General features: G+C 72.2%; 49 protein-coding genes (2 of these 49 cut by a window edge). 20 read left to right on the top strand and 29 right to left on the bottom strand.

Annotated features, from left to right (window positions below; genetic code table 11):
* The 4 genes from ABT170_RS12435 to ABT170_RS12420 all read left to right on the top strand — a co-directional run.
* Positions 1-712 carry the 3' portion of a glucose 1-dehydrogenase gene (locus ABT170_RS12435; RefSeq protein WP_351866407.1) on the top strand. The gene continues 62 nt to the left of window position 1, outside the view, so only the last 712 of its 774 coding nucleotides appear in the window; its start codon lies beyond the left edge, outside the window; it ends in the stop codon at positions 710-712.
* Positions 713-800: 88 nt separating this feature from the next.
* On the top strand, positions 801-1328 hold the full coding sequence (locus ABT170_RS12430) for an NUDIX hydrolase (protein ID WP_502970506.1): 528 nt from the start codon (positions 801-803) through the stop codon (positions 1326-1328).
* 44 nt (positions 1329-1372) lie between these two features.
* Entirely contained in the window at positions 1373-1768 is a 396-nt protein-coding gene (locus tag ABT170_RS12425; protein WP_329945516.1) for a YidH family protein, read from the top strand.
* Positions 1765-2076 (top strand): DUF202 domain-containing protein, encoded by a 312-nt coding sequence (locus ABT170_RS12420; RefSeq protein WP_329945517.1) that lies wholly within the window; start codon positions 1765-1767, stop codon positions 2074-2076. Before ABT170_RS12425 ends, ABT170_RS12420 begins: the two co-directional genes overlap by 4 nt.
* A gap of 77 nt (positions 2077-2153) precedes the next feature.
* On the opposite strand, the gene ABT170_RS12415 is transcribed toward ABT170_RS12420, so the two are convergent.
* Together ABT170_RS12415 and ABT170_RS12410 are read right to left on the bottom strand one after the other, a co-directional pair.
* Positions 2154-3089 carry an NADP-dependent oxidoreductase gene (locus ABT170_RS12415; RefSeq protein WP_329945518.1) on the bottom strand — a complete coding sequence of 312 codons (936 nt, stop codon included), beginning with the start codon at positions 3087-3089 and terminating at the stop codon, positions 2154-2156.
* Positions 3090-3151: 62 nt separating this feature from the next.
* On the bottom strand, positions 3152-4441 hold the full coding sequence (locus ABT170_RS12410; RefSeq protein WP_351866400.1) for an enolase C-terminal domain-like protein: 1290 nt from the start codon (positions 4439-4441) through the stop codon (positions 3152-3154).
* A gap of 142 nt (positions 4442-4583) precedes the next feature.
* Here ABT170_RS12410 and ABT170_RS12405 point away from each other — a divergent pair, with 142 nt between their 5' ends.
* Both ABT170_RS12405 and ABT170_RS12400 read left to right on the top strand, forming a co-directional pair.
* The gene (locus tag ABT170_RS12405) at positions 4584-5606 is read left to right on the top strand and encodes a phosphotransferase family protein (RefSeq protein ID WP_329945520.1); all 1023 of its coding nucleotides are present in this window, start codon (positions 4584-4586) and stop codon (positions 5604-5606) included.
* 8 nt (positions 5607-5614) lie between these two features.
* Positions 5615-6829, top strand: coding sequence for an acyl-CoA dehydrogenase family protein (locus ABT170_RS12400; RefSeq protein ID WP_329945521.1), 1215 nt, complete (start codon positions 5615-5617; stop codon positions 6827-6829).
* A gap of 193 nt (positions 6830-7022) precedes the next feature.
* Here ABT170_RS12400 and ABT170_RS12395 read toward each other — a convergent pair whose 3' ends face one another.
* The 3 genes from ABT170_RS12395 to ABT170_RS12385 all read right to left on the bottom strand — a co-directional run bounded on the left by ABT170_RS12395 (position 7023) and on the right by ABT170_RS12385 (position 10176).
* Positions 7023-8366 (bottom strand): M28 family metallopeptidase, encoded by a 1344-nt coding sequence (locus ABT170_RS12395; RefSeq protein WP_351866396.1) that lies wholly within the window; start codon positions 8364-8366, stop codon positions 7023-7025.
* Positions 8367-8689: 323 nt separating this feature from the next.
* Complete coding sequence (locus tag ABT170_RS12390; protein ID WP_329945523.1) at positions 8690-9283, bottom strand: TetR/AcrR family transcriptional regulator; 594 nt, start codon at positions 9281-9283, stop codon at positions 8690-8692.
* A gap of 128 nt (positions 9284-9411) precedes the next feature.
* On the bottom strand, positions 9412-10176 hold the full coding sequence (locus ABT170_RS12385; RefSeq protein ID WP_329945524.1) for an SDR family oxidoreductase: 765 nt from the start codon (positions 10174-10176) through the stop codon (positions 9412-9414).
* 173 nt (positions 10177-10349) lie between these two features.
* Here ABT170_RS12385 and ABT170_RS12380 point away from each other — a divergent pair, with 173 nt between their 5' ends.
* A complete protein-coding gene (locus tag ABT170_RS12380) occupies positions 10350-11618 on the top strand; it encodes an exo-beta-N-acetylmuramidase NamZ family protein (protein WP_351866391.1) in 1269 nt (422 codons plus the stop codon).
* Positions 11619-11774: 156 nt separating this feature from the next.
* Here the strand turns inward: ABT170_RS12380 and ABT170_RS12375 are convergent, their stop codons facing one another.
* A complete protein-coding gene (locus ABT170_RS12375; protein ID WP_329945526.1) occupies positions 11775-12254 on the bottom strand; it encodes a GNAT family N-acetyltransferase in 480 nt (159 codons plus the stop codon).
* Positions 12255-12791: 537 nt separating this feature from the next.
* On the opposite strand from ABT170_RS12375, the gene ABT170_RS12370 reads away from it, so the two are divergent.
* Entirely contained in the window at positions 12792-13403 is a 612-nt protein-coding gene (locus ABT170_RS12370) for a hypothetical protein (RefSeq protein WP_329945527.1), read from the top strand.
* 83 nt (positions 13404-13486) lie between these two features.
* Here ABT170_RS12370 and soxR read toward each other — a convergent pair whose 3' ends face one another.
* The gene (gene soxR / locus ABT170_RS12365; RefSeq protein ID WP_329945528.1) at positions 13487-13960 is read right to left on the bottom strand and encodes a redox-sensitive transcriptional activator SoxR; all 474 of its coding nucleotides are present in this window, start codon (positions 13958-13960) and stop codon (positions 13487-13489) included.
* 209 nt (positions 13961-14169) lie between these two features.
* Between soxR and ABT170_RS12360 the strand changes: the two genes are divergently transcribed.
* Positions 14170-14631 carry a MaoC family dehydratase gene (locus ABT170_RS12360; RefSeq protein WP_329945529.1) on the top strand — a complete coding sequence of 154 codons (462 nt, stop codon included), beginning with the start codon at positions 14170-14172 and terminating at the stop codon, positions 14629-14631.
* A 30-nt stretch (positions 14632-14661) separates the two neighbouring features.
* Here ABT170_RS12360 and ABT170_RS12355 read toward each other — a convergent pair whose 3' ends face one another.
* The 3 genes from ABT170_RS12355 to ABT170_RS12345 all read right to left on the bottom strand — a co-directional run bounded on the left by ABT170_RS12355 (position 14662) and on the right by ABT170_RS12345 (position 16909).
* Entirely contained in the window at positions 14662-15285 is a 624-nt protein-coding gene (locus tag ABT170_RS12355) for a TetR/AcrR family transcriptional regulator (RefSeq protein WP_329945530.1), read from the bottom strand.
* A gap of 92 nt (positions 15286-15377) precedes the next feature.
* Positions 15378-15668, bottom strand: a complete 291-nt coding sequence (locus ABT170_RS12350; RefSeq protein ID WP_207316538.1) for a YiaA/YiaB family inner membrane protein — start codon at positions 15666-15668, stop codon at positions 15378-15380.
* A gap of 89 nt (positions 15669-15757) precedes the next feature.
* Positions 15758-16909 carry an acyl-CoA dehydrogenase family protein gene (locus tag ABT170_RS12345; RefSeq protein WP_329945531.1) on the bottom strand — a complete coding sequence of 384 codons (1152 nt, stop codon included), beginning with the start codon at positions 16907-16909 and terminating at the stop codon, positions 15758-15760.
* A gap of 65 nt (positions 16910-16974) precedes the next feature.
* On the opposite strand from ABT170_RS12345, the gene ABT170_RS12340 reads away from it, so the two are divergent.
* Together ABT170_RS12340 and ppk2 are read left to right on the top strand one after the other, a co-directional pair.
* Positions 16975-17652, top strand: a complete 678-nt coding sequence (locus ABT170_RS12340) for a TetR/AcrR family transcriptional regulator (RefSeq protein WP_351866384.1) — start codon at positions 16975-16977, stop codon at positions 17650-17652.
* Positions 17653-17800: 148 nt separating this feature from the next.
* Positions 17801-18886: a polyphosphate kinase 2 gene (ppk2, locus tag ABT170_RS12335; RefSeq protein WP_351866381.1), complete on the top strand. Its 1086-nt coding sequence runs from the start codon at positions 17801-17803 to the stop codon at positions 18884-18886.
* A 57-nt stretch (positions 18887-18943) separates the two neighbouring features.
* Here the strand turns inward: ppk2 and ABT170_RS12330 are convergent, their stop codons facing one another.
* From ABT170_RS12330 to ABT170_RS12300, 7 genes are all read right to left on the bottom strand, one after another.
* On the bottom strand, positions 18944-20023 hold the full coding sequence (locus ABT170_RS12330; protein ID WP_329945534.1) for a zinc-binding dehydrogenase: 1080 nt from the start codon (positions 20021-20023) through the stop codon (positions 18944-18946).
* A gap of 115 nt (positions 20024-20138) precedes the next feature.
* Positions 20139-21533 (bottom strand): aldehyde dehydrogenase family protein, encoded by a 1395-nt coding sequence (locus ABT170_RS12325; protein WP_329945535.1) that lies wholly within the window; start codon positions 21531-21533, stop codon positions 20139-20141.
* A gap of 241 nt (positions 21534-21774) precedes the next feature.
* Positions 21775-24000, bottom strand: coding sequence for a molybdopterin-dependent oxidoreductase (locus ABT170_RS12320; protein ID WP_351866378.1), 2226 nt, complete (start codon positions 23998-24000; stop codon positions 21775-21777).
* Positions 24001-24111: 111 nt separating this feature from the next.
* On the bottom strand, positions 24112-24732 hold the full coding sequence (locus ABT170_RS12315) for a TetR/AcrR family transcriptional regulator (RefSeq protein ID WP_329945537.1): 621 nt from the start codon (positions 24730-24732) through the stop codon (positions 24112-24114).
* A 47-nt stretch (positions 24733-24779) separates the two neighbouring features.
* Complete coding sequence (locus ABT170_RS12310) at positions 24780-26063, bottom strand: hypothetical protein (RefSeq protein ID WP_351866640.1); 1284 nt, start codon at positions 26061-26063, stop codon at positions 24780-24782.
* Between the two features lie 26 nt (positions 26064-26089).
* On the bottom strand, positions 26090-26989 hold the full coding sequence (locus ABT170_RS12305) for a cupredoxin domain-containing protein (RefSeq protein ID WP_351866375.1): 900 nt from the start codon (positions 26987-26989) through the stop codon (positions 26090-26092).
* Between the two features lie 29 nt (positions 26990-27018).
* Positions 27019-29109 carry a right-handed parallel beta-helix repeat-containing protein gene (locus ABT170_RS12300; RefSeq protein WP_351866372.1) on the bottom strand — a complete coding sequence of 697 codons (2091 nt, stop codon included), beginning with the start codon at positions 29107-29109 and terminating at the stop codon, positions 27019-27021.
* Between the two features lie 146 nt (positions 29110-29255).
* Here ABT170_RS12300 and hmgA point away from each other — a divergent pair, with 146 nt between their 5' ends.
* From hmgA to ABT170_RS12285, 3 genes are all read left to right on the top strand, one after another.
* Positions 29256-30575 carry a homogentisate 1,2-dioxygenase gene (gene hmgA, locus ABT170_RS12295; protein WP_329945540.1) on the top strand — a complete coding sequence of 440 codons (1320 nt, stop codon included), beginning with the start codon at positions 29256-29258 and terminating at the stop codon, positions 30573-30575.
* Between the two features lie 167 nt (positions 30576-30742).
* Positions 30743-31537, top strand: a complete 795-nt coding sequence (locus tag ABT170_RS12290) for a GntR family transcriptional regulator (protein ID WP_329945605.1) — start codon at positions 30743-30745, stop codon at positions 31535-31537.
* Between the two features lie 76 nt (positions 31538-31613).
* Entirely contained in the window at positions 31614-33005 is a 1392-nt protein-coding gene (locus ABT170_RS12285) for a type ISP restriction/modification enzyme (RefSeq protein ID WP_351866368.1), read from the top strand.
* 199 nt (positions 33006-33204) lie between these two features.
* On the opposite strand, the gene ABT170_RS12280 is transcribed toward ABT170_RS12285, so the two are convergent.
* A complete protein-coding gene (locus ABT170_RS12280) occupies positions 33205-33468 on the bottom strand; it encodes a hypothetical protein (RefSeq protein WP_329945542.1) in 264 nt (87 codons plus the stop codon).
* A 240-nt stretch (positions 33469-33708) separates the two neighbouring features.
* A complete protein-coding gene (locus ABT170_RS12275) occupies positions 33709-34518 on the bottom strand; it encodes an SGNH/GDSL hydrolase family protein (RefSeq protein WP_329945543.1) in 810 nt (269 codons plus the stop codon).
* A gap of 201 nt (positions 34519-34719) precedes the next feature.
* Here ABT170_RS12275 and ABT170_RS12270 point away from each other — a divergent pair, with 201 nt between their 5' ends.
* The gene (locus ABT170_RS12270; protein WP_351866364.1) at positions 34720-35814 is read left to right on the top strand and encodes a DUF5925 domain-containing protein; all 1095 of its coding nucleotides are present in this window, start codon (positions 34720-34722) and stop codon (positions 35812-35814) included.
* Between the two features lie 64 nt (positions 35815-35878).
* Here the strand turns inward: ABT170_RS12270 and ABT170_RS12265 are convergent, their stop codons facing one another.
* Complete coding sequence (locus ABT170_RS12265) at positions 35879-36253, bottom strand: GntR family transcriptional regulator (RefSeq protein WP_351866361.1); 375 nt, start codon at positions 36251-36253, stop codon at positions 35879-35881.
* A gap of 70 nt (positions 36254-36323) precedes the next feature.
* Between ABT170_RS12265 and ABT170_RS12260 the strand changes: the two genes are divergently transcribed.
* Complete coding sequence (locus tag ABT170_RS12260) at positions 36324-37244, top strand: GNAT family N-acetyltransferase (protein WP_329945546.1); 921 nt, start codon at positions 36324-36326, stop codon at positions 37242-37244.
* Entirely contained in the window at positions 37225-37722 is a 498-nt protein-coding gene (locus ABT170_RS12255) for a ribonuclease FAU-1 family protein (protein WP_351866357.1), read from the top strand. The genes ABT170_RS12260 and ABT170_RS12255 overlap by 20 nt, the downstream gene beginning before the upstream one ends.
* Before the next feature lie 50 nt (positions 37723-37772).
* Here the strand turns inward: ABT170_RS12255 and ABT170_RS12250 are convergent, their stop codons facing one another.
* The 4 genes from ABT170_RS12250 to ABT170_RS12235 form a co-directional block, all read right to left on the bottom strand.
* Positions 37773-39257, bottom strand: coding sequence for a trifunctional class I SAM-dependent methyltransferase/NUDIX hydrolase/VOC family protein (locus tag ABT170_RS12250; RefSeq protein ID WP_351866354.1), 1485 nt, complete (start codon positions 39255-39257; stop codon positions 37773-37775).
* 104 nt (positions 39258-39361) lie between these two features.
* A complete protein-coding gene (locus tag ABT170_RS12245) occupies positions 39362-40861 on the bottom strand; it encodes a tripartite tricarboxylate transporter permease (RefSeq protein ID WP_351866351.1) in 1500 nt (499 codons plus the stop codon).
* 3 nt (positions 40862-40864) lie between these two features.
* On the bottom strand, positions 40865-41347 hold the full coding sequence (locus ABT170_RS12240) for a tripartite tricarboxylate transporter TctB family protein (RefSeq protein ID WP_329945606.1): 483 nt from the start codon (positions 41345-41347) through the stop codon (positions 40865-40867).
* Between the two features lie 116 nt (positions 41348-41463).
* The gene (locus tag ABT170_RS12235; RefSeq protein ID WP_351866348.1) at positions 41464-42447 is read right to left on the bottom strand and encodes a Bug family tripartite tricarboxylate transporter substrate binding protein; all 984 of its coding nucleotides are present in this window, start codon (positions 42445-42447) and stop codon (positions 41464-41466) included.
* A gap of 124 nt (positions 42448-42571) precedes the next feature.
* Between ABT170_RS12235 and ABT170_RS12230 the strand changes: the two genes are divergently transcribed.
* Positions 42572-43261, top strand: a complete 690-nt coding sequence (locus ABT170_RS12230; RefSeq protein ID WP_351866636.1) for a response regulator — start codon at positions 42572-42574, stop codon at positions 43259-43261.
* A 72-nt stretch (positions 43262-43333) separates the two neighbouring features.
* Here ABT170_RS12230 and ABT170_RS12225 read toward each other — a convergent pair whose 3' ends face one another.
* The 3 genes from ABT170_RS12225 to ABT170_RS12215 form a co-directional block, all read right to left on the bottom strand.
* Positions 43334-44251, bottom strand: a complete 918-nt coding sequence (locus ABT170_RS12225; protein WP_329945551.1) for an esterase/lipase family protein — start codon at positions 44249-44251, stop codon at positions 43334-43336.
* A gap of 203 nt (positions 44252-44454) precedes the next feature.
* A complete protein-coding gene (locus tag ABT170_RS12220; protein WP_329945608.1) occupies positions 44455-45453 on the bottom strand; it encodes a DNA polymerase Y family protein in 999 nt (332 codons plus the stop codon).
* Complete coding sequence (locus ABT170_RS12215) at positions 45450-48920, bottom strand: DNA polymerase III subunit alpha (protein WP_351866632.1); 3471 nt, start codon at positions 48918-48920, stop codon at positions 45450-45452. Before ABT170_RS12215 ends, ABT170_RS12220 begins: the two co-directional genes overlap by 4 nt.
* A 169-nt stretch (positions 48921-49089) precedes the next feature.
* Between ABT170_RS12215 and ABT170_RS12210 the strand changes: the two genes are divergently transcribed.
* Complete coding sequence (locus tag ABT170_RS12210; protein ID WP_351866345.1) at positions 49090-50145, top strand: DUF3533 domain-containing protein; 1056 nt, start codon at positions 49090-49092, stop codon at positions 50143-50145.
* A gap of 132 nt (positions 50146-50277) precedes the next feature.
* Here the strand turns inward: ABT170_RS12210 and adhE are convergent, their stop codons facing one another.
* Positions 50278-52875, bottom strand: a complete 2598-nt coding sequence (gene adhE, locus ABT170_RS12205; protein WP_351866342.1) for a bifunctional acetaldehyde-CoA/alcohol dehydrogenase — start codon at positions 52873-52875, stop codon at positions 50278-50280.
* 411 nt (positions 52876-53286) lie between these two features.
* On the opposite strand from adhE, the gene ABT170_RS12200 reads away from it, so the two are divergent.
* Positions 53287-54171: an alpha/beta fold hydrolase gene (locus ABT170_RS12200; RefSeq protein ID WP_329945554.1), complete on the top strand. Its 885-nt coding sequence runs from the start codon at positions 53287-53289 to the stop codon at positions 54169-54171.
* Positions 54172-54210: 39 nt separating this feature from the next.
* Here ABT170_RS12200 and fxsT read toward each other — a convergent pair whose 3' ends face one another.
* Positions 54211-56099, bottom strand: the 3' end of a protein-coding gene (fxsT, locus tag ABT170_RS12195; protein ID WP_329945555.1) for an FxSxx-COOH system tetratricopeptide repeat protein. 2050 nt of this gene lie beyond the right edge of the window; the window shows 1889 of its 3939 coding nt (coding positions 2051-3939); its start codon lies beyond the right edge, outside the window; its stop codon occupies positions 54211-54213.

Below are 56099 nucleotides of genomic sequence, written 5' to 3'. Positions count from 1 at the left end.
CGGCGCCGAGGCCGCCCGTCTCGCCGTCGCCGGCGGCGGCAACGTCGTGATCACCGACATCCTCGACGAGGACGGCGTCGCGACCGCCGCCGCGCTCGGGGACCGGGCCCGGTTCCTGCACCACGACGTGACCTCCGAGGAGGACTGGGAGCGCGTCGCGCGGTTCACGCTCGCCGAGTTCGGCCGGATCGACGGTCTGGTGAACAACGCCGGCGTCTCCACCGGTCAGCCGCTGGAGACCGAGTCGGTCGAGCACTTCCGCAAGGTGATCGACATCAATCTGACCGCGGTGTTCATCGGCATGAAGACCGTGATCCCGGTGATGAAGGAGAACGGCGGCGGCTCGATCGTCAACATCTCCTCGGCCGCCGGTCTGATGGGCCTCGCCATGACCTCCAGCTACGGCGCCTCCAAGTGGGGCGTACGCGGCCTGACCAAGATCGGCGCGGTGGAGCTGGGCACGGCGAAGGTCCGGGTCAACTCCGTCCACCCCGGAATGACCTACACCCCGATGACCGCGGCCGTGGGCATCGCGCAGGGCGACGGCAACTACCCGAACACGCCGATGGGCCGGGTCGGCGAGGCTCCCGAGATCGCGGAGGCCGTCGTCTTCCTGCTGTCGGAGGCCGCCTCGTACATCACCGGCGCGGAGCTCGCGGTGGACGGCGGCTGGACGACCGGCCCGACCGTCAAGTACGTCATGGGGCAGTGACGGCGTAGGGGCCGTCCCGTCACCCTTCGCTGATCAGGGGCCCCGCGGGTCATGGGGCCGTGATCCTGACCGGCGGGGATGATGTTGGATGGGGCGTATGGAGCCCTTTGACCCGACTGACGAGATCCTGGACATCGTCGACGAGAACGACGAGGTCGTCGGCCAGGCCCCGCGCGGTGAGGCGACCGCGCGGGGCCTGCGTCATCGCTGCGTGTTCATCGAGGTGCGGGACGCCTCGGGCAGGCTCTTCGTGCATCGCAGAACGCCCGTCAAACCGGTCTTCCCCTCGCACTACGACATGTTCGTCGGCGGCGTCGTGGGCGCGGGCGAGTCCTACGACGAGGCGGCGCTGCGCGAGGCGGAGGAGGAGCTGGGGGTGTCCGGGCTCCCCCGCCCCGAGCCGCTCTTCAAGTTCCTCTACGAGAGCGCCGAGCACACCTGGTGGTCGTACGTGTACCGGGTGCGGTGCGAGGCGCCGGTGGATCCGCAGGCGGAAGAGGTCGCCTGGCACGCCTTCCTCACCGACGAGGAGCTGGCGGCGCGGCTGGACGAGTGGCCCTGGGTGCCCGACGGGCTGGCCGCGTACCACCGGCTTCGGGAGCTCCGTTCCCGGTGAGCACGGCACCCGAACAGCGGCGGAACGACAGACAGGGCTCGGGCGTGAACGATTTTGTGCGGGGCATCCGGTTGTGGTTCGCGCCGCAGCGGATCCGCGAAGAGGGCGAGACCCCGGACTACCGGTTCTCGCTCGCCAACGAGCGTACGTTCCTCGCGTGGATCCGGACGGCGCTGGCCCTGATCGGGGGCGGTTTCGCCGTCGACCAGTTCCTCCCGGAACTCGTCTGGGGCGTCCGGGCGGGCCTGGCACTGGGGCTGCTGGCCGCCGGTGTGCTCTGCGCGCTGCGGGCGGTCAACCACTGGGTGCGGTGCGAGCGGGCGATGCGGCGCGGTGAGGACCTGCCGGTCTCCCGCTTCCCGACGCTGCTGAGCCTCGCGGTCGCCGTGGTCGCCGTCGCGATGGTGGTGGTCGTCCTCTTCGGCTGGGAGGGCCGGTGACCGAGGCCCCCAGGGACCCGGGGCTGCAGCCGGAACGGACCAGGCTGGCCTGGCGGCGCACCACACTGTCCTGCACGGTGGTGGCGCTGCTGGCGGGCCGGCAGGCACTGCACGGCGGCGCGAGCCCCGGTGCGGTGGCCGCGGTGGCGCTGAGCGCGCTGGCCTGGCTGGGTTTCCTCCGGGTGGCGCACCGGCGGGTGCTGGAGATGCAGGTGGCGCGGCCTCAGCCGCTGTCCTCGCGCCACGCCCTGACGGCGGCGGTGTGCACGGTGGCGCTCGCGGTGTTCGCCGCGGCCATGCTGTTCTGAGCCGTCGCGACACGCCGCCTTCCCGGCCGTCGCGGAGCACGCGGCGCTCCCGGCCGTCGCGGTCCGTGCGCGCCCCCTCAGTTGTCCCAGGCCACGGTGACGACGATCTTCCCCCGGGTGCGGCCCCGCTCGTTGAGCCGGTACGCGTCCGCGGCCCGGTCCAGCGGGAAGACCTGGTCCACATGGACCGTGACGATGCCCTGCTCGGCCAGTTCCGCGAGATGGGCCAGATCCGTGGCATCGGGCCGCACGAAGGCGTAGCGCCCGCCGTACGAGAAGACCTCCCCGTCCGCGATGGAGGCGAGCCGGCCGCCCTGGGCGAGGGTGTCCGCCGAGGCACGGAGCGCTTCGCCGCCCACGGTGTCGAAGGCGGCGTCGAAGCCGTCGGGGGCCAGGGCCCGCAGCCGGTCGGCGAGCCCGTCGCCGTACTCCACCGGTTCGGCGCCGAGGCTGCGCACATGGTCGTGGTTGTGGGCGCTCGCCGTGCCGATGACCCGGCAGCCCGCGTGCCGGGCGAGCTGCACCGCGAGCGAGCCGACCCCGCCCGCCGCCGCGTGGACGAGGACCGTCTCGCCGCTGCGGACCTTCAGGGTGCGGTGCAGCACCTGGTAGGCGGTGAGGCCGGCCAGCGGCAGCCCCGCGGCCTCCTCGAAGCTCAGGCCCATCGGCTTGCGGGCGAGCGTGCGCACCGGCGCGGCGACGTATTCGGCGAAGGTGCCCCGGGAGAGGAAGTCCTCCCGCACATAGCCGATGACCTCGTCACCGACGGTGAACTCGTCGACCGCGACGCCGGGTTGCACGACCACTCCCGAGACGTCCCAGCCCGGGATCACCGGGAAGACCGCTTCGAGACCCGACTGGAGGTGGCCCTCCCGGGCCTTCCAGTCGACCGGGTTGACGGCCGCGGCCCGCACCTTCACCAGGACGGTGTCCGGGCCGACCTTCGGGTCGGGCCGCTCCCCGTACTCCATGACGTCGGCCCCGCCGTACCTGCTGTAGCTGATCGCCTTCATCCTCCGACCTTCGGCGCAGCCCACACTCGGCGCAACTCAGGGCCGGGGTACCGGGCGGGCGCTCACCAGCGCGGGATCGCCGGCGTCACCCACTCCGGCTCGGCCTCGCGCATCGCGGCGGCGTCGTCGCGCTCGCGCATCGTGCCGTCGTCGTCCAGCCAGCGCCGGTGCAGCGCCGCCAGCCGCTCGCGGTCGAGTTCGACACCCAGACCCGGGGCGTCGGAGACGGTCAGCCGGCCGTCGGTGAAGACGTGCCGGGTGGTGATGACGTCCTCGGTCTGCCAGGGGTAGTGGCTGTCGCAGGCGTAGTCGAGGTTGGGCACGGTGGCGGCGACCTGCGTCATCGCGGCGAGGCTGATGCCGAGGTGGGTGTTGGAGTGCATGGAGAGTCCGACGCCGAAGGCACGGCAGATCCCGGCCAGTTCGCGGGTGCGGTGCAGCCCGCCCCAGTAGTGGTGGTCGCTCAGGACGACCTGGACCGCGTCCCGGGCGAAGGCCTCGGGCACCTCGGCGAGGGTCGTGACGCACATATTGGTGGCCAGCGGCACCTCGGTGGCCGCGGAGACGGCGGCCATCGCCGCCGTACCGCCGGCCGGGTCCTCCAGGTATTCGAGTACGTCCTTGAGCTGCTCGGCGACGTACAGGGAGGTCTCCACCGACCAGGCGCCGTTGGGGTCCAGGCGCAGCGGCCGGCCCGGGAACTCCTGGGCGAGGGCCCGGACGGCGGCGATCTCCTGGTCCGGCTCGAAGACACCGCCCTTGAGCTTGAAGGAGGTGAAGCCGTGCTCGTCGGCGAAGCGCCTGGCCTGGGCGACGATTCCGGCCGGGTCCAGGGCCGCCCCCCAGTCGTCCCGCTCCCCGGCCCCCGGGTGCGCGGCCCAGCGGTAGAAGAGGTACGCGCTGTACTCGACGGTGTCGCGGACCTTGCCGCCGAGCAGGGCGTGCACGGGCAGGCCGAGGCTCTTGCCGAGCGCGTCCAGGCAGGCGACCTCGAAGCCGGAGACGACGGAGAGCCGGAGCTTGTCTGCGGTCCGCACGCCGCGCAGTCCACCGGCGTCGACGCGGTCGTCGGCGGCGCGTGAGTCGCCGCACACCTGCTCGGCGAGCGTGAACAGGCCGTTCAGATCGCTGACCCGGCGACCGGGCAGGGCCTCGGCCAGCGGACGGGCCAGCTCCAGATACGTGCCGTCGCCGTAGGTCTCCCCGATACCGGTCACTCCACCCCGTGTGACGACCTCGACGATGAGCCGGGGGGTGTACGGCTGATGGACGCCCTGGGTGTTCAGAAGGGGCGGATCCGCTATGAGAATCGGGGTGAGCCGGACTTCGTCGATCAACAAGGCTGTATCCATACGTGAACTCTATTCAGGGATACGACTGAACACCAGAGTCCGAAGGGAGTTGCCACGGCCGATTCCGGGAGTTCACTGGACGACATACCGACTGGTCGGCATCATGGGCTGCGATCGTTCCGACGCCCCGGAGGTGCGCACCATGAGCCAAGTCCACCCGCCAGGTCTCGACCCCGGCCCGCTGCGCCGGCATCTCGACCGCGAGCGGCCGGGGCTGGTGGGCGGACCGCTGGAGGCCCGGCTGATCGAGGGCGGCCGGTCGAACCTCACGTACACGGTCACCGACGGCACCGGCCGGTGGGTCGTCCGCAGGCCTCCGCTCGGCCATGTGCTGGCCACCGCACATGACATGAAGCGCGAGTTCCGGGTCATCAGCGCGCTGTTCCCGACCGCCGTACCGGTACCGGAGCCGGTGCTGCTCTGCGAGGACGAGTCCGTCATCGGCTCGCCCTTCTACGTCATGGAGTACGTCGAGGGCACCCCGTTCCGCACGGCCGAGCAGCTCGCCCCGCTGGGCCCCGAGCGCACCCGGGGCGCGGTCCTCGGGCTGGTCGACACCCTGGTCGATCTGCACGCCGTGGACCCCGGGGCCGTCGGGCTCGGGGACTTCGGGCGCCCCGACGGTTTCCTGGACCGTCAGCTGCGGCGCTGGGGCAAGCAGCTCGACGCCTCCCGCGACCGCGAACTCGCCGGGATCGACGAACTGCACGCCGCGCTCGGCCGTGCGCTGCCGCACTCCCCCGCGCCCACCGTGGTGCACGGGGACTACCGCCTGGACAACGTCCTGATCGGCCCGGACGACCGGATCAGGGCCGTGCTCGACTGGGAGATGTCCACCCTCGGCGACCCGCTGACGGACCTCGGACTGCTGGTGATGTACAGCTCCGACCTCGGCCTGCCGCGGTCCCCGGTCTCCACCACCAGCGGCGCGGCCGGCCACCCCGCGCCCGCCGAGCTGATCGAACGCTACGCGGCGCGCTCCGGCCGGGACACCTCCGCCCTCTCCTGGTACACCGCGTTCGCCTGGTTCAAGCTCGCCGTGATCCTGGAGGGCATCCACTACCGCTACACCCGGGGCCAGACCGTGGGCGCCGGTTTCGACGCGATCGGCGATCTCGTCCCCGTCTTCATCGAGCACGGCCTCACCACCCTCCAGGAAGGCTGATCACCCCCATGGACTTCGCGTTCGACGCCCGTACCGAAGAACTGCGCACCAGGCTGCTCACCTTCATGGACGAGCATGTGTACCCGGCCGAGAGCACCGCGGAGGAACAGCGCGCGCTCCTCGCCTCCCCCTGGGACACCCCGCAGGTCGTCGAGGATCTGAAGGCGGAGGCGCGCAGGCAGGGCCTGTGGAACCTCTTCCTCCCCGACGCCGGGTACGGTGCCGGGCTGACCAATCTCCAGTACGCCCCGCTGGCCGAGATCCTGGGCCGCAGCCCGCAGCTGGCGCCGACCGCGCTGAACTGCGCGGCGCCGGACACCGGAAACATGGAGGTGCTCCACCAGTTCGGCACGGACGAGCAGAGGAAGCGGTGGCTGGAGCCGCTGCTCGCCGGTGAGATCCGGTCCGCGTTCGCCATGACCGAGCCCGAGGTCGCCTCCTCCGACGCCACCAATATCGAGACCCGGATCACACGGGACGGTGACGACTACGTCATCAACGGCCGCAAGTGGTTCATCTCCGGGGCGATGAACCCGGACTGCCGGATCTTCATCGTGATGGGCAAGACCGATCCGGACGGCGAGGACATCCGCCGCCAGCAGTCGCAGATCCTCGTCCCGAGGGACACCCCGGGCCTCGAAGTGCGCCGCGCCATGCGGGTGTACGGCTACGAGGACCACTACCACGGCGGTCACGCGGAAGTCGCCTTCGAGAATGTACGGGTGCCCGTGTCGAACCTGATCGGTGAGGAGGGCGGCGGCTTCGCCATCGCGCAGGCGCGGCTGGGTCCGGGCCGGATCCACCACTGCATGCGGCTCATCGGCATGGCCGAGCGGGCGATCGAGCTGATGTGCCGGCGGGCGGTGTCCCGTACGGCCTTCGGCAAGCCGCTCGCCCAGCAGGGCGTGGTGCAGAACTGGATCGCGGACGCCCGGGTCACGGTGGAGCAGCTGCGGCTGCTGGTGCTGAAGACCGCCTGGCTGATGGACACCGTGGGCAACCGGGGGGCGCACACCGAGATCCAGTCCATCAAGATCGCGACCCCGCGCGCGGTGGTGGACATCCTCGACCGGGCCGTACAGCTGCACGGCGCGGGCGGCGTCAGCCAGGACTTCCCGCTGGCGGAGCTGTGGGCGGCGGCGCGGACGCTGCGGCTGGCGGACGGGCCGGACGAGGTGCACCAGCGCTCGCTGGCCCGGCGGGAGATCAAGAAGTACCGGTGACCGGTCACCGTGACCGGTGATTCCGGCGGTGCGGGACGGACCGGACGGGTCCGCCCCGCACCGGGGACCGGGCGCGGCTCGCGCGGGTACCGGCAGCCGCGGCGGCCAGGGGTGCGGATGCGGCCGGGACTGCCGGTACTGCCGAGATCGCCGAGATCGCTGGGGCTGCCGGGACTGCCGGGGCTGCCGGAACTCAGAAGGTGAGCTTCCAGCTGTCGATGTAGCCGGTGTCCTGCGAGGCCACGTCCTGCACCCGGAGTTTCCAGGTGCCGTTGGCGGTCTCGCTCGACGCGTCGACCGTGTAGGTCGTGATCACGTTGTCGGCCGAGTCGCCGCTGCTGGAGTTCTTCAGCCGGTAGGCGGTGCCGTCGGGGGCGACCAGGTCGACGACCACGTCGCCGCGCCAGGTGTGCTTGATGTCCACGCCGACCTGGAGCGCGGCGGGCGCGTTGCCGGTACGCCCGGTCACCGCGATCGAGGAGGTCACCGCGGCGCCGTTGTCCGGGACGGCGACATCGGCGGCGTTGCTGAAGACGCCCTCGCCCGTGGGCGGTTCGCCCGTGCCGGCGGACAGGGTCCAGATCGCGTGGGCGATGGCGTCGCTGTTGCGGTCGAGGGCCGTGTCGTTGATGTTGCTCGTGTTGTCGCAGGAGGAGTGGTAGCAGCGGTCGAAGGACTGGCCCGCCGTGCCGCCCCACTTCTGGGCCTGGGCGGCGGTCTTGGTGTAGTCCGCTCCCGAGAACAGACCGCCGACCGGGATGCCCACGTTCTTGAACGGGGCGTGGTCGGAGCGGCCGTCGCCCTCCGTCTCTATCTCCGTCGGTATGGACAGACCGGCGTAGTAGTCCTTGAAGGTCTTCTCGATGACCGGGTCGTCGTCGTAGACGAAGTAACCGGCGTTGGGCGACCCGATCATGTCGAAGTTGAGATAGCCGGAGAGCTTGGAACGCTCGGAGGACGGCAGGTTGTTGACGTAGTACCGGGAGCCGACGAGACCCAGCTCCTCGGCGCCCCACCAGGCGAACCGGAGGTGCTTGTCCGGCGCGAGCTGGGCCCGGGAGACGGCCAGGGCCGTCTCCAGCACGGCGGCGGAGCCGGAGCCGTTGTCGTTGATGCCGGCGCCCGAGCTCACCGAGTCCAGATGGGCCCCGGCCATGAGGACCTTGTTCGCGTCCCCGCCGGGCCAGTCGGCGATGAGGTTGTAGCCGGTGGCGCCGCCGGAGGTGAACTGCTGGAGGGACGTGGTGTATCCGGCGGCGTCCAGCTTGGCCTTCACATAGTCGATGGACGCCTTGTAGCCGGGGCGGCCGTGGGCGCGGTTGCCGCCGTTGGCGGTGGCGATCGACTGGAGCTGGGTGAGGTGCGCCTTGACGTTGGCGAGCGGGATGTCGGGGGCGGCGGCCACCACCGCGGCCCCGGTGGCCGTCCCGGTCGCCTGGGCGGCGGGGGCGGCGGTCACCAGGAGTGCGGCGAGGGAGAGGACGGCAGCGGCCGGAAGGGCCGGGGATCTGCGCAGGGCAAAGCGGTTCGGGCTCATCGAGGGGCTCCGGATTCCGTTCGGGGACTGACGGAACGTGCGGGGGGCACCCGGTCGCGCCGACGTCGTCGGGCCCGGCCGGGTCCTGGAGCTGCTGGTGCGGGCTGCCTGGAGCTGATGGTGCGAGGTGCCTGAGCTACTGGTGCGAGATGCGTGACCGATGGTCAGTGACATGACGGCACACCGTCAAGAGTGGAAACCGGACATGTCCGTTCTATAAACGAACAATTCTTCGGAGACGCCTCTGTGTCCCGTTGTGCGCCCGGTACGCACACGGGCACCGGCCCGCAGGCCCCGGGGCCGTGTCCCCCGCGCCGTACCCGCTACGGGCGCAGGGCCCTCAGCAGCAGGTCCGCCAGATGGTCGGCGACCTCCTGGCGGCTGAGCGGGCCGTCCGGCCGGTACCAGGTGGACAGATGGTGGATGGAACCGAAGTGGTAGTCGACCACCAGGTCCGCCGGAGTGGCCGTGGAGAACACCCCGCTCCTCTGCCCCTCCTCGATGAGCGCCCGGAAGCGCTCGTGGTAGCGGCGCCGCTCGCCCCGTACCTGCCTGTTCTTCTCCGGGCTCAGATGGTGCATCGAGCGGAAGAAGATCGCGGCGTCGTCCAGGTTGTCGATGGTCGTGACGACCACGTCGGCGGCAGCGTCCCGCAGCCGCTGCTCGACCGGCGCCTCGGCTTCCGCGAAGGCGTCCAGCCGTTCCTGCTGGAGCCGCAGCATCCGGGAGTACACCTCCTGGAGGAGGTCCTCCTTGGAGCCGAAGTAGTGGTACAGCGCCCCTTTGGTGACGCCCGCCGCCTCGACGATCTCCTGGACCGAGGTGCGGTCGTAGCCCTGCTCGGCGAAGAGCCGGGTGGCGGCGGCCAGCAGCCGTTGGGGAACGGGCGTGCCGTCCCCGTCCGTCGCCTTGGCCATCTGCGGCCACCTGCCTTTCGTACGGTGCGTGAACTGTTTGACGGGGGGAACGCGGTTCCCGCCCGAGGATCTTCCCACTCGCGGCCCCGGCGGGCTCGGTCAGGACCTCCGCCCCCCGCGGGAGGCGGTCACGCGCCGGCCTCCTCCCACTTCCGCTGGAGGTGGTTCATGCTGCCCAGCCAGCGGTCCGGGTCCGTGGCGCGGGCCCGGTGGTACCCGGCCACCTCGGGGTGCGGCAGGACCAGGAAACGGTCCTCGGCCATGGCGTCGAACAGCGCGTCGGCGACCGCCTCCGGCTCGATCGCGCCGGGGGCGAGGACCAGCTCCCCGGCGGAGCCCGCGGCCGTGAGCATGTCCGTGCGTACGCCCTGCGGGCAGATCGCGTGGACCTTGAGGCCGCGGTGGCGGTAGGTCAGGGAGAGCCACTCGGCGAAGGCGACGGCGCCGTGCTTGGTGACGCTGTACGGGGCCGCGCCGATCATCGTGAGAAGTCCGGCGGCGGAGGCGGTGGTGACGAAGCGGCCGTTGCCGCGCTCCAGCCAGTCCGGCAGGAGGGCCCTGGCCGCACGGACGTGGGCCATGACATTGACGTCCCAGGCGGCGGCCCAGACCTCCTCGTCGGCGAAGACATCACCGGGCGAGGCGAGGCCCGCGTTGGCGCAGTAGATGTCCACCGTGCCGCCGAGGGCCTCGCGGGCGGCGTCCACGATCCGTGAGGCGTCACCGGCGACCGCGAACCCACCGATCTCCTCGGCGAGCGGCCCGATCCGGCCGGGATCGAGGTCGTTGACGACGACCCGCGCGCCCTCCGCGGCGAACCTGCGGGCCAGCGCGGCACCGATGCCGCCCCCGGCCCCTGTGACCACTACGCCGGCGCCCTGCACCGTACTCATCGGATCCCGCCTCTCCCAGCCGATCGTCCCGGCAGACTAACCGGTCGGTATGTCACCGGGGAAGGGTCCGGGGCCAGTACGGGGAATCCGCCCGGTCCGGATCGTTCCGTGCGGCCCGGACCCGCGCTAGCGTGCGTGACCATGACAGACGGCGCGATCATGGAGGTAGCGGAATGAGCCTGTCCAGACGTGGTTTGCTGGCCGCCGGGAGCGCTGTGGGAGCCCTCGCGGCCACGGCGGCGGGGACCGGTCCCGCAGCCGCCCGCCCGGGTCACGGCTCCGGACACGGCCGGGTGCGCACCGGGTTCGACCGGCTGGCCGCGGACGGCTACCGGCTGTTGAAGGGGCAGAAGGTCGGGGTGGTCACCAATCCGACCGGGATCACCTCCGACGTGCGCCACATCGTCGATGTGATGCACCCGGACGCGCGGGTGAACCTGACCGCCGTCTTCGGCCCGGAGCACGGCTTCCGGGGCACCGCCCAGGCGGGCGGCTCCGAGGGACGGTACGACGACCCGGCGACCGGTCTGCCGGTCTACGACACCTATCTCAAGAGCGGTCAGCCGCTGGCGGACGTCTTCACCGCTTCCGGGGTGGACACGGTCGTCTTCGACATCCAGGACGCGGGCGCCCGCTTCTACACGTACATCTGGACGCTGTACGACTGCATGGAGGCGGCCGCCCTCGCGGGTAAACGTTTCGTCGTCCTGGACCGGCCGAACCCGGTGACCGGGCGGGCCGCGCTGGGACCGGTCCTGGATCCGGCGTTCGCGACGTTCGTGGGCCGCCGGGAGATCTCCCAGGCGCACGGCATGACCGTGGCGGAGCTGGCGCTGTTCTTCAACGCGGAGTTCCTGGCGGAGCGGCCGGTGCGACTGGACGTCGTCACGATGTCGGGGTGGCGGCGCTCGGACTTCTTCGACACGACGGGGCTGCCGTGGGTGCCGCCCAGCCCGAACATGCCGACACCCGAATCGGCCCTCGTCTACTCCGGCACCTGCCTGTTCGAGGGGACGAACCTCTCCGAGGGCCGGGGCACCACGCGGCCGTTCGAGCTGCTGGGGGCGGAGGGGATCGACTACCGCTGGGCCGCCGCCGCCAACGCGCTGGACCTGCCCGGGGTGGCGTTCCGCGAGGCGTACTTCGCGCCGACCTTCTCCAAGTTCCAGGGCAGGACGATCGGCGGGGTGCAGCTGCACGTCCAGGACCGGGAGGTGTTCGACCCGGTGCGCACCGGCATCGCCCTGCTGGTGACGGCGAAGCGGTCCTGGAGCGGCTTCGCCTGGCGGCCGGACAACTGGATCGACAAGCTCACCGGGAACACCCGGGTCCGCACGATGATCGACGCGGGCGCGGACACCGACGAGGTGGTGGGCGCCTGGCGTGATGACCTGGCGGCGTTCCGGGCGAAGCGGAAGAAGTACCTGCGGTACGGAGGGTAGGACGCGGGGCCGCGCCCGGCCGGAGGCGACGGGCGACGGCGGACGGGGAACGGCGGGGTCGGTGGAGCGGGGCCGGTGGAGCGGGGCCGGTGGACTGTGCCCCGCTGTCCCCCACCGCCCCCACCGTCCTCCGGCTGCCCCCGGCCGCCCCGGCCGTCAGCGGGTCAGGTCCAGCTCGCCGAGGTGGTCGCCGTCGTTCGTCAGCCCTCGCTTGAGATACCCGAGCCGCAGATAGAAGTCCTCCGGGCCGCCCTCGCCGGGGTGCCAGGTCACCGTGGAGAGCGTCCCGCCGCGCCTGCGGATCTCCTCGTTCACCGCCCGTACCGCGAAGCGCCCGTAACCGCGGCCCTGTTCACCGGCGTCTATCGCCAGGCGCCAGAGCCCGGAGCGCGGCGGTGCGCCGGGCACGTCCGCGTCGAAGTCGAAGGGGATGCCGAAGAAGGCCATCACGAAGCCCACGGTCCGGTCACCGTCGCGGATCAGCCGGGGCCAGGCGGTGTCGGGGTGCACATACGCCTCGGCCAGCGATTCGGCGACCGGCGACACGAACGCCCTCTGGTCGGGGCGGACCCGGAGGCGGCAGGCGCTCAGCACGTTCTCGGGGGTGGGTTTCTCCAGGCGTGGGGACGCTGTCATATGCGGCACCCTATGCGCGCCCCGGGGAGCCCTGCCATCGAATAACGCCTGCTCAGGGCGGCGATACCGGATGGCCGGGCGCCGGCGCGAGACCTACGGGCACGGACCGGGACCTCATGCCTCACCGAAGAAGTCGGTCAGCTTCCGGCCAGTGAGGCCGGTGAGGCCGGTGAGGCCGGTGAGGCCGGGGTGCCCGGCCACCAGGCCGTTGCGGCGGTCGATCCGCATGTGCCGGCGCGTGGGGGCGGGCGCGCTCCTCCGGGAGGCCGATACGGAGGCCGATGCGCCGGAGGATGCCGGAGGTCACTGACGGCCTCCCCCGCCGGTACGGTGAACATCGGTCACCTCTTCCGGAGTGCCCCGTACCCGCACGCCCTCTCACCACCGGCCGCACGCCGCCGCACTACCGGTCATCACCCCCGCCTCACGTGGGGTGTCTCGGCCAATGGACGATTCTCATCTTTCGATGGAGCCGAAACGGGCAGTCGTACGTCCATTCCTTGACGCCGAAGTACGAGTGACGGAGGTGGCAGTGTCATGGCCGGTTTCCGGAGTCTTGCGAGACAGGTCCGCGATCCGCTGGGCGACCTGGCATTGCGGCGGTATTCGCTGCGCAAATGCCTGGAGAGGTTCGCCCCGTACGGTCATCGGGCGACCTGGCACCACCTGTGCGCCCGGCACGGGATCGGACCCGAGGACCGGGCCCCCGATCCGGTGCGCCTGATGGGCGCCCTGGAGGAGCTGGAGGAGGCGCGGGCCATCTGGCTCGCGTACGAGACGGGGTTCGCCGAGCGGAGGCGCCGCGAGAAGCACGACGGCCTCCGCCGGCCGCGGGCGTTCGACGACTGGCACCGCCGGACCTGGGGCGGCAACGGTGTCGCCCGCTGCGCCGATCCGGGGGTCCATCCGTCCGCGCCGCTCGCCGAGGTGCTGCGGCGGCTGATCGCGGCACTGGGGTCCGAGCCCGGGTCCGCCTGCCCGGTCTGCGCGGCGACGGGCATCGCCTGGCGGCAGGACCTGGACCGGGACCCGTGGTCGGGGCCGGTCTGCACCGGATGCGGGATCGTGGTGCCGCGCCCCGTGCTGACGGAAGGAGCACTCGCGCGGGCCCGGCGGACGCGGCAGCGGAATCTGGCCTCGGCGGCGTGAGCGGCGCGCCCGGAGGGGCGGTCGGCCCCCGCCGGCTCTCCCCGACCGCCCGGCCGCACTTCCTGCCCGCCCGGCCGTTCCCCCTACTCGCCCCGCTTCGCGACGTGCTCGGGCATCAGACGAGAGCCGGTGATCATGCCGCCGGTGATGTCGTCCGGGTTGGAGAGCACACAGTTCTCCAACGAGAGGCAGCCACAGCCGATGCAGTCGGTCAGATGGTCACGCAGCCTGCCCAACTGGCTGATGCGCTCGTCCAGTTCGCCGCGCCACGCGCGGGAGAGCCTGGCCCAGTCCTCCCGGTTCGGGGTCCGCCCCTCGGGAAGCTCGGCGAGCGCCTCGCGGATGGTGGCCAGCGGGATGCCGACGCGTTGCGCGGCGCGCACGAACGCGACCCGGCGCAGTGCGTCCCTGGTGTACCGGCGCTGATTGCCACTCGTCCGACGACTGTGGATCAGGCCCTTGGACTCGTAGAAGTGGAGGGCCGAGACCGCGGCACCGCTGCGCGCGGCGAGCTGGCCGACCGAGAGTTCATGGAGCGTCTGTGGGATCTGAGGCACCCCTCGAACCCTACTGGCCCCCCTCGAACCCCGCCGCACTCTTCGAAAACCCTGCCGATCACCACGGTGCGCCGGCCGCCGCCCCGCACACCGGCGCGCAGCGTCGTTGACAGGGACGCACCGCTCGAAGGATGCTGAGCAAGCGCTTAGACATCGACGCCGCGAGGCGCAGCACGAGGGCAGCGAGCCGGAAGGCAGGGACCAGAACCATGTCAGAGCCGAGGATCTTCACGTCCGCGCAGGAACTGCGCGACGGAGTGGGCGAGCAACTGGGCCACAGCGACTGGCTGGAGATCGACCAGAAGCGGATCGACCAGTTCGCCGAGGCGACCGGCGACCACCAGTGGATCCATGTGGACCCCGAGCGGGCGGCGGCCGGGCCGTTCGGCGCGACGATCGCCCACGGCTATCTGACGCTCTCCCTGCTGCCCGCGCTCGTACCCCAGGTCATGCGGGTCGAGGGTATGAAGATGGGCATCAACTACGGGACCAACAAGGTCCGCTTCCCCTCGACCGTCCCGGTGGGTTCCCGGCTGCGCGCCACGGTCGTGCTCGGCGGCGTCGAGGAGGCGGGCGGCGGTGTGCAGGTCACCGCCGTCGTCACCGTCGAGCGCGAGGGCGGCGAGAAGCCCGCCTGCGTCGCCGAATCGGTGTCCCGCTACTACTTCTGAGCCGCCCCGGACCGGCCGCCGGTCCAGGGGCTACGTCCGCGCACCCACCATGCGCAGCACGAGGTCGGCGTAGAGCGCGCCGACCTCGTCGGGCGTCCGGCTCCCCCGGGCGTTGAACCAGCGGGCCACATCGATGCAGAGCGACAGCACCGCGAGGGTGGTGCCGGGCACATCGGGGACGTCGAACTCCCCCGCCCGTACGCCCTCGGTGATGATCCGGCGCACCACGGCGTCGTTCCTGCGGCGCAGTTCGACGATCTCGGCGCGGTGTTCGTCGCCGAGGGCGTCCAGTTCGTACTGCACGACGCGTGCGGTGGTGTGCCGTTCCGCGTGCCAGCGGACGAAGGAGCGCACCGCCGCGGCGAGCCGGACGGCAGCCGTGCCGTCCCGGCCGGCCTCCGCCTCCAGGACGGACAGGGCCCGCTCATGGCCGATCTTGCTGATCCGGTGGAGCAGCTCTTCCTTCGTCTTGTAGTGGATGTAGAGCGCGGCCGGGCTCATTCCCGCGCGGCCGGCGATGTCACGGGTGGTGGTCGCGTGGTACCCGCGCTCGGCGAACGCGTCGACGGCGGCGACGAGGAGCCGTCTGGCCGCCTCGGGCGTGACCTCGCCCCACGGCGTGTCGTCACCGTCCATCTCCTGCGCCGTACTCATCGCCACGTGCCCCTCTCCGTCAACAGGACGAACACCATACCCCGAACCTGAGCAAGCGCTTAGGGTCCGGGGCGCCGGGTGCCGTCGCCGGATCAGAGCTTCTGGAAGGGGTCGTGCTCGGCGAGGATCTTCTCCAGCCGCGCCTGATCGACACGGCTGACGAGCTGCCCCGCCTCCTGGCGGTCCCTGATGACCTTGGCCAGGGTGAAGCACGACGTGACGAGGTAGAGCACACCGATGGCGAGGAAGCCGCGCACCCAGGCGTCGGCGTCGAGGAAGTAGATGCCGAGGGCCACCGCGCCCATCGCCACCCCGAAGGATGCGACGGCCTGACCGTAGAAGGCCGCGGTGCCCTGCTGCTTGACCGATGTCGTCTCACTCATGCCGCACAGCATCCGCCGGCGTGGCGTGCGCCACATCCGCTTCCGTACTCAGCCCGGTACTCAGACGCCCGTTCGAGCGTGAGGGCCGGTCAGAAGGCGGAGACCCCGGTCAGCGCGCGGCCGATGATCAGCTTCTGTATCTGGCTGGTGCCCTCGTAGAGGGTCATCACCCGGGCGTCGCGCAGGAGCTTGCCGACGGGGTACTCGTCGATGTAGCCGTATCCGCCGAAGACCTGGAGGGCGTTGCCGGCGGCGCGCACGGCCGCCTCGGAGGCGAACAGCTTCGCCGTGGACGCGGCCGTGGCGAAGTCCTGGCCCCGGTCGATGAGATCGGCGACCCGCCAGGTCAGCAGCCGGGCGGCGTCGACGTCGACGGAGATGTCGCTGATCAGTTCCTGGACCAGTTGGTGGCCCGCGAGGGATCTGCCGAACTGCTCCCGCTCGCCCGCGTACCGTACGGCTGCGTCGAGAGCGGCCTGCGCGATGCCGACGCAGCCCGCCGCGACCGACATCCGCCCCTTGGTCAGGGCCGACATGGCGACGGAGAATCCCTTGCCCGCCGGGCCCAGCAGGGTGTCGGCGGGGACCCGGACGTCCTCCAGCACCAGTTCGGCGGTGGCCTGGCCGCGCAGGCCGAGCTTGCCGTGGATGGCGCGGCGGGTGAGGCCGGGGGTGTCGGCGGGCACCAGGAAGGCGGAGATCCCCCGGTGACCGGGGGTGTCCCCGGTCCGCGCGAAGAGCAGCACCACATCGGCCCAGGTGCCGTTGGTGATGAACATCTTGGTGCCGTTGATGACGTAGTCCCCGCCGTCACGGACGGCCCTCGTCGTGAGGTTCCCCGCGTCGGAGCCGGTCTGGGGCTCGGTGAGGGCGAAGCAGCCGACCGCGTCGCCCGCGGTCAGACGCGGCAGCCACCGGCGCTTGTGCTCCTCGCTCCCCCAGGACGCGACGGTCTTGGCGACGAGGCCGAGCGAGACGGAGACGATGCCGCGGACGGAGGAGTCGCCGCGGCCCAGCTCCTCGGTGACCAGGCAGTAGGCGAGGTGGTCGCCGCCGGAGCCGCCGTACTCCTCGGGGACCGTGAGGCCGAGGAAGCCGAGCGATCCCAGCTTCTTCACGATCGACTTGTCGACACTCTCGGCCCGGTCCCACGCGGCGGCGTTCGGGGTGACCTCACGGGCGACGAAGTCCGCCGCCAGCCGCCGTACGGCTTCCTGCTCCTCGCTGAGTTCCAGGTCCATCGAGCGACACCCCACTTTTAATTAGCACTGCTAGTTTATGGCTCGCAGGCCCTACTATGAGCCGCATGGCCCGACCGCGCAAGCCCCTCCTCAGCAGAGACCGCATCGTCGGGGCGGCGAGCGCGCTCGTGGACTCCGAGGGGCTCGACGCCGTCTCCACCCGGCGGCTGGCGGCCGTGCTGGGGGTCAGCGGGCCCTCGCTCTACAACCACTTCCGCAACAAGGACGAGATCCTCGACGCGGTCGCCGACGCCGTCTCCGCCCAGGTCGATCTGTCGATGTTCGAGGAGTCCGACCCCCGGGACTGGCGGGAGGCCCTGCACGACTGGGCCGTCTCCTACCGCGCGGCGCTCACCGAGCACCCGCACATCGTCCCGGTCCTCGCCCAGGGGCCGGGCCGCCGCCCGGCCGGCCTGCGGGTCGCCGACGCGGTGTTCGGCTCCATGGTCGGGGCCGGCTGGCCGCCCGCCCAGGCGACGTACATCGGGGCCCTGATGCGCTACTTCATCACCGGTTCGGCCCTGGGCTCCTTCGCCCGCGGCTTCGTCGACGACGAGACGGCCTACGACCCCGCCGACTACCCGCACCTCGGCCAGGCGCATCTGCTGGCCGACCGCCGCCAGCAGGTGGACGAGGGCGCGTTCGCGACCGGGCTGCGGGCCCTGCTGGACGGGCTCGCGCTCCAGTACGAGCAGCTGGCCCGCACCGGCACACCCCGGCCGGTGGCGAGCGACCGTCCCTGACACGTCCCGGACCGCACGGAGCGCCGGGCGCCGCACGCTCCGGGCCGCTCCGGGTCGCTCCGGCCGCCAGGGGTGGCGGGCTGCCGGACCCATGAGCAGACTGGCCTGACGGAGAAACGTCCGGCACGGCCGGTGGAGGGATCCCGTCATGACGAGGAGCACCAAGCAGCGGGGCGGCAGCGGGTCCGGGCGCCGGGCGGGCGGGAAGAACGGTTCCGCGCCGAAGGGCGGCGCCGTCACTCAGAAGGCTTCCGAGCCGCCCGAGCCGCCGGAGTCGTCCGAGCCGTCCGATGCGAAGGACGCGGTACGGGCCGCGCGCTACGGGGGCCCGTATCTCGACGGCTTCGGCGTGGCCGACAGCGGCGACGACGACCCGGTACTGGTGACGCCGCGCGGGCACGCCCGGGAGGCCTGGCGCGAGGACTACCCGTACGAGCGCAAGCTCCGCCGGCGGGACTACGAGAAGGCCAAGCGCGCCCTGCAGATCGAGCTGCTGAAGCTCCAGCACTGGGTGAAGGAGCGCGACGAACGGCTGGTCATCCTGTTCGAGGGACGCGACGCGGCGGGCAAGGGCGGCACGATCAAGCGGTTCACCGAACATCTCAATCCGCGTGGTGCGCGGGTGGTGGCGCTGGAGAAGCCGACCGAACGCGAGCGCACCCAGTGGTACTTCCAGCGGTATGTGGCGCATCTGCCGAGCGCCGGGGAGATCGTGCTGTTCGACCGCTCCTGGTACAACCGCGCCGGGGTGGAGCGGGTGATGGGGTTCTGCACGACCCGTGAGTACCTCGAATTCATGCACCAGGCCCCGGACTTCGAGCGGATGCTGGCGCGCGACGGCATCCACCTGGTGAAGTTCTGGTTCTCCGTCTCGCGCAACGAGCAGCGCAACCGGTTCATGATCCGGCAGATCGATCCGGTACGCCGGTGGAAACTGAGCCCGGTCGACCTGGCGTCGCTCGACAAGTGGGACGCGTACACGGAGGCCAAGGAGCTGATGCTGTTCCACACGGACACGGCGGACTCGCCCTGGACCGTGGTGAAGAGCAACGACAAGAAGCGGGCACGGCTGGAGGCGATGCGTCATGTGCTGCACCGCTTCGACTACCCCGGCAAGGACCCGGAGGTGGCCGGAGCGCCGGACCCGCTGATCGTGGGCCCGGCCTCACGGCTGTTCGAGCAGGGCGAGATGGATGCCCGGCTGCTGACCCCGGAGGCTCCGCACGGATCCTGAGAGACCCGGCTCCGCCCGCGACGCCGTGCGCGCGGGCGGAGCTCCCGGGCAGGGGTGCTAGAAGACCACCAGCGCGCGCCCTCCCCGGCCCGCGATCATGTTGTCGAAGGCCGCCGGGATGCCGTCCAGCGCGATCCGTTCGGTGACCAGCATGGACAGGTCGAAGCGGCCCGCGCGGATGTGCTCGGCGAGCACCGGCAGATCCCGCGCCGGGTCGCTGTTGCCGTAGACGCAGCCCGTCAGCGACCGGCCCCAGTGGAAGATCTCCAGGGCGTTGAAGGTGACTTCCTGGTCCTTGCCGCCGATCCCCACGACGACGGTGCGGCCACCGCGCCGGGTGGACTCCCAGGCCCCCCGGATCGTGGCGGGCGCCCCGACGCACTCCACGGCGACATCCGCGCCCTGGCCGCCGGTCAGCCTGCGGATCTCCCGCGGGGTGGTGGCGGAGGCGACGACGAAGTCCGTGGCGCCGGCCAGCCGGGCCAGCTCCTCCTTTCCGGGGGAGACGTCGACCGCGATGATCCGCGAGGCACCGGCGATCCGGGCGGACTGGAGCACGGCGAGACCGACGCCGCCGATCCCGAGCACGACGACACTCTCGCCCGTGCGGACCCGGGCGCAGTGGTGGACCGCCCCGTAGCCGGTGAGCACGGCGCAGCCCAGGAGCGCCGCGTCGGTGAGCGGGATGCCGGCCGGGGCGGGCAGCACGCAGTTCGCGGCGACGACGGTCTCCTGGGCGAAGGCCGCGACGTTCAGGCCGGGGTGGAGTTCGGTGCCGTCGGCGGTACGGGCATGGATGCCGGCCGTGCCCTTGAGCGCGTCGGCGCACAGCCAGACCTCGCCGATTGCGCAGTGGAAGCAGTTCCCGCAGGACGGCGCCCAGTTGAGGACGACAGCGTCACCGGGGGCGGCACCGGTGACGCCCTCCCCGACGGAGACGACGGTTCCGGCGCCCTCGTGGCCGAGGACCGCGGGGACCGGGACCCGCATGGTGCCGTTCGACAGGGACAGATCGGAGTGGCAGACCCCGGCGGCGGCGAGCGCGACGCGCACCTGACCGGGACCGGGTTGCGGGAGTTCGATGTCGGTGATCTCCAGGGGAGCTCCGACAGCGGGCAGTACGGCGGCGCGGACCACGGAAAGCTCCTTGGCTGGGACTGGCTCGGATGCGCGAAGGGGCGGATGCGCGAGGCGGGCGAGGCGGATGTGCGGAAGGGCAGTTGCGTGAAGGTGCGGACGGGGGCGGTTCCGCTCAGAACTGGAGCGACTTGGTCTGGAGGTACTCCGTCAGACCGTGCGGGCCCAGTTCGCGCCCCACGCCCGACTGCTTGTACCCGCCGAAGGGGGCCAGCGGGTTGAACCGCCCGCCGTTGATGTCGACCTGCCCGGTGTCCATCCGGCGGGCGAAGGCCACGGCCTCCGCGTCGTCGGCGGCCCAGACAGCGCCGGCCAGGCCGTACACGGTGTCGTTGGCGATCCGCAGGGCGTCGTCCACGTCCTCGTACCGGAGGATCGAGAGGACCGGGCCGAAGATCTCCTCGCGGGCGATGGTCATCTCCGGGGTGACATCGGCGAACACCGTGGGACTGACGTAGTACCCCGGCGTCCTCGGGGCCTCGGGACCGCCCGCGACCAGCCTGGCGCCCTGCGCGATGCCCTGTTCGATGTAGCCGCGCACCCGGGCCTGCTGCCCGGCGTTGACGAGGGGGCCGACCCGCTCCCCCGGTACGTACTTGGCGACGGCCGCCGCAGCGAGGGCCACCGCCTCCTCGTACCGCTCGCCGTCGACCAGCATCCGGGTCCAGGCACTGCACGTCTGGCCGGAGTTGGACATCACATTGGCCACCCCGACCGCGACGGCCCTGGCGAGATCGGCGCCGGGCAGGATCACATTGGCGGACTTGCCCCCCAGTTCCAGGGCCACGCGCTTGACGGCGGCGCCCGCGGTGGCGCCGATCCGCCTGCCGACGGCGGTCGATCCGGTGAAGGAGACGAGGTCGACGTCCTCGTGCTCGGCGAGCGCCTGACCGGCGACCGGGCCGAGTCCGGTGACGAGGTTGAAGACCCCGGCGGGCAGCCGGGCCTCCTCGATGGCCTCGGCGAACAGCTGGGCGGAGAGCGGGGTGTCCTCGGCGGGCTTGAGGACGACCGTGCAGCCCGCGGCGAGCGCGGGGGCGACCTTGGCGACGATCTGGTGGAGCGGGTAGTTCCAGGGAGTGATCGCGCCGACCACGCCGACGGGCTCCAGCAGGACGGTGGAGTTGCCGAGCTTCTCCTCGAAGCTGTACGAGGCGGCCAGTTCGGCGTACGAACCGGCGACCAGGACCGGCACACCCGCGTGCACCGCCTGCGAGAGCGGGAGCGGCGCGCCCAGTTCCGCGGTGACGGTCTCGGCGATCTCGTCCTTGCGGGCGGCCAGGACGTCGCGCAGCGCGGCGAGGCGGGCGGCGCGCTCGGCGGGCGGGGTGGCGGCCCAGCCGGGGAACGCGGCGCGGGCGGCCCGTACGGCGGCGTCGACGTCCGCGGCCGTGCCCGCCGGAACCCGGGCGATGACCCGCTCGTCCGCCGGGTTCACGACATCGATCGTGTCCGGTCCCTCGGCCGGCCGCCACGTACCACCGATATACATCCCGTCATGGGCCTTCATGGCATGTCCTCCAGGGCATGGGTGCCGCCGATGTCGTCCGAGCCCCAAACTAGCGCCGTTAGTTTTTGGACGCCAGGGACCGTCCGGAGACGCCGGTCACGTCCCGCCCGGGGATTCGCCCGGTCCCGCCGGCGGCCGTCACGGCCCGGACGATGCCGAGGGGAATGCCCGCGCCGAGCACCACCGGTGAGGTGAGCGCGGCCCCGTACCGGGGAGGCCGCCGGACGAGCGGAACCCCAGGTCAACGGGGTGCCGTTACGGAGACGGGGATGGCGTTGAGCACGGCGGTGCCGGAGAGCGGGTCGAGCAGCGTGCCGTCGAGCAGCTGATTGACATTGACCCCGGGGTCCACCGCCGCGACCGACATCCGGGCGCCGGCGCGGTGGTGCCCCCAGCCGTGCGGGAGGCTCACCACCCCGGTCCGTACCGTGTCGGTGATCTCCGCCGGGGCCTCGATCTCCCCGCCGCTCGCCGCGATCCGGGCGGTGGCGCCGTCCGTCAGTCCGATGCGGGCCGCGTCGTCGGGGTGGATCTGGAGGGTGCAGACATTGCTGCCGCCGCGCAGGGTGGCGATGTTGTGCATCCAGCTGTTGTTGGAGCGCAGATGGCGGCGGCCGACGAGGACGAGCGGCACGGTCCGCCCGTCCGGGACGGCCCCGTCCGCCCGGGGGCTCCTTTCGCGCAGGGCGCGCCGCAGCCTCGGCAGGTCGGCGGCGATCGGGGCCGGAAGGAGTTCGATGCGTCCGCTGCGGGTGCGCAGGACCTCCGGGACGCGCGGCCGGAGCGGGCCGAGGTCGATGCCGTGCGGGTGGGCGAGGAGCTCGTCGAGCGTGAGGCCGTACGGTCCCAGGCGCAGCATCAGGTCCAGCCGCCGTTCCGGGCCGGTGTCCCCGGACAGCCCGGCGGCGAGCTCCTTCGGCGCGCCGGCCCGGGTGAGCAGGGCCTCGACGGCCAGGTCGTCGACGGTCCGCGGGGGCGCTCCGTGCATCCCGCCCACGGCCAGGACGAGACGGGCGAGGATCTCGCTCTCGTCCATCCGGCCGTCCTCCAGGGGCACGGCGGGGCGTGTGTAGCGGACCTGGTTGCGGACGGCCAGGGAATTCAGCGCGAAGTCGAAGTGGGCGCTCTGCGAGGGCGGCGGCGGGGGCAGCACCACATCGGCGTGACGCGAGGTCTCGTTGAGGTACGGGTCGACGCTGACCATGAAGTCGAGCCCGCCGGCGAGGGCCCGGTCGAGGCGGTCGCCGTCCGGCGCGGAGAGCACCGGGTTGGCGGCGAGCACGATCAGGGCCCGGATCCGGCCCTCGCCGGGGGTCTCGATCTCCTCGGCGAGGGCGGCCATGGGCAGTTCGCCCTTGGCCTCGGGGTGCGCGGAGACCCGGCTCGTCCAGCGGCCCAGCGCGAAGCCCTTGCCGGGTGCGGCGGGCCGGGGGGCGCGGGCGGTGGCGGAGAGCGGGAAGAGTACGCCGCCGGGCCGGTCGAGGTTGCCGGTGAGGATGTTGAGGACGTCGATCAGCCAGCTGGCGAGGGTGCCGTGCTCGACGGTGCAGCTGCCGATGCGCCCGTAGACGGCGGCGGTGGGGGCGGCGGCCAGTTCGCGGGCGATGGCCCGGATCTCACCGGCGTCCATGTCGCAGGCCCCGGCGACCGCTTCCGGGGTGAACTCCTCCATCGCTCCGGCGAGTTCACCGAGGCCTTCGAGGTGTGCGGCCGAGGCGCCCGGGTCGGTGAGCCGCTCGTCGAACAGCACGTTCACCAGGGCGGCCAGCAGCAGGGCGTCGCCGCCGGGCCGGATCGCGACATGCCGGTCGGCCAGGCGGGCGGTGCGGGTGCGGCGCGGGTCGACGACGGTGAGCGTGCCGCCGCGGCGGCGCAGCGCCTTGAGCCTGCCGGGGAAATCGGGGGCGGTGCAGAGGCTGCCGTTGGACTCCAGCGGGTTGGCGCCGAGGAGCAGCAGGTGATCGGTGCGGTCCAGGTCGGGTACGGCGATGGCGTTCGGGTCTCCGAAGAGCAGCCCGCTGGAGACGTGCTTCGGCATCTGGTCGAGGGTGCTGGCGGTGAACAGGCCGCGGGTACGGAGCGTGGCGAGCAGGAGCGACGGATACAGGGCGCCGGCCATCGTGTGCACATTGGGGTTGCCGAGGACGACACCGACGCATTGCCTCCCGTGGGCCTCCATCAGCTCCGGGACCCGGGCGGCGATCAGGTCGAACGCCTCGCTCCAGGCGGCCTCGCGCAGCACACCGTCCCGGCGCACGAGCGGGGCGCGCAGCCGGTCGGGGTCGGCGTCGAGACCGCCGAAGGACGCGCCCTTGGGACAGATGAATCCCTGGCTGAACACATCGTCCCGGTCGCCCCGGGCGCCGGTGACCCTCGTCCCCTCGATGGTGAGGGTGAGACCGCAGGCGGCTTCGCACAGGGGGCAGATGCGGGGTGCGGTGCGGGTGGCATGGGAGCCGTCGGTCATGGGCCCTCCCCGGGGCAGCGGCAGCGGAGGCGCGGGCACGACCGGGTACGGCCGCGCACCGGGCGAGCATACCGACCGGTACGCATGGCGGGGAGGGGTCGGCGGCGGCCGTCAGTCGAGGATCCGTCCGAGGTAGGCCGTGACCAGGACCCGGGTCTCGGCGACGATGGCCCGGTCGCCCGACGGGTCGGTGCGGAAGGCGAGTTGGAAGAGTGCGTCGGCGGCCTCGACGCTGACCAGGATCGCCCGGAGCAGGTGCTCGTCGGGAGTGCGGCCGAGGTGGCCGGCGAGCAGGTCGGCGAGCTTGGCCGCGACCCGCCGGTTGGCGTCGCCCATGGGGTCGTCGGCCGGGGACGGGGCGCCGAAGTCGACGAGGGCGAAGCCGGGGACGGACCGCTTCATCGCGAGGTACTCGTCCAGTACGGCGTCGATGACCGCGCGCCAGTCGGCGGCCGGAATGCCGGTGAGCCGCGCGGTGATGCGCTCCGCGTAGCTGTTCAGATTGCGCAGGGCCAGGGCGTCGACCAGGGCCCGCTTGTTGGAGAAGAACCGGTAGACGGAGCCGATGGGCACCTGTGCCCGGACGGCGACGGCACGGGTGGAGAGCCGTTCGTAGCCGGTCTCGTCGAGCAGTTCGGCGCAGGCGTCGAGTATCCGGGCGAGACGTTCGGCGCTGCGCTGCTGCACGGGGGCGCGGCGGAGGTTCGGGTTCGCATGGGGCACGGGCTCCATGATGCCGTGGGTCTCCTCTGCGGGAACGGGCGGTGGCCGCCGGCCCGTCAGGCGATGAGCAGGGTGAGTCCGCCGAGGGTGTAGGCAATCATCAGGACCAGCAGGGGCAGTTGCCCGGCGACCGCGCGGCCCGGCGGGAACAGCCGCACGGACCGGTCGTGGGCGGCGACGACCCCGAGCACATGGCCGAGCACGATGGCGGCGACCTGGAGCGTGGCGAGGGCGCCGGGTCCCAGGGGCGGCCCGGGGGCGGCGGGATTGTCGGTGCCGAGTGCCATCATGACGGTGCGTGGCCCTTCGGTGACGAAGAGCGTGAAGTAGTGGGCGACGAGATAGCCGAGGGCGATCGGGACGAGCGAATGCGCGAAGCCGGTGAGGGGGTGCGGCAGCCGGCCGGATATCAGCCGGGTGGCTCCGGCGCACAGGGTGTAGAGGGCGGCGACCAGGGCGACGGCGCCGAGGAGTCCGAGCGTGGCGGCCTCGGTCCGGCCCAGGGGCGAGGTCTGGACGGTGGTGATCCAGGAGGGGGCGTCGGAGAAGCCGTCGTAGGCGGTGGATCCGAGCATGACGCAGACGGTGGCGACGAGCCCGGGGACCTGCGCGGTGGCGTCGAGTCCGTTGAACGGGGAGCGCAGGACGAGGCTGCGGTCCAAGCGGCGGCGGCCGAGCGGGGAGAGGCGGGCCAGCAGGCCGGAGTAGACCTCGAAGGCATCGGCGTGGTCGAACCAGCGGGCGCCGTGGCGGGCGGCGCCCGCGAGATGGACCGCGGTGTACACGGCGAGGAAGAGGAGGAGCGCGGTGGCCGACGCGGGGTCGGGGGCGACAAGTTCGAGCCAGGTGAAGGCGAGCAGCCCGGCCGCCGCGGGCCACATCCCCAGCCGGGCGGGGACGGGGCGGCCGGCGGCCGGGTCCCGGCGCAGGGCGCGGCAGGCCAGGAGGTGCACGGTGCGCAGGGGGTTGAGCAGCCGCCAGACGGGGCCCAGGAGCAGGGAGGCCGGGACGAGCCCGACCCAGAAGAGCACATAGAGCGCACCGGCCGCCGGATTGCGTTCCGGGTCGTCCGGGCCGAGGAGGAGCTGGAGCACGACGAACAGGGCGGCGCCCGCCCCGAGGACGCGCGCCGCGATACGCGTGGGCCGGGCGTCGGCGAGCCGCCGCACGGCGCCGGGCAGCGGTCGGCCCGCCCGGTCGCCCCGGAAACGGGAGGCGGACCAGAGCAGGCCGAGCGCGAGGAAGGAGACGAAGAGCGCGGTGAACGCGCCCGCGAAGGCGTAGAAGGGCGACAGCGGCAGGTCGTGCTGCGAGCCGACGCCGTGGGCGAGGACGGACACCGTGCGCACCGGGCCTTCCGGACCCGTCACCGTACGACGAGCTGGGTCAGGAGCAGGCCGGACCCATGTGTCTCGACCTCGAAGAGCCCGGTGCGGTCGGCGGTGAGGGTGAGGGTGGTGGTGCGGCCGGCGGGCAGGTCGGCCTCCTTGTCGTAGCCGTGGACATGAAGGGTGTCGGCGCGGTCGGTGCGGACCCGCAGGGCGACACGTTCGCCCTTCTTGACCTCTGTGCGGCCGGGCGCGGGACTCACCTTGCCGTGGGCGATGGAGATGTCCAGGGTGCGGTCGGCGGCGGGCCGGTCCGGTGGGCCTGACGGTCTTCCGGAGGCACCGGACGTACCGGAGGCGCCGGGGGCGAGGGGAGCGGTGGCCTGGATCGGCCTTGCCGCGACGGCCCAGGCCGTGTGGTCGTCGGCGTAGAGCCGGGCGGTGAGGGAGCGGGGACCGTCCGCCGTGGAGCGGGCGAGCGCGCCGGGGAGGTGGTACCAGGGCCCGTAGAGCCGGGCGAGCGGGCGGCCGTCGAGGAACAGGCGGACATGGCCGCGCCCGGGAAGGGCCGCGCCTCCCACGCTGTCCGGGGTGAAGCGGAAGTTCCGTACGGAGACATGGACGTTCCAGCCGTCCTCGGAGTCGGGCCGCACGGACAGCTCCGCCGCCGGCGCCCGGTCCGCGTCCACCTGGCGCAGACGGTGGCCGTTGCCGTCGTCCGCGGCGAGCAGCCGCCCGACGGCACCGCTCGCCTGCTCATGGCCGGTCCCGGGCTTGTGGTGCGTGGTGGCGCGCCCCCCGCAGCCACTCGCCCCGAGGACGAGGGCGAGGGTGAGGGCGGCGAGGACTGCGACGGCACGGGTACGGCCCTTCACCGGGCGTTCGCGACAGGCCGGTACCTCCACGGGTCCGGCGGTGCGGGTACGGGCCGGGTTCATGACGGCTCTCCGTTCGTGACGGGCCGGGTTCATGACGGCTCTCCGTTCGTGACGGGCCGGGCGGCGGAGTGCTGCCGGTCCGGGTCGCCGGGGCTCTCCCGGGGCCCGCCGGCCCGCTCCGCGGCCTCCGCGCCGTGCCGGGCCGCGGCGACGACCGCCCACACCACCCACACCACACCGAGCAGCCCCCGCACCCACGCCGGGCTCAGCGGTATCCACGGGATCATCAGGACCCCCTTGTCGAAGGCGTCCAGCAGGGTGAGCGCCCCCAGGGCGAGGGTGGTCCAGCCGAAGCCGGGCCGCTCGCGGCGCAGCACGAGCCCGATCCCGGTCCACCACACACCCGTCAGCAGCAGCGCCACGGCGGGCAGATAGGTGGCGGTGAGCCCCATGGTCGCGCCGGCCACATCCAGGGCCAGGCCGACGGCGCCGAGCAGGGTCAGCGCGGTCGCGGCCCGGCTGTGGCGCAGCCTGCGCCACCACAGCACCCCGCCGACCAGGGCGAGAACCACCGCGAGCCCCAGGGCCGCCTGCACCTCGATGCGTTCGATGCCCCGTGCCCCGTACCAGTCGCAGCCCGCCGGAAGCCGGCGCGCCTGCACGTTGTAGTCGGAGCAGACGAGCAGGTGGGCGAGTTTGACCGGCTCGCCGGCCAGCCGGTCGGTGGACCCGGACACCTCGCCGCGCTCCGCTCCGCACGCGGGCAGGGTGCGCGGGGTGGAGGGTCCCGTTCCGGGCTGCCAGCAGTTGGACTCGCCCTGTCCGTCCCACCACACATCGGTCCGGTTGGGCCGGGACCTGCCCTGCTTGTCCGTGCCGAGGTGGTTGTCGGCGTAGCGGTTGTGATGGGACGTGTCGGTCTGCTTGGCGAGGGAGTCCTCGCCCCGGATGAACGCGGGGGCGGCGCTGAGGAAGAACGCGGCGCGCTCGTGCCCGTAGACCCAGTTGTTCTCGTACAGGTTCCAGTTGCCGCCCGCGGTGATGATGCCGGTGCCGGGGGGCATGGAGATCTGCGGGCAGACGACCCCCCGCTCGTAGCCGCGTTCGACGGGGGGCTTGGCGCAGGTGCCGTCGGCGACGTACGGGTAGTAGTCGGCGTTGTTGTCGTGGATCAGGTTGCGTTCGAAGCGGGCGTGGTTCTGCGGCAGGCCGGGGTGACCGGGGAAGGCGCTGTCCATGGAGGCGCCGCCCATGTTGTGGTCGAACTCGTTGTCGTGGACATAGACGGAGTCGCCCGCCGTGCCGGAGTAGCCGACCATGTTGTGGTGGCTCCGGCAGCCGGTGATCTCGATGGCGTAGCGCGGGACGTCGTAGCCGCGGCCGTCGTTGATGTTCGACGCGCTGCCCGGGTAGATGCCGGAGTCGCCGTTCCCGTAGGACTCGCAGTTCTTGTAGAGCCCGTGGTCGCTGGCGAAGGTGAGGAAGCCGTACTCGTCGTTCCACCGGGTGAGGACGTCGTCGATGACGAAGCCGTCCTGGGCCAGGACGTACAGCGAGTTGAAGGTGGTGCGCTGCGCGGTGAAGTTCTTGAAGTAGATCCCGTCGGACTTGTCCGCGCGGATCGCGTTCAGCTTCTGGTACTTGGCGTCGATGACGACATCCGTGCGGTCCGCGCCCGTCCCCTCGATCTGGAGGTTCTTCTTGCCGAGGATCGCGACCAGGTTCTGGTTGTGCGGGCACTGCTTCTGCTGCGCGTAGCTGAGGATCTGGTAGCCGAGCTGTGAGTCGGGGGCCTTGAGCCGGGCGCACTCCCCGACCGGCTTGGGGAGCGAGGGCTCCTCCTCGTAGAGGCCCGGCAGGACAGCGATGTTGGTGCCGGGCCGGACGGCCGCGTCGACCGCCTGCTGGAGATGCCGGTAGCCGGTTTCGCGGCACTGCTCGAAGAGGGCCATGTTCCGGGCCTTCAACTGTGCCGGGAAGCCCGCCGTGCGGCGCACGAAGTCCGCCCGGTCGGTCTTGCAGACCAGCAGGTCCGGTGGTCCGGTGCGGTACTCGGGAACGCTGCCGGTGCCGTCGGGCAGGGTCAGCGGCCGTTCTTCGTGCGCTTGGGCGGCCGGGGCCGCGAGCAGCGCGGCGACGAGCGCCGCGAGAACCACCAGGAGTCTGCGTGTCCACGACATGTGCGGGAGAGTAGAGCATTGTTCATCTTTTGGAACCCCCTTGCGCACCACGAATGCCGTTGACGCACCACGTTCCGATTCCTACGGTTACCCATAGGATTCGTTGTCCGGCGGATTCCAGGCACCCTCAGCACCGGGAGCGCATGATGAGCGGCATCGAGCAGGCGAGGAAGACGGCGGAGGGGCTGGCCCATTCCTCGGGTTTCGGCAATGAGCACAGCTCGGAGGCGGTACCGGGCGCCCTGCCGCACGGCCGCAACTCACCCCAGCGCGCCCCGCTGGGGCTGTACGCGGAGCAGCTGAGCGGGTCCGCGTTCACCGAACCCCGGGCCCAGAACCGGCGTTCCTGGCTCTACCGGATCCGCCCCTCCGCGGCCCACCCGCCGTTCGTCCGTGTCGACAACGGCACCGTGCGCACCGCACCGTTCACCGAGTCGGTCCCCGACCCCAACCGGCTCCGCTGGAACCCGCTGCCCGCCCCCTCCCCCGGCACCGACTTCCTGTCCGGTCTGTGGACGCTGGGCGGCAACGGCGACGCCGCGCAGCGCACCGGCATGGCCGTGCACCTCTACCACGCCAACTCCTCCATGACGGACCGGGTGTTCAGCGACTCCGACGGTGAGCTGCTGATCGTCCCGGAGCGCGGCGGTCTGCTGCTGCGGACCGAACTGGGCCTGCTGCACGTCGAACCGGGCCGGATCGCGCTGATCCCGCGCGGTGTCCGCTTCCGGGTGGAGCTGCTGGAGGAGACCGCCCGCGGCTATGTCTGCGAGAACTACGGTCAGCCGTTCGCCCTCCCCGACCTCGGCCCGATCGGCGCCAACGGCCTCGCCAACGCCCGGGACTTCCTGGCGCCGGTCGCCGCGTACGAGGACCGCGAGGGCCCGGTCGAGGTGATCAACAAGTTCTGCGGAAACCTGTGGTCCGCGACGTACGACCACTCCCCGCTCGATGTCGTCGCCTGGCACGGGAACCACACGCCGTACGTCTACGACCTGCGCCGTTTCAATGTCATCGGCACCATCAGCTACGACCACCCGGACCCCTCGATCTTCACCGTACTGACGTCACCGTCCGACACCCCCGGCCTCGCCGGAGTGGACTTCGTCGTCTTCGCCCCGCGCTGGCTGGTCGGCGAGGACACCTTCCGCCCGCCGTACTTCCACCGCAATGTGATGAGCGAGTACATGGGACTGATCGAGGGGGCGTACGACGCGAAGGCGGACGGCTTCGTCCCGGGCGGCGGCTCCCTGCACAACATGATGTCCGCGCACGGCCCCGACCGGGAGACCTTCGACCGGGCGAGCGCGGCGGAGCTGAAACCGCAGAGGATCGACGACGGCCTCGCCTTCATGTTCGAGACCCGGTGGCCGGTCACGGCGACCGCGCAGGCCGCGGGCGCCGACCACCTGCAGCGTGGGTACGACGACGTATGGCAGGGTCTGACCCGCAACTTCCGGCCATAGGCGGACCGGGGCGGAGCGCCCCGGCCGGGGAGACCGGGCCGCGGCGCCGGGACGTCGGCGGAGGGCGGGCGAGCGAGCTGAACGAGGTGGACAGGGTGAGCGAAGCTCAGGGCACGAGCCGGGTCGATGGATCGCACAGGGCCGGGGATGTGCTCGGGGCTCGGGGAATGCGCGGGACCCAGGGCGCGCGTGGGGCGGACGAGGCGCGTCGCCCGCCCTCCTTCGCACCCGACTCCCTGGTCCTGAACCGGAAGCTTCCTCTCTGGTACCAGGTCTCGCAGTCGCTGCGGGCCTCGATACTGGGCCGCCCGCAGGATGCCTCCCCGCGGCTGCCCACCGAGGAACAGCTCGCCGCGCACTACGGGGTCAGCGTGCTCACCATGCGCCAGGCACTCAAGGAGCTGGAGACGGAAGGGCTGATCAGCAGGCACCGGCGGCGCGGCACGTTCATCGAGCCGCGCGCCCGGCGCGTCTCGCCGGTCCGGCTGCTGGGCTCGGTCGACGCGATCGTGGCGCAGCAGTCGGGCGAGCGGACCACCGTGCTCGGACACGGGCCGGGCCCGGTTCCGGGCGACCTCGCCGAGTTCTTCCCGGACTGCGCCGAGGTGGTCGGCTACCGGCGGCTCCGCTGCGACGGCGAGACGGGCGAGCCCACCAACTGGGCGGAGAACGCGCTGCGCCCCGAGATCGCGGCCCGGCTCGATGTGGCCGATCTCGAACGGTGGCCGATGACCAAGGTGCTGCGCGACGCCGTGGGGGTGCGGATCTCCCGGATCACCGACACCGTCGAAGCACGCCTGGCCGACCCGGCCACCGCCGAACTGCTCCAGGTCCCGCTGCTCAGCCCGATCCTGCACTACACGGGGGTGACCTACGACGACGACGGGCGCGTCGTGGATGTGGCGCGGATCAGATACCGGGGAGACCGCTTCTCCTTCTCCGTGACGGTCGAGGCACACTGACCCCGCCCCGCGGTGGCACCGCCCGCCGCTACGATGCCGGTGGTTCGGCGGACGCGGCGGGGCGGAGGACGACACGGTGGCAGCGCGGAGGGCGGCCGGAGCCGGCGGGAACGCGGAGTTCCCGCTGCTCGACGAGTTGATGCCGTGGTCCGTACGGCCCCTCAGAACCGGACGCCCCTGGGTGAGGAGCCCCGACCCGGCGACGCTCAGGGCGCGCTGGGAGCGGCTGACGCGGGCCGAAGGCGCCGAGCGGGAGCGGCTGTTCGCGTCCAGCCGCCTCCGTACGCCGCACACCGCCGTCGCCGCTCTGCCCGGCCGGGCCACCCGTACGGGCAGATTCGCCCGGGACCCCGGCCCGTTCCCCGACCCCGTACGGATCCTGCACGGACCGTTCGACGAACAGTGGCTGATCCCCGATCACCGGCTGATCGACGCCGCCCGCCCCGAACTGTGGCGGGTCGCCGACGGGCACCAGCTCTTCGCCGTCGAGCACGGCTTCGTCCCCCAGGACACCGGGCCCGCCCTCTGGGTGAGCGCGCTGCTTCCGGACGGGCACTCCCCCGCCGGCCGGCCCGGCCGGATCCGGCCGCTGTACCGGCGGCCCGGCGGTACGGAGCCCAATCTGACGCCGGGCCTGCTCGATCTGCTGCGTGACCGGCTGGGCGACGCGGGCGAGGGCGGTTGCGGCGGCAACGACGGCAGCAGCGAGGTCGCGCTCACCGCCGAGTCCGTCCTGGCCTGGGCCCTCGCCGTCGCCCTCCCCTCCCCCGGCGGCTGCCGGGTGCCCCTGCCCGCCGACGGACGGCTCTGGGCCGCGGGTGTGGGGCTGGGCCGGGAGCTGATGCGACCGCAGTTGCGCGGGGCGCGCGGCGGGGAGCGCCCCCGGCTGCCGGGCGGCCGTCGCCCCTATGTGCGGGCCGCGATCCCGCCCCGGCCGCGGACGCTGGACTACGACCCGGACGGCGAGGTGCTCGCCGTCGGCGAGGGCCGCATCTCGCCCGTACCGGCGGGTGCCTGGGAGTTCCGGGTGGGCGGCGTACGGATGCTGGAGCTCTGGTTCGAGCGGCGTACGGCGGCGACGGCGGGGCCCGGAACCGTCGCCGGGAACGGTGCCGCGAACGGGAGCGGCGCAGCAGCCGCGCCGGGGAGCGGGGCGGGAAACGGAACGGGAGGCGGGGCGGAGGCCGGGCGTCCGCCCGTGGACGCGGGCCTGGTGGCGGTCGGCCCGCACGGCTGGCTCCAGGAGTGGACCTCGGAGCTGCTCGAACTCATCACCGTCCTCGCGCTCCTCGACGGGCTGGAGGACCGTCGGCAGGCGCTGCTGGCGCGGCTGGACGGGGCGCCGCTGATCACCCGGGAGGAGCTGGTGGGCGCCGGAGTGCTGCCCGTTCCCGCGGCGGCCCGGCGGCCCGCGTCCGTGCTCGATCACCACGAGGAAGGGCCGGAGGGGCAGTTCGCCCTGCTGTGAGCGGACCGCGGGCCCGCTCCGGTTGCCGCTCAGACCGGTGGGGGCGGGGCCGGGTGCCGCTCCGGCGCGGGGCGAGCACACCGAAGCACTGCTGCGAGCCCGGGGGATGACGGACGAGCGGGCAGCAGTGCTGTGCCGGGAGGTGTGATCGCCCGCGCCGTCCCGAGCGGCGGGCCGGCCCGGAGGTGATGCGGTCGGTTCAGCGGCGGCTGCCGAAGAGCGAGCGCCGCAGTCGCCGCAGGGGTGCGAAGAGCGAGACACGCGCGCTCTTGCTCCCGCGGCGGTGCGCGGCATCGCGCGAGGTCAGCTCACGCATCAGCAGCGTCGCTTCCGCGGCATCACGCTGGGGGACGGCAGGGCCGCCGAGCACCGCGAGATGGCGGTCGAGGCGCGAACTGGTCGCGCTGCTTCCGCATGTAATGGCAGGCACACGCGGCCTGCTTCGCACCGTTATCTGTTCCATGTCACTCCCCACCCGTACGAGGGCACCCGGCTCGGGCAGGTTAACCCTATCCCCCCGCAGTGACACCCGTGTATCCCGGCCACAGGATTGAGCACACACATACGGAGGTTGACGACCAGTTGCCGAATCTGTCCGATTCCTGGGCGACTTGGACAGATCGGAAGGGCGGAGCCACCGGCAGGAGACCCTGGCGGTCCAGGTCTCCCGCCGCGGGCACCGGCGACGGACGGCCGGACGCGGTCAGGCGGCCGAGTTCAGGACGGGCAGATAGCCGCCCGACTGCCCGGCGGCGGTGGGGTGGTAGGACTCGCCGATGTTGAGCCAGTTCACGCTGTGCAGCCAGGCGCTGCCCGAGCAGATCTCATGGCCCGTGAAGGTCTTCGCGACATCGCCGAAGGTGAATCCGTGGTCGGCGGCCCGCTTGGCGGTGGCCGCGTTGAGGTAGTCGGCGGCGCCGTTGATGGCGGCGCGCTCGTTCTCGCTCAGACCGGCGAGGCAGCTGCCGCCCAGCTTGTAGAAGCGGGGGTAGCCGAGGACGACGACCCGGGCGGAGGGCGCCTTGGCACTGATCGCCGCGTACACGGAGTCGAGCTTGCCGGGCAGGGTGGAGTCGACATAACTGCGGGCCGTGGCGATCCGGCTCAGACAGGTCGACTCCGACTGGAGGACACAGGTGGTCATGACGTCGGCGAAGCCCGCGTCGTTTCCGCCGATGGAGATCGAGACCAGGTCGGTCGAGGAGTTCAGCGGACCGAGCTGACCGCCCGTGACATCACCGGTGCGGGCGCCGGAGCAGGCGGTGAAGGCGAACGAGGCGGGCGAGTTGGCGGCGGCCCAGAGCGCCGGGTAGGCGCGGGTGCTGCGCTTGCAGTCGCCGCTGCCGCTGTCGTAGCTGCCGGCCCCGACACCCGAGGAGTACGAGTCGCCGAGCGCCACGTAGTCGACGGCCTTCACGGAATCCGCGGCGCTCGCCGCACCCGCGCCGGTGAGGGCGAGCACCGTACCGAGCAGGAGAGAGGACGAGAACGCCACGAGTCTGGACATTTTCATGGGACCTCCTTGAGCAGGGGTATCTGCGTCCCTACGTCGTAGCAGGCCCCACCGCCGATCAGGAAGTGTGCATGTCAAAGATATTTGTCGAATGCGCCTTGCCGCCCCCCTGAGTTCACCGGAAGCCGGGGGGCGGCCGGTCCGGTACGAGGTGGTGAAACCCGGGTGCGCGGGGTGGTCCCGTGCCGGATCATGGGCGCCATGTCCGCCAACCCCGAGTCCGCTCTGCCGATCCGGCTCACCGTCGACGACAGTGATTCACCCTCCGATGTCGTCGACGCGCTGTTCCTGGGCCGGTTCGCGACGGGTGAGCAGCCGTACTCCCACAGCTCCTCCCTCGAAAGCGTCAAGTCCGGGGCCACGCTGCTGCCTCCGGCCGCCAAGGTGCTGCGGGCCGCCCGGGGCGACGACCGCAGTGCCGTGCTCGCCGAGGGCGAGGGCTGGACCCTGCTGGTCTCCCGGTGGAGCCGCGGCGCCGACCTCACCGTCACCGCGACCAGCCCCGAGCTGGCGGAGAAGGTGCTCGGCCAGGCGACGGACGGCGCCCGGGACGAGCCGGAACCGCAGCCCGACGACGTGGCCATGGGCTTCTGGTACGTCTCCCCCCGGCGCGGCCCGCACCGCACCACCCGGCAGATCTCCGCCGGGACGTGGGACGAGGTCCGCCCCAACTACACCGCTCCGGTGGCCGAGGCCATGGACCGGCTGATGAAGGTGACCCCCGAGGACATCTCGGGCCGGCTGCTCCTGCTGCACGGCCCGCCGGGCACCGGCAAGACCTCGGCGCTGCGCACCCTGGCCCGGTCCTGGCGCGACTGGTGCCAGGTCGACTGCGTACTGGACCCGGAACGGCTCTTCAACGATGTCGGCTATCTGATGGACATCGCGATCGGCGAGGACGACGGCACGGCGAAGGAACGCTGGCGCCTGCTGCTCCTGGAGGACTGCGACGAGCTGATCCGCGGCGAGGCCAAGCACACGGCGGGCCAGGCGCTGTCCCGGCTGCTGAACCTGACGGACGGTCTGCTGGGCCAGGGCCGCAACGTCCTCGTGGGGGTCACCACCAATGAGGACCTGGAACGGCTTCATCCGGCGGTCGTCAGGCCGGGCCGCTGCCTGGCCCGTATCGAGGTGGGGCCGCTGACCCGCGAGGAGTCGGTGTCCTGGCTGGGTACGGAGGAGGGGCTGGGACGGGACGGTGCGACGCTCGCCGAGCTGTACGCGCTGCGCCGCGGCAGCGGTCCCGCCTCGGTGCCGAAGCAGGACGCGGGAGCGGACGCGGGCCTGTATCTCTGAGCGGCGGTCCGCCGTCCCCGCCGCCGTGCCTCTGCCCGGCGGACCCGGTGCGCCCGGGGCTTCGTCAGCGCGTGTACGCGGCCCGCACGGCGTCCTGGGCGAGCGACACCGCCTGCGCACGGGACAGCCCGAGCCGCCGGGCCAGTTCGGCGTACTCCTGCGCGGCCGTCGCGGCCTTGCGCTCGGCCGCGTCCCCCGCCGCGGCGACGAAGGTCCCGTTCCGGCCCCGGGTCTCGATCACCCCGTCGGCCTCCAGCGCCCGGTAGGCCTTGGCCACGGTGTTGGCGGCGAGGCCGAGTTCATCGGCGAAGCCGCGTACGGTCGGCAGCCGGTAGCCGACGGGCAGCGCGCCGGAGCGGGCCAGTTCGGAGAGCTGCGTGCGCAACTGCTCGTACGGGGCGGTGCTGGCATCCGGGTCAATGGCGATCTTCAGAGTCACGGGGCGATTCTCCCCCACCGCGGGAAAATGGGGAGGCGGTCGCGGCCGTGCTCCACGTAGCGTCCGGCGCATGACTGTGATTGTTCGCGACTTCCTCCCCACCGATGCCGAGGGCTGGGTACGGGTGCGCCGGGCCGCCCTTCCGTACATGGTGACCACGGCCGAGCAGGTGGCCTTCGACCTCGCCACCGCCCATCCGGACCGCCGGTACCGGCTGCTGGTCGCCGAGGAGGACGGGGAGGTCATCGGAACCGCGCAGGTGGGCATCTCCCACGACACCCCCGAGCCCGGCCAGGGGTTCTGCAACCCGTACACACACCCGGACCGGCTGGGGCGCGGGGCGGGTTCGCTGCTGCTGAGCACGGCCGAGGAGTATCTGGCCGGGATCGGGGCGGTCGCCGTGTACACCTGGGTGCTCGAAGGGACGGCCGGCCGGGAGTTCGCTCGGAAGCGCGGCTACGGGCCGAGCCGCCCGGCCCACTTCCTCCACCTCGACCTGGGGAACAGCACGCTGCCGCCGCTCCAGGACGTCCCGGCGGGCGTCGAACTGCGTACGGCGGCCTCCTTCGCCGACGATCCGCGGCCACTGTTCGAGGCGGACGCGGAGACGACGGCGGACGAGCCCAGCGACACCCCCTCCGAACTGGCGGACTACGAGGACTGGCTGAACAGGACCTGGCGCCATCCCTCCTTCGACCGTGAGCTGACCTCGGTGGCGATGGTGGACGGCGAGGTGGCGGCGTTCAGCGCGGCCACCACCGACGGCGACACGACGTATGCGACGGGGATGACCGGCACCCGCCGGGCCCACCGCGGCCGGGGGCTGGCGAAGCTCGCGAAGAACGACTCCCTGCACCGGGCGCGCGCCGCCGGATACACGGACGCGTACACCGGCAATGACGCGGGCAACGGTCCGATGCTGGCGATCAACGAGTGGTTCGGTTACCGGATCTGTGCCACGGAGGTACGCCATGTCCGCGCGCTCGGCTGAACCGGTGGACGTGGTCGTCGCCCTGACCAAGGCGGGCCGCACCAAGATCCGCTACCCCGCCCGTCTGGTCCGCGACGAGGGCGGGCGGGTGACCGTGAGGGCTCCCTGGGCGGCGCCCGGGGTCCGGGACTTCGGCTTCGTACGGTTCGAACCGGGGGATGTGTTCACCGAGCACTACTGGCGGGACCGGTGGTTCGCGGTGAAGGAGGTCCGCACGGGGGCCGGCGAGCTGAAGGGCTGGTACTGCGACATCACCCGGCCCGCCGTCCTGGCGGGCGGCGTGCTGGAGGTCGAGGATCTGGATCTCGACCTGTGGGTGTCGGCGGACGGATCGTCCGTACTGCGGCTGGACGAGGACGAGTTCGCCGACAGCGGCCTCGCCGAACGCGACCCGGCCGCGGCCGGCGCGGCGGTGCGGGCCCTGGACGAACTGGAACACCTCGCCCGCACCGAAGGGCTGGCCCCGCTGCTCGTGTGAGGGCCCGCCCGCCGTGCGCCCGGCCCTGACGTGATCCTGCGGGACGGCTCTCAGCGGGTGCCCGCCACCAGCTCCACCTCGTACCCCGCCGGGTCCTCCAGATACGCGGCGCAGTGCTCGGCGCCGCCCGCGAAGGGATGACGGTCGGGGAACAGCAGCCGCCAGCCGTGCCCGGGGGCATCGGCGACCAGGGCGTCGAGGGCCGCCCGGTCGCGGACGTGGAAGGCCAGGTGGTTGAGACCGGGGCGGCGGCGGTCGTGCGGGCCGTCGGCCAGGGCGGGCGACTGCTCCAGGACGAGATAGCTGTCGCCGCGCCGCCAGCTGCGGCCGTACTGCCACTGCTGGTACGGGACATGGCCGAGGCGTCCGAGCAGCCAGCCCCAGCTTCTCGCGGCCCCGGCCAGGTCGGGTACCCAGAGCTCGATGTGGTGGACCCGGCCGGTGCCTGCCCCGGCGGGCGGCAGGGGGACGGCCCGGCGGACACCCGCCGGGTCGTACGCGATGGGGTCGCCGTCCTCGTGCCAGTGGATCAGGAACCGTTCGTCCGCGCGGTATCCGTCGAGTCCCGCACGGCAGTAGGCGACGATGTCGTCCGGCAGCCCGTCCAGCGGGAACCAGGCCAGCTCCGCGCACTTGTCCGGCTCGGCGTTGCGCGGCGGGCGGGCCGCGTCGTACTCCGCCTCGAAGAACCAGCCCATGCGCGGACCGCCGCCGGGACCCCGGTGCTGCATCACGAGCGCCACCCGCAGCTCCTCGGGGTCCAGCGCCACCCCGATCTCCTCGGACGCCTCCCGGATCATCGCCTCCCGGACGTCCTCGCCGTCCTCCGCGTGGCCGGAGGGCAGGTTGAACAGGCCGTCCCCGTATCCCGTACCGGCCCGGCGGGCGAGCAGGACGTCGGGGCCCCGGCGGAGGATCAGATGAACGTCGACGACCTCGGTGTGCCGTCGCGGCGGCTCCGCGCGGGCCACCAGGGCATACCGCTCGTCGTCCACCTCCCTGCCCCACAGCCGGGCGTCCCCGGAGAGGGCCTCGTGGTGGATGCGCTCCGTGTGCGGGGCCAGCAGCCCGGTGAGACGGGCCGCGGAGAGACCGACGCCGCCCCACACCCCCTCGATCAGCACCAGCCGCCCACCCGGTCTCAGCAGCGCGAACCAGTGGCGGAGGGCCGCCGCCGGATCGGGCAGCAGCCACACCACGTGCCGTGCCACGATCACATCGAACCGCCGGTCCCCCACCGGCGGCCGGACGGCGTCCCCCACCAGCACCTCGGTGCCGGTCCCGGCGAGCTTGGCGCGTGCCTGCTCGGCCATGCGGGGCGAGCGGTCGACGGCGGTGACCCGGTGCCCCTGACCGGCGGCGAGCAACGAGATGCTGCCGGTCCCGCAGCCCAGGTCGAGCACTTCGGAGCCGGTGGCGGGCAGCCAGCTCTCCAGCCGCCCGGCCCAGGCGTGGCGGACCGCCGGATCGAGCAGCCCGTGGTCGGGCTCCTCGTCGAAGGAGTCGGCGGCGGCGTCCCAGTCGATCGTCGTCATGCCCCCGATGGTCTCAGCCGCCACTGACAGCGCGGGGGCCGCTTCCCTCCGTTCCGGCCGCTCTCAAGGGCCTGAGGGCTGTCCCGTACTCCTTGTCGCGGGCGCTACTTCGTGGCCCCGGCCCGCCGGCGCACCACCCGCCCGCGCACCGGCGGCCAGGCCACGATCAGCACCACGATCGCGTAGACGGTCACCGAGAACGGGGTGTCGGCCAGGCCCGAGACGCTCCCGTCGCTGATCTGGAGTGCGCGCCGCAGCTGCTGTTCGGCGGCGGGGCCGAGGATCACCCCGATCACGGCGGGCAGCACCGGCAGCCCGTACCGCCGCATACCGAACCCGATCAGCCCGATGACCAGCAGGACCACCAGGTCGAACGACTCGCCGCCGACCGCGTAGGCACCGACCGCGGCGAAGAACAGGATGCCCGCGTACAGATAGGGGCGCGGGATCCGCAGAAGCTTCGCCCACACGGGTGCCAGCGGCAGGTTGAGGGCGAGCAGCAGCACCATGCCGACGAAGAGCGAGGCGATGAGGCCCCAGACCAGCTCGGGTTCGCGTTCGAACAGGAGCGGGCCGGGCTGGATGCCGTACTGCTGGAAGGCGGCCAGCATCACGGCGGCGACGGCGGTGGTGGGCAGACCGAGGGTGAGCATCGACACGAGCGTGCCGGCCGCGGAGGCGGAGGCCGCCGCCTCCGGCCCCGCGACACCTTCGATGGCGCCCTTGCCGAACTGCGCGCGGTGTCGGGAGAGACGTTTCTCCGTGACGTACGAGAGGAAGGTGGGGATCTCCGCTCCGCCCGCCGGGATCGCGCCGAACGGGAAGCCGATGAGGGGGCCGCGCAGCCAGGGCTTCCAGGTGCGCCCGAGGTCCTCCCGGCCGAGCCAGGGGCGGCCGACGGGGATCGGCTCGCCGGTGGAGCGGCGCAGATGGGCGGCGACCCAGAGCGCCTCGCCGATGGCGAAGAGGCCGACCGCGACGATCACCACGTCGACCCCGTCGGCCAGGTGGAGCGAGCCGAAGGTGAGGCGCTGCCGGCCGGTCATCCCGTCGAGGCCCACGAGGCCGATGGTGAGACCGATGAGGAGGGAGGCGAGGCCGCGGATTCGGGAGGAGCCGAGGACGGAGGTGACGGCGATGAAGGCCAGCACCATGATCGCGAAGTAGTCGGGGGCACCGATGTCCACGGCGAGCGAGGCCACCGTCGGGGCGAGGACGACCAGCAGGACCGTGCCGATCATGCCGCCCGCGAAGTGTCCGATCGCCGCGGCGGCCAGCGCCTGTGCGCCGCGGCCGGCCCTGGCCATCGGGTTGCCCTCGATCGCGGCGACGACGGCCGCGCTCTCCCCGGGGGTGTTGAGGAGGATCGAGGTGGTCGAGCCGCCGAACATCGCGCCGTAGTAGATCCCGGCGAACATGATGAACGCCCCGGTCGGTTCGAGTCCGTAGGTGACCGGCAGCAGCAGCGCCACCGCCATGGCCGGTCCGATGCCGGGGAGCACACCGATCGCCGTGCCCAGCAGGACGCCGAGGGCGGCCCAGAGCAGGTTGACGGGCGTGAGCGCGGTGCCGAAGCCGTCGATGAGGGAGTTGAGGGAATCCATCGGTCAGACCACTCCCATCAGCGGGCCGCCGGGGAGGGGGACCCCGAGCAGCTTGTCGAAGACGATGTACGTGACGAGGGAGAGCCCGGCCGCGATGAGCGGGTCGCGGTCGTGGTGCCGGCTGCCCAGCGCGTGGGCGGAGCCCCAGAAGAGCAGTGCCCCGGCGGCCGGGAAGCCGAGCGGCTCGATCAGTACGGCGCCCGCGAGGAACACCGCGGCGAGCAGGAGCACGGTGCGCCGGTCGGCCGGCTCGGCGAGGTCGACGTCCTCGCCTCCCTCCGCCTCGCCGCGGCCTCCGCGCAGGACGTCCGCGGCGAGGAGGACGGCGACCAGGAGCAGCCCGGCGCCGACGACGACCGGGACGGTCCTGGGACCGACGGGTCCGCGCTGGGTGATGTCGAGGCTCATGGTGAGGGCGTCGGTGAGGACGAGGACGCCGAGGGCCAGCAGCAGGACACAGACGCCGAGTTCGGAGTGCCCGCGCAGCCAGGAACCGCGCCCCGAAGGGGTGCCTGGTCCGGGGGCGGGTTCATGGGCGGGGCCGGGACCGGTATCGGGTCCGGTACCGGGGTCGGGGGCGGGGGATCGCCTGTCGTCGGTGGTCACAGTCCCAGCTCCTTGAGGACCGTGGCGACGCGCCGGTCCTGGGCGTCCAGGAAGTCGCCGAAGGCATCGCCGGTGAGGAAGGCGTCGTCCCAGCCGTTCTTCTTCATCGAGTCCTTCCACTGCTTCGAGTCGTGCAGTTTCCGGATCAGGCCGACGAGCTTGTCGCGTTCGGCCTCGGAGAGACCGGGCGGTGCGACGATGCCGCGCCAGTTGGTGAATTCGGTGTCGAGCCCGGCCTCGCGGAGGGTGGGGGCGTCGAGCCCGGGGACCCGCTCCGGACCGGTGACGGCGAGCAGGCGCAGCCCGCCCGCCTTGATCTGGTCGAGGTATTCGCCGACCCCGCTGACGCCGAAGGCGACCTTGTCGCCGAGGATCGAGGCGAGCAGTTCGCCACCGCCGTCGAACGGGACGTAGTTGACCTGCTTCGGGGCGATGCCCGCGGCCTTCGCCATCAGCATCGGGGCGAGGTGGTCGGGGCCGCCGGGCGAGGAACCGCCGCCGACCGGGAGTTTCGCCGGGTCGGCCCGCCATGCCGTGAGCAGCTGGCCGATGGAGCGGTACGGGGAGTCCTCGGCGACGACGACGATGTCCTGCTCCTCGGTGAGCCGGGCGATCGGAGTGGTGTCACCGAGGGTCTTGGGGGACTTGTTGGTGTGCACCGCGCCGACCACGCCGAGGCCCATGGACATCGCGAGCCTGCCGTTGCCGTGCTCGCCGACGAGCCGGGTCAGACCGACGGTGCCGCCCGCGCCGGGGAGGTTGAACACCTCGACGCCGTGGGTGAGTCCGGCGTCCTCGGCGTTCTTCGCGGCGGTGCGCGCCGTGATGTCGTAGCCGCCGCCGGGGGTGTTGGGGACCATGAGGCGCAGTCCGGGGATCTGGGTACCGCTGTCCGGGCCGCCGCCCGTGGAGAGCAGCGGCGGCCCCACGAACACCAGCACCGCGGCCCCGAGCAGGGCGAGGGGAGTGCGCAATCGCACGGGTTCCGCCTTTCGCTGTGAAGTGGCCCACATGTTGCCCGCGCGTCAACGGCCTGTCTCCGTTGCGGAATCAACGGACGTTGTGGTCGTTGTGGTCGCGCTCTACGGTGGCCGCGTGACAAAGGTGCTGGTGGTGGACGACGACTTCATGGTCGCGAAGCTGCACAGCCGTTATGTGTCCGCGATGGACGGATTCACGGTCGTCGGGGTGGCGCACAACGGCGCCGAAGCGCTGCGCGCGGCGGGGCGGCTGCGCCCCGATCTGATCCTGCTCGACGTCTATCTGCCCGACATGGACGGAATCAGTGTGCTGCGGGAGCTGCGTGCGGCGGAGGAGCGGGAAGCGGACCGCCACAGCGCCGACGCGCTCTTCATCACCGCCGCCCGCGACGCGGGGGTGGTCCGCGCGGCGTTGCGGGCCGGGGCGCTGCACTACCTGATCAAGCCGTTCCACCGGTCGGCCCTGGTGGAGCAGTTGCAGCACGTGGCCTCGCTGCGCAGCCGGCTCGACGCGCTGGACGAGGCGCGGAAGGAGGCCCGTCAGGAGGACGTGGACCGTATCTTCGGCACCCGCCCGCCGGGCTCCCGCGAACTGCCCAAGGGTCTCGCGGCGCACACGGCCGACCTGGTGGAGCGCATCCTGCGGGAACACCCCGGGGGTCTGTCCGCCTCCGAGTGCGCGCAGGCGGGGTCACTGTCCCGGGTCAGCACCCGCCGCTACCTCGAGTACTTCGCGGAGACGGGGCGGGCCGAGGTGACCTTGCGGTACGGGGGGACGGGGCGGCCCGAGCGCCGCTACCGGGCGCTGGGCTGAGCCCCTCCCCCGCGGCGGCCGGGGCCCGCCGCCCGCCCCCGCCGGGCAGCGGTCCCCGGTGCGCCGGCCGGGTCAGCCGACCGCCGAGGCGCAGGTCGTCGGGGTGGCGCGCGACGGGTCGAGGGCGTTGGCCACTTCGTGGAAGGCGATCCTGTCGATGGTCCCGATCGCCACATGCTCGGACAGGTCGACCGGGCACAGGTCCTGGAGCAGGACGTTGCGCACGTTCGGGCCGTCCAGGTACTGCGTGCGGTACGGGGTCACGACCTCGTCGTACCGGGTCGCGATGACGGTGTAGCGGACGCCCGGCACGGTGTCGCCGCCCGCGTTGAGCCGGGTGATGAACGGCGAGCCCGCGATCTGGTCGGCGAGGCCGGGGGTCTTCTCGGTGAGCAGGTCCTCGGCGCCGGGGAAGTACGGCAGGAGCCTGGTCAGTCCGAGGAGCGTGGTGCCGTGGTTGTCGGGGGCGATCCCGATGAGGGCGTTCACCTTGTCGGCGCCGCCGAGGAACTTCAGGTAGTAGTTCGGCATCATGCCGCCCTGCGAGTGGCCGACCAGGTCGGCCTCCGGCGCTCCGGTGGCGGCGAGCACCTTGTCGACGAACACGTCGAGCTGTCCGGCGGACTTGTCGATGGGGCCGAGCCCGTTGAAGAACGGCACGCCGGGGAGCTGTCCGTAGTCGAGCGAGTAGACGCAGTAGCCCCGGTTGACGAGGTAGGGGGCGAGGACGAGCCAGTTGTCGACCGAGTTCCCGAAGGTTCCGTGGACCAGGACGACCGGGCGGGGGTGGGCGGCGGAGGGCTTGCAGGAGTAGTCGTTCCAGCCACGGGAGGTGGCGGCCTCCCCGGCGGTGGACGCCGAGGGGGAGGCGGTGGGGGCGGCTGCGGTCGCGGTCGCCGCGGGGGTGGCGAGGGCCGCGACGGCGAGGAGCAGTGCGGCGAGCGTTCTGCGCGGACGCGGGGTGCGCGACGCACGTGTCCAGGGCAGCATCGTGTGGTCTCCTTGCGGCTCAGGGAGTGGCGATGTCGGTGCGTCCTGCGGCCCGGACCACAAGTCTGGTGGTGCTGTTCCTTCCGATGCACTTACCGTGCTCATGCCAAATTACGCACGAGTAGGGTCGTGGGGGAAGTTACGCGTCGGTAAAAACTGACGCCGCATCACCGTAGTCCGCGCTCCAGCCGCATGACCGCACGTCAGGCGGCGAGCCGCCCCGGCTTCACCGCCTGCGGTCCGAACCTCGCCCGCAGCCGGTCCGACACCTCCTCGATCCGGCGGGCCCGCTCGTCCGCCGGGTCGAAGCTGAGCTGACGCGCCGCCCGTTCCGCGTCGCCGAGCCCCTCGGCCCGCAGCCCGATCACCCGGACCCGGGCCCGTTGCAGACCGAGCGAGTCCTGGATCCGGTACGCCAGTTCGGTGAGCGCCGCCGAGTGGGCGGTGGGCTCCCGGAGCGTGCGGCTGCGGGTCAGCGTCGCGTAGCCCTTCCGGTCGGCGTACCGCACGGAGACCGCGAGCCCCCGGCACACCTGACCTTCGCCGCGCAGCCGGGCACCGAGCTCCTCGGTGAGCGAGAGCAGTGCGCGGCGGTGCCGCTCCCGGTCCAGCTCGTCGCGCGGGAAGGAGCGTTCGGCGGCGATGGAGCGGGCCGCGGCGTTCGGGACGACCCGGGTGCGGTCGATGCCGTTCGCCCGCTCCCACACCTCGCGCCCGGTCCGCACCCCGGTGATCCGCTGCAGGGTGGCCGGCGACGCCGCGGCGATCCGGCCGACGGAGTCGAGCCCGTATCCGCACAGGGTGCGGGCCGTCGCCGCCCCGACACCGTCCAGCGCGGCGGCCGGCCGGGGCGCGAGGAACGCGGCCTCCTGCCCGTCGGGCACCACGAAGGTCGTCCCGGGCGCGGCCTGCCGCGCCGCCATCCGGGCCAGCATGGGGTTGCCGGCCGCCCCGATCGCGCAGTCCACGCCGTGCAGGGCGAGCGCGCGGACCCGGATCACCGACGCCAGGTCCACCGCGTCCTGCCCGAAGTAGCGCAGCGCGCCGCTCACATCGGCGAGCGCCCCGTCGGGCGGCGCGGCCTCGACGACCGGGGTGAACGCGCCCAGGAGGGCGAGCAGCCCCTCGTACCCGGCGCCGCCCACCGGCCCCCCGCCGATCCGGCGGAACCGCAGGAACAGGATTGTCGCCCGGCCGTTCATCCCGCGCTCCCGGGGCTCTGGTGCCACAGCTTCCTTCCGGTGGGAGTCCCTTCACCGGGGGGCTGGAGGTCGGACCAGGGGTTCATCTCGTAACCGGTGGGCAGCTCGATGCGCCGGCCGGTGTCCCGGGGCTCCTTCTCCGGAGCGGCGTCCGGGACCTCCGCCAGCCGCGCCGCGACCGCGTCGAGTCCGCCGCTGCGGCGCAGCTCCGCCAGTTCCGCCAGATTCCAGGCCGCGGCGCCGACCACGCTCAGGCTCCGCGGACCGCGCCGCTGCACCACGCCGCGCACCAGCAGCAGCCAGGAGTGGAAGACCGTGTGCGCGCAGGCCTCGTGGCTGTCGTCGAAGAAGGCCAGGTCCACCAGGCCGGTGCCGTCGTCCAGGGTGGTGAAGATGACCCGCCGGCCGGAGCGGACCGGTGGGGTCTGGGTGGCCGCCTTGGCCCCCGCGACCAGCACGGTCTCACCGTGCCGGGCCTCCCGCAGCCGCTTGGCGGAGAGCGCGCCCAGTTCCTTCAGGAAGACTTGGTGGTCCTCCATCAGATGGCGCGAGACATCCATGCTCAGCACGCCGAGTTCGGCGCTGAGCCGCTCCGCGTCATTGAGGTCGGGCAGGCCCGCGGAACCGGACTTCCGGCCCTCCCCCAGCGGGAGCTGAGCCCCGTGGGTGCCCGGACCGGCACTCCGCCGGGCGCGGTGGAGCTCGAAGAGGTGCAGCAGCAGATCACGGCGGTTGGCGCCGAAGGCGTCCAACGCGCCGACCTGGGCCAGCCGTTCGGCGGCCGGCCTGCCCGGCCGGGCGCGCTGCCAGAAGTCCAGCAGCGAGCTGTAGGGCTGCCCGGCCTCGATCCGGGCGACCTCGGCCTCACTGATGCCATGGACGTCCGAGAGCGCCAGCCGCAGCCCCCAGGTCCCGGGCCCGCCCCCTTCATCGGACACCAGTTCGATTCGATGGGTGGCCGCCGACCGGTTCACATCCAGCGGCAGCACCGGCACCCCGCGCCGCCGCGCGTCCGCGAGGAGCAGCCGCTTGGGGTACATCCCCGGGTCGTGCGTGAGCAGCCCGGCGTAGAAGGCCGCCGGATGGTGCGCCTTGAGCCAGGCCGACTGGTAGGTCGGTACGGCGAAGGCGACCGCGTGCGCCTTGCAGAAGCCGTAGCTGCCGAAGGCTTCGATGATCTCCCAGGTACGGGCGATCACTTCGATGCCGTACCCCCTCGCGGCCGCGCGCCGCGCGAACCAGACCTTGATCCGGCCCTGCGACCCGGGGTCGGAGAGCCCGCGCCGCACCCGGTCGGCCTCGCCACGGCCGCAGCCGGTCATGATGTCCACCATCTCGATGATCTGTTCGTGGAAGACGACCACGCCATAGGTGTCGCGCAGCGGCCCTTCCAGGTCGGGATGCGGACAGCGGACGGGCGCCCGGCCGTGCCGGGCCTCGATGAACGGCCGCACCATGTCGGCCGCGACCGGGCCGGGCCGGAACAGCGAGATGTCGACGACCAGGTCGTGGAAGGTGGCGGGCTGGAGCCTGCCGATCAGATCGCGCTGGCCCGGCGACTCGATCTGGAAGCAGCCCAGCGTCTCTGCGGTCCTGATCAGCCGGTACGTCTCCGGATCACCGGGCGGCACGGCGTCGAGGTCGACCTCCTCCCCCGAGGCCCGCTTCACCTCCGTGACCGCGTGCGCCATCGCCGACTGCATCCGTACGCCCAGCACATCGAGTTTGAGCAGTCCGAGGTGCTCCACGTCCTCCTTGTCGAACTGCGACATCGGAAAGCCCTCGCCGCTGGTGGGCACGACGGGGGTACGGCTCAGCAGCGCGGCGTCCGAGAGCAGGACCCCGCACGGGTGCATGGCGATGCCGCGGGGCAGCGCGTCCAGCGCCTCCACCAGCTCCCAGAGCCTCCCGTACCTCTCCTTCCGCTCCGCCACCGCCCTCAGTTCGGGCAGTTCCTCCATGGCGGCGCGGGCGTCGCGGGCCCGGATGTGCGGGAAGGCCTTGGCGAGCCGGTCGGTCTCGGCCGGGTCCATGGAGAGCGCGGCCCCGACGTCCCGGATGGCGTGGCGCACCCGGTAGGTCTCGGGCATGGCGACGGTGGCGACCCGTTCGGCGCCGAAGCGGCCGATGATCCTGCGGTAGACGTCGAGACGGCGGGCCGATTCGACGTCGATGTCGATGTCGGGCAGCACGAAGCGCCGCTTGGACAGGAAGCGCTCCATCAGCAGCCCGTGTTCGACCGGGTCGGCGTGCGCGATGCCCAGGAGATGGTTGACCAGGGAGCCCGCGCCGGAACCTCGGGCGGCGACCCGGATTCCCATGTCCCGCACGTCGTCGACGACTTGGGCGACCGTGAGGAAGTACGAGGCGAAGCCGTGGTGGGCGATGATGTCCAGTTCGTGGTGCATCCGCTCCCAGTAGTCGCGCCTGCGGTCGTGGCCGCGCAGCACCATGCCCGCGGCGGCCCGGGAGGCCAGCACCCGCTGGGCGGTGCGCCGCCCGGCGCCGACCAGGCGCGGTTCGGGGAAGTGGACGGTGCCGAGGCCGAGGTCGTCCTCGGGGTCGACGAGGCAGGCGTCGGCGGTGCGGCGGGTCTCCGCCAGCAGCCGCGCCCCGGCGTCCGGGCCGAGACCCGCGGCGGCGGTGATCCGCTCGGCGGTCTCCCGCATCGCACGGGCGTCCTTGAGCCAGCGCTCACCGCTGTCGAGGGGCGAGCGGCGCGGGTCGACGGGGACGAGCCTGCGGGCCGAGTCGAGCACATCGGCGACCGGGCCCTGCCCCGGGTCGGCGTACCGGACCGCATTGGTCAGCACGGCCCGCACGCCCTGCTCGGCGGCGAAACCGACGGTCCGGGCGGCGAGCCGCAGCGAACCCGGCCCGGTGCCCGCACGGCCGTGGTGGACGGCTTCGAGGCGCAGGTCGTCGCCGTACATCTCCCGCCAGGGCGCGAGCAGCGCGGCGGCCCGGTCGGGACGGCCCGCGGCCAGCGCCCCGCCCACCTCGGAGGCGGGCCCGAGCAGCACGGTGAGCCCTTCGGCGGGCAGCGAGGGCCAGTCCACCAGGGGCGGCCCGGCGCCGGCGGACGGGTCCGGGGACGCGGCATGGGCGGCGGTGACGAGCCGGCACAGTTCCGCCCAGCCGTGTGCGCCGTCACGGGCGAGGAAGGTGACCCGGGGTGCGGATTCATCGACAAAGGCACCACCGCGCACGGGCGCCCGCAGCCGATGCGTGCGGCCCTCCTCCCCCGTACGCCGCGCCACCGCGAGTTCGACGCCGAGGAGCGGCCGGATCCCGGCCTTCTCGCAGGCCCGGACGAAGCGGACGGCGCCCGCGAGGGTGTCGCGGTCGGTCAGCGCGAGGGCGTCCATCCCCCGCTCGGCGGCACGTTCGGCCAGCCGCTCCGGGTGCGAGGCCCCGTATCTCAGGGAGAACCCGGAAACGGTGTGCAGATGCGTGAACCCGGGCATCCGCACCTCCTGGACCGTTCCGTCACTCACCACCCCCCTTGTCTCCACCATAGACCAAGTTTCGAACATTCGTACGATACCCGGGGTGCGGGGCACCTCCCGGACGCCCCATCAGCCATTCGGCCCAGCCCCGCCTGCGTAAACAGCGGACCGCCCGGACCGTGGGGGCATGACTTTCGTCGACGAGGTGAAGAACGCCGTCACCACACGGGCCGCACTGCTCGTGATCGGTGTGCTCGGGCTGCAGCTCCTGTTCATCGCGTCCTACGTCGGAGCGCTGCACAAGCCGAAGCCGACCGATGTCCCGTTCGGGGTGGTGGCCCCCCAGCAGATGTCCCAGCAGCTCGTCACCCAGCTGGACGATCTGCCCGGCGGCCCGCTGGACCCCCGCACGGTCACTGACGCCGCACAGGCCCGCGAGCAGATCCTGAACCGCGACATCGACGGAGCGTTGATCGTCGACCCGGCGGGGAGGACCGACACCTTGCTGGTCGCCTCCGGCGGCGGCACCGTGCTGGCCTCCTCCCTGGAGAAGATCCTCACCGAGGTCGAGGCCACCCAGCGCCGGGCCGTGCGCACCGTGGACGTGGCCCCGGCCTCCCCCGAAGACTTCGACGGGCTCTCGTCCTTCTACCTCGTCGTGGGCTGGTGCGTGGGCGGGTACCTCTGCGCCTCGATCCTGGCGATCAGCGCCGGCACCAAGCCCGCCAACCGGCAGCGCGCGGCGATCCGGACCGGGGTGATGGCGCTGTACTCGATCGCGGGAGGCATCGGCGGCGCGGTCATCATCGGACCGATCCTCGGCGCCCTGCCCGGCAGCTTGTGGGGGCTGTCCGGCCTGGGCGCGCTGGTCGTCTTCTCGGTCGGCATGATCACGCTCGCCCTGGAGGCGCTCACCGGCATCGTCGGCATCGGACTGGCCGTCCTGATCATCGTGATCGCGGGCAACCCGAGCGCGGGCGGCGCCTTCCCGCTGCCGATGCTGCCGGACTTCTGGCGGGCGATCGGCCCCGCCCTGCCCCCGGGCGCCGGCACCTGGGTGGCCCGCTCGATCGCGTACTTCAAGGGCAACGCGGTCACCGGGCCGCTGCTGGTGCTCTCCGCCTGGGCGGTCGTCGGCACCGTCGGCACCCTGCTGCTGTCCCTGCGGCACAAGCCGGAGACGGACCCGCCCGCTCCGGCACCCTCGGCGGCGACGGCACCGGGCGGGCCGCCCCTCACCTGAGCCCGTCCACGGCCCGGCGGTCTCCTCGAAGCCCCCGGCGGCCCCGGGCCCCGACGGTCCGGAAACCCCGGAACCCCGATGCCCGGTGCCTGCTCGGCACCGGGCATCCGGGCGGGGTACGCGCGCCTCCGGTCAGCTGCCGTAGTACGCCTGCCGCATCAGCCGGGTCATGTCGTCGATCATCGGCATCCGCGGGTTGGCGGGGGCGCACTGGTCGGCGTACGCGTTCATCGCCTGCTGCGGCAGCGCCTCGACGAAGGCCGTCTCGTCGACGCCCGCCTCGGCGAAGGAGGCCGGGATCCCGCACTTGGCGCGCAGTTCCTCGACGGCACGGGCGTAGGACTCGACCCCTTCGGCCGGGGTGGAGGCGGGCAGCCCCAGCATCCGGGCGATCTCCTGGAACCGCTCCGGGGCCCGGTAGACCTCGGCCTTCGGCCAGGGGGTGGCCTTGCCGGTGACCTGGCCGTTGTGCCGGATCACATGTGGCAGGAGCAGCGCGTTGGTGCGGCCGTGCGGGACATGGAAGGTGTTGCCCAGGGTGTGGGCCATGGCGTGCACCAGGCCGAGGAAGGCGTTGGCGAAGGCCATTCCGGCGACGGTCGAGGCGTTGTGCATCTTCTCCCGCGCCTCGGGGTCCCGGGCCCCGTCGACCACACAGCGCTCCAGGTTGCCGAAGATCAGCTTGATGGCCTGGAGGCAGAGCCCGTCGGTGTAGTCGTTGGCGTAGACGGAGACGTACGCCTCGGTGGCATGGGTCAGCGCGTCGAACCCGGAGTCCGCGGTGACGTTCGGCGGCAGGCCCATCGGCAGCACCGGGTCGACGATGGCGACGTTCGGGGTGAGGGCGTAGTCGGCGAGCGGGTACTTCCGGGCGGCCGCCGGGTCGGAGATCACCGCGAACGGGGTGACCTCGCTGCCCGTGCCCGAGGTGGTCGGGACGGCGACCAGCTGCGCCTTCTCGCCCAGCGAGGGGAAGGTGTAGGCACGCTTGCGGATGTCGAAGAACTTCTCCTTGGTGTCGGCGAACTCGACCTCGGGGTGCTCGTACATCAGCCACATGATCTTCGCCGCGTCCATCGCGGAGCCGCCGCCCAGCGCGATGATCGTGTCCGGTGCGAAGTCGCGCATCAGCGCGGCCCCGGCGGTTACGGTCTCCAGTTCGGGGTTCGGCTCGACGTCGTCGATCACCTGGAGGGTCACCGGTCCGCCCTCGCGGGAGCGCAGGATGTCGATGACCTTCTGTACGTAACCCAGCCTGCCCATGGTCCTGTCGGTGACGACGGTGACCCGGTTCAGCCCGTCCATCTCGCCGAGGTAGCGCAGCGCGTTGCGCTCGAAGTAGATCTTCGGCGGCACCTTGAACCACTGCATGTTGTTGTTGCGCCGCCCGATCCGCTTGATGTTGATGAGGTTGACCGCGGAGACATTGCCGGAGACCGAATTGTGCCCGTAGCTGCCGCAGCCGAGGGTGAGGGAGGGCAGAAAGGCGTTGTACACGTCGCCGATACCCCCGAAGGTCGAGGGCGCGTTGACGATGATCCGGGCCGCCTTGACGCGCCTGCCGAATTCCTCGGCCAGTTCCACGTCCTCGGTGTGAATGGCCGCGCTGTGTCCCAGCCCGTCGAACTCGACCATCTGGGCGGAGAGTTCGAGGCCGTGCCGGGTGGAATCGGCCTTCAGAGCGGCCAGCACCGGGGAAAGCTTCTCCCGGGTGAGCGGTTCGCCCTCACCGACCTCCGCGCATTCGGCGATCAGCAGTGCGGTGTTCTCGGGGACCTGGAATCCGGCCTGTTCGGCGATCCACCGCGGGGACCTCCCGACGACATCCGCGTTCAGCTTCCCGCCGGAGCAGTCGGCGGCGAAGGCCGTGGTGCCGAAGACGAACTCCTCCAGCTTGGTCTTCTCGGCGGCGGTGACGACATACGCGCCCAGCCGCTCGAATTCCGCGAGACCCCGGTCGTACACCTCGCGGTCGAGGATGACGGCCTGCTCGGAGGCGCAGATCATGCCGTGGTCGAAGGACTTCGAGAGCACGATGTCGTGCACCGCGCGCCGGAGCCCGCCACTGCTGGTGACATACGCGGGCACGTTTCCCGCGCCGACGCCCAGGGCGGGCTTCCCGCACGAGTAGGCGGCCTTGACCATGGCGTTCCCGCCGGTCGCCAGGATGGTGGAGACACCGTCGTGGTGCATCAGGAGGCGCGTCGCCTCCATCGAGGGCTCCTCGATCCACTGCACGCAGTCCTCGGGCGCGCCGGCCGCGACCGCCGCGTCGCGGACCGTCCTGGCGGCTTCGGCCGAGCAGTGCTGCGCGGAGGGGTGGAAGGCGAAGACGACCGGGTTGCGGGTCTTCAGCGCGATCAGCGCCTTGAAGACGGTGGTGGAGGTCGGGTTGGTCACCGGGGTCATCGCGCAGACGACACCGACCGGCTCGGCGATCTCGGTGATGCCGTTCAACTCGTCGCGGCCGATGACCCCGACGGTCTTCAGCCCGGCCATCGAGTGCGTGATGTGCTCACAGGCGAACAGGTTCTTGACGGCCTTGTCCTCGAAGAGCCCGCGCCCGGTCTCCTCGACCGCCAGCCGCGCGAGCTCACCGTGCCGGCCGAGCGCGGCGAGCGAGGCCTTCTTGACGATGTGGTCGACCTGTTCCTGTGTGAACGACCCGTATGCGTCGAGCGCGTTCAAGGCCCTACGGACCAGTCCGTCCACCATCTCTTCGGCCTGCATGACAGGAACTCCTTCATCGGGTCGCGCTCCTTGACCCCTCCATTCGACACCTGTGATCACTCCGGAACCGGCCACCAAAGACCCTGGTGGAAGGGCCCAAAGTCCTCTCCCGGCCGCTCGATTTCCCCATGAAACCCACTCCCACCTGCGAAGACACCCGGGGACCAAAGCCCTTCCCGAGCTTGTGAAAACGTTCACGAATAATGCGCGCGACGGCGCGCGGGGAAGCGCGCGGCCGCGGTGCGGGATCCGGCGGAAGCCCCCCGCCCCGTACCTTCACGCCAAGACCTTCACGGTTCCTTCCGACAGGGAGTCCCCGTGACGCCCCTGATGGGTCATCATCGAAAAGGCAGCACACGCCGGGCACACCGTGCCCGGACCGGCCGGGGAACCGAGGCGGAGGAGGCACGGGTGCGAAGTCGGGTGCGCGCGGCGGACGGGCGGCATCTGATGGTGGAGTGCCTGGGCGATCCGCGCGGCAGACCGGTCTTCCTGCTCCACGGCATGCCGGGCAGCAGGCTGGGCCCCGCTCCACGCGGCATGGTGCTCTACCAGCGCCGCACCCAGCTGATCACCTATGACCGCCCCGGGTACGGCGGCTCCGACCGCCACGCGGGCCGCCGGGTGAGCGATGTCGTCGAGGACGTACGGGCGATCGCCGACTCCCTGGGCCTGGAACGGTTCGCCGTCGTGGGACGCTCCGGCGGCGCCCCGCACGCCCTGGCCTGCGCGGCGCTGATGCCGGACCGGGTCACCCGCACCGCCGCCCTGGTCGGCCTCGCGCCCTGGGACGCGGAGGGCCTCGACTGGTTCGAGGGGATGGCGGAGTCGAATGTGCTCGCGTACTCCACCGCCGCGGCCGACCCGGACGGCCTCGCGGAGTCCTTCATCATCCGCTCCGAGGAGATCCGGCGGAACCCGGTCAGACTCCTGGACGATCTGCGCCGGGAGCTGACCGCGTCCGACCGCGTGGTGGTCAACGACGCCGGGATCCGCTCGATGCTGCTGCGCAACTACCGCGAGGGGCTGCGCACTTCTGCGTACGGATGGATCGACGACGCCATCGCGTTCTGCCGTCCCTGGGGCTTCGACCCGGCGGAGATCACCGGTCCGGTGATGCTCTGGCACGGCGAGAAGGACGTGTTCTCACCGGTCGGCCACTCCCGCTGGCTGGCCGGCCAGATCCCCGGGGCCACCGCCGTACTGGAACCGGCGGCGGCGCACTTCGACGCGCTGTCCGCGCTCCCCGGCATCCTCAACTGGCTGCTGGACGACCGGGAGTGCCCGGCCGCCTGACCCCGGCCGGGCCCGCCGGACGGGCGGGCCCGGCCCGGCTCACACCGCGAGCGGTTCCAGTTCGCGCCGGAACCGGCGCTCGTCCCGGGCGATCCGGGTCAGCGGATGCTCGTCGCCGAGCTGCCTGGACAGCTCGGCGACCACCTCCGCCCGCAGCTGCACCGCCTCGTTCTCGCGTCCCAGCGCGTCGAGCGTGACCGCCCTGTTCGAGGTCATGGCCAGGGTCTCGGGGTGGTAGGCCCCGAGGGCCTCCCGCAGCTGCGAGGACAGCCGCTCCTCCGTCTCCAGCACGATGTCGAGCTCCCCCCGGTCCGCGGTCGCGCTGGCCAGGTTCATCACGCAGAACAGGGTGTTCGGGTGCTCACGGCCGAACCGCTCCCGCATCGAGGCGACCACCTGCCTCAGCAGCCTCTCGGCCTGCTCCGCCTCCCCCGTCCCCGACAGATAGACACCGAGGTTGTTCTGCGCGGCCAGGGTGTACGGGTGCTTCTCCCCCGGCACCTTCATGTACTGGTCGACCACCTCCCGTGCCGCGTCCCTGGCCTGGACCGGCTCGCCCGCCGCGAACAGGTCCGCCGCCAGGTTGAGGTCGCAGGCCAGCGAATCGGGGTTGGCCATGGTGTACTTCGCGCGGTACCTGGCACGGGTGGCCACCGTCAGCCGGTGGGCGTCCTCGAAACGTCCCGCCCTGCGCAGCGAGACCGCCAGGCTCTTCGCGGCGCTGAGCGTGGTCGGATAGCTCCGGCCGAGCGTCCGCTTGAAGGCGTCGTACGTGCGGCTGAGCAGACCGACGGAGTCCTCGTACCGCCCGATCTCCCGCAGGTCACGGGCCAGGTTCATGGCGGAGGAGAGACTGTAGGGGTGCTCCGCGCCGAGCACTTCGGTCCGTGAGTCGTAGACGTCCTGGTCGATCTCGCGGGCCTTGGCGTACTGCCCGATGCTCCGCAGGTTCAGGGCCAGGTTGTTGGCCGCCGCCAGCGTCCTGGGGTGATCGTCGTGGAAGATCTGGCTGAACCCGTCGCGGGCGTCGGTCGCCAGCTCGATCGCCCGGCCGTAGTCACCGAGCAGACCGAGGTCGATGGCCAGACTGCTGGTGGTCATGTAGGTGTGCGGGTGCTCCTGGCCCAGCACCTCCCGCTGCCGCTGGAGGGTCAGCTCGTCGAGCTCCTTGGCCTCCACATAACGCCCGCGCGTACGCAGGATGTTGGAGAGGTGGAAGCAGAGGTAGAGGTACTGGAGGTCCCGCTCCCCCAGCGTCTCCAGCCAGGTCTCGCGCAGTTCGTCACCGAGGGTGGCCGCGGTCCGGACGTCCCCGCGCTTCCACAGATAGCGCACCCGGTCGATCAGGAGCCTGCGGGGCTCCGGCTCCTTGCAGTTGCGCGCGTCGGACGGGCCCAGGTGCGGCCAGATGGTGGCGAAGGTCTGCCAGGTCTCCGGGTTGTCGATCGGCTCGTCGTCGTCGGGCCGCGCACCCGCCAGAATGCGGTGGACGACATGGCGGGCCTCCCGCTGCTCCTCCTCGCTGAGCTGGGCCCTGATCACCGCCTGCACCAGACGGTGCACCTGGATGGAGTTGGACACCTGGTCGACCTTGGCGAGGGCGAACCGGCCGATCTCCCGGATGACCCGGCCGAGCACCAGCTTCTCCTGGAGCGAGGCGTCGTACGGTTTCAGCGCCTCGATCATCTCCTTGCTGTACAGGAGATTCGCGGAGATCGGCTCAGGGGCGAAGAAGGCGCAGAGCTGGAGCAGCCGCACCGCGGCGGGCGAGCGCTCCTTGAGCCGGGCGATGGAGATGTTCCAGGTCGCGGCGACCGGTTCGGGATAGCCGGCGGGCTGGTTGAGGGCCAGGACCTGGGGGGCCTGCTGGGCGAGCTGTTCCAGATAGGCGCCGATGGGGGTGGCGGTCTCCGCGATCCAGGCCGCCG

The organism is Streptomyces sp. NPDC001787 (assembly GCF_040297465.1).
Lineage (GTDB): Bacteria > Actinomycetota > Actinomycetes > Streptomycetales > Streptomycetaceae > Streptomyces.
This window is presented reverse-complemented; position numbering and strand designations above follow the sequence as displayed.

Bases quoted from the DNA above. Each gene is read 5' to 3' on its own strand.
- adhE (WP_351866342.1), bottom strand. From the start codon at position 52,875: ATGCAGGCCGAAGAGATGGTGGACGGACTGGTCCGTAGGGCCTTGAAC.
- ABT170_RS12275 (WP_329945543.1), bottom strand. From the start codon at position 34,518: ATGAAAATGTCCAGACTCGTGGCGTTCTCGTCCTCTCTCCTGCTCGGT.
- ABT170_RS12225 (WP_329945551.1), bottom strand. From the start codon at position 44,251: ATGCTGCCCTGGACACGTGCGTCGCGCACCCCGCGTCCGCGCAGAACG.
- ABT170_RS12250 (WP_351866354.1), bottom strand. From the start codon at position 39,257: ATGACGACGATCGACTGGGACGCCGCCGCCGACTCCTTCGACGAGGAG.
- ABT170_RS12375 (WP_329945526.1), bottom strand. From the start codon at position 12,254: ATGACAGCGTCCCCACGCCTGGAGAAACCCACCCCCGAGAACGTGCTG.
- ABT170_RS12380 (WP_351866391.1), top strand. From the start codon at position 10,350: ATGAGCCTGTCCAGACGTGGTTTGCTGGCCGCCGGGAGCGCTGTGGGA.
- ABT170_RS12430 (WP_502970506.1), top strand. From the start codon at position 801: ATGGGGCGTATGGAGCCCTTTGACCCGACTGACGAGATCCTGGACATC.
- ABT170_RS12280 (WP_329945542.1), bottom strand. From the start codon at position 33,468: ATGGAACAGATAACGGTGCGAAGCAGGCCGCGTGTGCCTGCCATTACA.
- ABT170_RS12355 (WP_329945530.1), bottom strand. From the start codon at position 15,285: ATGAGTACGGCGCAGGAGATGGACGGTGACGACACGCCGTGGGGCGAG.
- ABT170_RS12215 (WP_351866632.1), bottom strand. From the start codon at position 48,920: ATGCCCGGGTTCACGCATCTGCACACCGTTTCCGGGTTCTCCCTGAGA.
- ABT170_RS12405 (WP_329945520.1), top strand. From the start codon at position 4,584: ATGAGCCAAGTCCACCCGCCAGGTCTCGACCCCGGCCCGCTGCGCCGG.
- ABT170_RS12245 (WP_351866351.1), bottom strand. From the start codon at position 40,861: ATGGATTCCCTCAACTCCCTCATCGACGGCTTCGGCACCGCGCTCACG.
- ABT170_RS12385 (WP_329945524.1), bottom strand. From the start codon at position 10,176: ATGAGTACGGTGCAGGGCGCCGGCGTAGTGGTCACAGGGGCCGGGGGC.
- ABT170_RS12410 (WP_351866400.1), bottom strand. From the start codon at position 4,441: ATGGATACAGCCTTGTTGATCGACGAAGTCCGGCTCACCCCGATTCTC.
- ABT170_RS12395 (WP_351866396.1), bottom strand. From the start codon at position 8,366: ATGAGCCCGAACCGCTTTGCCCTGCGCAGATCCCCGGCCCTTCCGGCC.
- ABT170_RS12360 (WP_329945529.1), top strand. From the start codon at position 14,170: ATGTCAGAGCCGAGGATCTTCACGTCCGCGCAGGAACTGCGCGACGGA.
- ABT170_RS12415 (WP_329945518.1), bottom strand. From the start codon at position 3,089: ATGAAGGCGATCAGCTACAGCAGGTACGGCGGGGCCGACGTCATGGAG.
- ppk2 (WP_351866381.1), top strand. From the start codon at position 17,801: ATGACGAGGAGCACCAAGCAGCGGGGCGGCAGCGGGTCCGGGCGCCGG.
- ABT170_RS12270 (WP_351866364.1), top strand. From the start codon at position 34,720: ATGTCCGCCAACCCCGAGTCCGCTCTGCCGATCCGGCTCACCGTCGAC.
- hmgA (WP_329945540.1), top strand. From the start codon at position 29,256: ATGAGCGGCATCGAGCAGGCGAGGAAGACGGCGGAGGGGCTGGCCCAT.
- ABT170_RS12300 (WP_351866372.1), bottom strand. From the start codon at position 29,109: ATGTCGTGGACACGCAGACTCCTGGTGGTTCTCGCGGCGCTCGTCGCC.
- ABT170_RS12260 (WP_329945546.1), top strand. From the start codon at position 36,324: ATGACTGTGATTGTTCGCGACTTCCTCCCCACCGATGCCGAGGGCTGG.
- ABT170_RS12220 (WP_329945608.1), bottom strand. From the start codon at position 45,453: ATGAACGGCCGGGCGACAATCCTGTTCCTGCGGTTCCGCCGGATCGGC.
- ABT170_RS12210 (WP_351866345.1), top strand. From the start codon at position 49,090: ATGACTTTCGTCGACGAGGTGAAGAACGCCGTCACCACACGGGCCGCA.
- ABT170_RS12345 (WP_329945531.1), bottom strand. From the start codon at position 16,909: ATGGACCTGGAACTCAGCGAGGAGCAGGAAGCCGTACGGCGGCTGGCG.
- ABT170_RS12390 (WP_329945523.1), bottom strand. From the start codon at position 9,283: ATGGCCAAGGCGACGGACGGGGACGGCACGCCCGTTCCCCAACGGCTG.
- ABT170_RS12320 (WP_351866378.1), bottom strand. From the start codon at position 24,000: ATGACCGACGGCTCCCATGCCACCCGCACCGCACCCCGCATCTGCCCC.
- ABT170_RS12340 (WP_351866384.1), top strand. From the start codon at position 16,975: ATGGCCCGACCGCGCAAGCCCCTCCTCAGCAGAGACCGCATCGTCGGG.
- ABT170_RS12315 (WP_329945537.1), bottom strand. From the start codon at position 24,732: ATGGAGCCCGTGCCCCATGCGAACCCGAACCTCCGCCGCGCCCCCGTG.
- ABT170_RS12305 (WP_351866375.1), bottom strand. From the start codon at position 26,989: ATGAACCCGGCCCGTACCCGCACCGCCGGACCCGTGGAGGTACCGGCC.
- ABT170_RS12350 (WP_207316538.1), bottom strand. From the start codon at position 15,668: ATGAGTGAGACGACATCGGTCAAGCAGCAGGGCACCGCGGCCTTCTAC.
- ABT170_RS12370 (WP_329945527.1), top strand. From the start codon at position 12,792: ATGGCCGGTTTCCGGAGTCTTGCGAGACAGGTCCGCGATCCGCTGGGC.
- ABT170_RS12400 (WP_329945521.1), top strand. From the start codon at position 5,615: ATGGACTTCGCGTTCGACGCCCGTACCGAAGAACTGCGCACCAGGCTG.
- ABT170_RS12290 (WP_329945605.1), top strand. From the start codon at position 30,743: ATGCGCGGGACCCAGGGCGCGCGTGGGGCGGACGAGGCGCGTCGCCCG.
- ABT170_RS12325 (WP_329945535.1), bottom strand. From the start codon at position 21,533: ATGAAGGCCCATGACGGGATGTATATCGGTGGTACGTGGCGGCCGGCC.
- ABT170_RS12255 (WP_351866357.1), top strand. From the start codon at position 37,225: ATGTCCGCGCGCTCGGCTGAACCGGTGGACGTGGTCGTCGCCCTGACC.